At 69.2% G+C, this 57671-nt stretch carries 45 protein-coding genes and 2 pseudogenes (2 of these 47 running past the window's edge); 13 read left to right on the top strand and 34 right to left on the bottom strand.

Going from position 1 to position 57671, the window contains the following annotated elements:
• The 4 genes from ACZ4E1_RS07865 to ACZ4E1_RS07850 form a co-directional block, all read right to left on the bottom strand.
• A protein-coding gene (locus tag ACZ4E1_RS07865; protein ID WP_116157425.1) for a TetR/AcrR family transcriptional regulator crosses the window boundary here: on the bottom strand, positions 1-49 show its 5' end (the start). The gene continues 599 nt to the left of window position 1, outside the view; only the first 49 of its 648 coding nucleotides appear in the window; it begins with the start codon at positions 47-49; its stop codon lies beyond the left edge, outside the window.
• 99 nt (positions 50-148) lie between these two features.
• Positions 149-1237 (bottom strand): catalase family protein, encoded by a 1089-nt coding sequence (locus tag ACZ4E1_RS07860; RefSeq protein ID WP_467536914.1) that lies wholly within the window; start codon positions 1235-1237, stop codon positions 149-151.
• Between the two features lie 28 nt (positions 1238-1265).
• Positions 1266-2606, bottom strand: coding sequence for a Dyp-type peroxidase (locus ACZ4E1_RS07855; RefSeq protein ID WP_467536913.1), 1341 nt, complete (start codon positions 2604-2606; stop codon positions 1266-1268).
• Between the two features lie 13 nt (positions 2607-2619).
• A complete protein-coding gene (locus tag ACZ4E1_RS07850) occupies positions 2620-3228 on the bottom strand; it encodes a hypothetical protein (RefSeq protein ID WP_362057653.1) in 609 nt (202 codons plus the stop codon).
• Between the two features lie 419 nt (positions 3229-3647).
• Between ACZ4E1_RS07850 and ACZ4E1_RS07845 the strand changes: the two are divergent.
• A pseudogene (locus ACZ4E1_RS07845) lies at positions 3648-4697 on the top strand (PP2C family protein-serine/threonine phosphatase).
• A gap of 966 nt (positions 4698-5663) precedes the next feature.
• Here ACZ4E1_RS07845 and ACZ4E1_RS07840 read toward each other — a convergent pair.
• From ACZ4E1_RS07840 to ACZ4E1_RS07825, 4 genes and pseudogenes are all read right to left on the bottom strand, one after another.
• Positions 5664-8663: a DUF499 domain-containing protein gene (locus ACZ4E1_RS07840; RefSeq protein ID WP_467536909.1), complete on the bottom strand. Its 3000-nt coding sequence runs from the start codon at positions 8661-8663 to the stop codon at positions 5664-5666.
• A 53-nt stretch (positions 8664-8716) separates the two neighbouring features.
• Positions 8717-11467, bottom strand: a complete 2751-nt coding sequence (locus ACZ4E1_RS07835; protein ID WP_467536907.1) for a DUF1156 domain-containing protein — start codon at positions 11465-11467, stop codon at positions 8717-8719.
• A complete protein-coding gene (locus tag ACZ4E1_RS07830; protein WP_467536905.1) occupies positions 11464-14688 on the bottom strand; it encodes a helicase-related protein in 3225 nt (1074 codons plus the stop codon). Before ACZ4E1_RS07830 ends, ACZ4E1_RS07835 begins: the two co-directional genes overlap by 4 nt.
• Before the next feature lie 481 nt (positions 14689-15169).
• Positions 15170-15585, bottom strand: a pseudogene (locus tag ACZ4E1_RS07825) (gfo/Idh/MocA family oxidoreductase); the annotation flags it as partial.
• 527 nt (positions 15586-16112) lie between these two features.
• Here ACZ4E1_RS07825 and ACZ4E1_RS07820 point away from each other — a divergent pair.
• Together ACZ4E1_RS07820 and ACZ4E1_RS07815 are read left to right on the top strand one after the other, a co-directional pair.
• The gene (locus ACZ4E1_RS07820; protein WP_467536903.1) at positions 16113-17372 is read left to right on the top strand and encodes a competence protein CoiA family protein; all 1260 of its coding nucleotides are present in this window, start codon (positions 16113-16115) and stop codon (positions 17370-17372) included.
• Between the two features lie 293 nt (positions 17373-17665).
• Positions 17666-18712, top strand: a complete 1047-nt coding sequence (locus ACZ4E1_RS07815) for a competence protein CoiA family protein (protein ID WP_467536901.1) — start codon at positions 17666-17668, stop codon at positions 18710-18712.
• On the opposite strand, the gene ACZ4E1_RS07810 is transcribed toward ACZ4E1_RS07815, so the two are convergent.
• Positions 18678-19811 carry a hypothetical protein gene (locus ACZ4E1_RS07810; RefSeq protein WP_467536900.1) on the bottom strand — a complete coding sequence of 378 codons (1134 nt, stop codon included), beginning with the start codon at positions 19809-19811 and terminating at the stop codon, positions 18678-18680. The genes ACZ4E1_RS07815 and ACZ4E1_RS07810 overlap by 35 nt on opposite strands.
• Positions 19812-20104: 293 nt before the next feature.
• Here ACZ4E1_RS07810 and ACZ4E1_RS07805 point away from each other — a divergent pair, with 293 nt between their 5' ends.
• Entirely contained in the window at positions 20105-21589 is a 1485-nt protein-coding gene (locus tag ACZ4E1_RS07805; RefSeq protein ID WP_467536898.1) for a hypothetical protein, read from the top strand.
• Positions 21590-21721: 132 nt separating this feature from the next.
• Here ACZ4E1_RS07805 and ACZ4E1_RS07800 read toward each other — a convergent pair whose 3' ends face one another.
• Positions 21722-23050, bottom strand: a complete 1329-nt coding sequence (locus ACZ4E1_RS07800) for a class I SAM-dependent RNA methyltransferase (protein ID WP_467536895.1) — start codon at positions 23048-23050, stop codon at positions 21722-21724.
• 114 nt (positions 23051-23164) lie between these two features.
• A complete protein-coding gene (locus ACZ4E1_RS07795; protein ID WP_467536893.1) occupies positions 23165-25210 on the bottom strand; it encodes an APC family permease in 2046 nt (681 codons plus the stop codon).
• A gap of 324 nt (positions 25211-25534) precedes the next feature.
• On the opposite strand from ACZ4E1_RS07795, the gene ACZ4E1_RS07790 reads away from it, so the two are divergent.
• Positions 25535-26206, top strand: a complete 672-nt coding sequence (locus ACZ4E1_RS07790) for a potassium channel family protein (RefSeq protein WP_188336390.1) — start codon at positions 25535-25537, stop codon at positions 26204-26206.
• Positions 26206-26877, top strand: coding sequence for a potassium channel family protein (locus ACZ4E1_RS07785; protein WP_161301657.1), 672 nt, complete (start codon positions 26206-26208; stop codon positions 26875-26877). Before ACZ4E1_RS07790 ends, ACZ4E1_RS07785 begins: the two co-directional genes overlap by 1 nt.
• A gap of 81 nt (positions 26878-26958) precedes the next feature.
• On the opposite strand, the gene ACZ4E1_RS07780 is transcribed toward ACZ4E1_RS07785, so the two are convergent.
• From ACZ4E1_RS07780 to ACZ4E1_RS07740, 9 genes are all read right to left on the bottom strand, one after another.
• Positions 26959-27759 carry a DUF3159 domain-containing protein gene (locus ACZ4E1_RS07780; RefSeq protein WP_467536890.1) on the bottom strand — a complete coding sequence of 267 codons (801 nt, stop codon included), beginning with the start codon at positions 27757-27759 and terminating at the stop codon, positions 26959-26961.
• A gap of 3 nt (positions 27760-27762) precedes the next feature.
• Positions 27763-28173, bottom strand: a complete 411-nt coding sequence (locus ACZ4E1_RS07775; protein WP_188336392.1) for an OB-fold nucleic acid binding domain-containing protein — start codon at positions 28171-28173, stop codon at positions 27763-27765.
• A gap of 94 nt (positions 28174-28267) precedes the next feature.
• A complete protein-coding gene (locus tag ACZ4E1_RS07770; RefSeq protein ID WP_467536888.1) occupies positions 28268-28951 on the bottom strand; it encodes a response regulator in 684 nt (227 codons plus the stop codon).
• Positions 28948-31518 carry a DUF4118 domain-containing protein gene (locus tag ACZ4E1_RS07765; RefSeq protein WP_467536886.1) on the bottom strand — a complete coding sequence of 857 codons (2571 nt, stop codon included), beginning with the start codon at positions 31516-31518 and terminating at the stop codon, positions 28948-28950. The genes ACZ4E1_RS07770 and ACZ4E1_RS07765 overlap by 4 nt, the downstream gene beginning before the upstream one ends.
• A 144-nt stretch (positions 31519-31662) precedes the next feature.
• Positions 31663-32397: an ABC transporter ATP-binding protein gene (locus ACZ4E1_RS07760; RefSeq protein ID WP_188336395.1), complete on the bottom strand. Its 735-nt coding sequence runs from the start codon at positions 32395-32397 to the stop codon at positions 31663-31665.
• Positions 32398-32518: 121 nt separating this feature from the next.
• A complete protein-coding gene (locus tag ACZ4E1_RS07755) occupies positions 32519-33736 on the bottom strand; it encodes an alginate lyase family protein (RefSeq protein WP_467536883.1) in 1218 nt (405 codons plus the stop codon).
• A 215-nt stretch (positions 33737-33951) separates the two neighbouring features.
• The gene (locus tag ACZ4E1_RS07750) at positions 33952-34710 is read right to left on the bottom strand and encodes a DUF3710 domain-containing protein (RefSeq protein ID WP_467536882.1); all 759 of its coding nucleotides are present in this window, start codon (positions 34708-34710) and stop codon (positions 33952-33954) included.
• A 1-nt stretch (position 34711) separates the two neighbouring features.
• Positions 34712-35257, bottom strand: coding sequence for a dUTP diphosphatase (gene dut, locus ACZ4E1_RS07745; RefSeq protein ID WP_399129734.1), 546 nt, complete (start codon positions 35255-35257; stop codon positions 34712-34714).
• Positions 35254-35838 (bottom strand): PaaI family thioesterase, encoded by a 585-nt coding sequence (locus tag ACZ4E1_RS07740; protein ID WP_467536879.1) that lies wholly within the window; start codon positions 35836-35838, stop codon positions 35254-35256. The genes dut and ACZ4E1_RS07740 overlap by 4 nt, the downstream gene beginning before the upstream one ends.
• Positions 35839-35896: 58 nt before the next feature.
• Here ACZ4E1_RS07740 and ACZ4E1_RS07735 point away from each other — a divergent pair, with 58 nt between their 5' ends.
• Entirely contained in the window at positions 35897-36346 is a 450-nt protein-coding gene (locus ACZ4E1_RS07735; protein WP_467536877.1) for a DUF3093 domain-containing protein, read from the top strand.
• A gap of 51 nt (positions 36347-36397) precedes the next feature.
• On the opposite strand, the gene ACZ4E1_RS07730 is transcribed toward ACZ4E1_RS07735, so the two are convergent.
• The 4 genes from ACZ4E1_RS07730 to ACZ4E1_RS07715 form a co-directional block, all read right to left on the bottom strand.
• Positions 36398-37390: a hypothetical protein gene (locus ACZ4E1_RS07730; RefSeq protein WP_467536875.1), complete on the bottom strand. Its 993-nt coding sequence runs from the start codon at positions 37388-37390 to the stop codon at positions 36398-36400.
• A gap of 13 nt (positions 37391-37403) precedes the next feature.
• Positions 37404-37700, bottom strand: a complete 297-nt coding sequence (locus ACZ4E1_RS07725) for a DUF4193 domain-containing protein (RefSeq protein ID WP_018535993.1) — start codon at positions 37698-37700, stop codon at positions 37404-37406.
• Between the two features lie 427 nt (positions 37701-38127).
• Positions 38128-39369 carry a sensor histidine kinase gene (locus tag ACZ4E1_RS07720; protein WP_467536872.1) on the bottom strand — a complete coding sequence of 414 codons (1242 nt, stop codon included), beginning with the start codon at positions 39367-39369 and terminating at the stop codon, positions 38128-38130.
• A gap of 7 nt (positions 39370-39376) precedes the next feature.
• Entirely contained in the window at positions 39377-40030 is a 654-nt protein-coding gene (locus tag ACZ4E1_RS07715) for a response regulator transcription factor (RefSeq protein ID WP_188336403.1), read from the bottom strand.
• Between the two features lie 327 nt (positions 40031-40357).
• Here ACZ4E1_RS07715 and ACZ4E1_RS07710 point away from each other — a divergent pair, with 327 nt between their 5' ends.
• On the top strand, positions 40358-40522 hold the full coding sequence (locus ACZ4E1_RS07710) for a hypothetical protein (RefSeq protein ID WP_188336404.1): 165 nt from the start codon (positions 40358-40360) through the stop codon (positions 40520-40522).
• Between the two features lie 107 nt (positions 40523-40629).
• Here ACZ4E1_RS07710 and ACZ4E1_RS07705 read toward each other — a convergent pair whose 3' ends face one another.
• Together ACZ4E1_RS07705 and ACZ4E1_RS07700 are read right to left on the bottom strand one after the other, a co-directional pair.
• Entirely contained in the window at positions 40630-41445 is an 816-nt protein-coding gene (locus ACZ4E1_RS07705) for an inositol monophosphatase family protein (RefSeq protein ID WP_467536870.1), read from the bottom strand.
• Between the two features lie 10 nt (positions 41446-41455).
• Positions 41456-42595: a ferrochelatase gene (locus tag ACZ4E1_RS07700; RefSeq protein WP_467536868.1), complete on the bottom strand. Its 1140-nt coding sequence runs from the start codon at positions 42593-42595 to the stop codon at positions 41456-41458.
• Between the two features lie 161 nt (positions 42596-42756).
• Between ACZ4E1_RS07700 and ACZ4E1_RS07695 the strand changes: the two genes are divergently transcribed.
• Complete coding sequence (locus ACZ4E1_RS07695) at positions 42757-44010, top strand: MFS transporter (protein WP_467536866.1); 1254 nt, start codon at positions 42757-42759, stop codon at positions 44008-44010.
• Positions 43961-45289, top strand: a complete 1329-nt coding sequence (locus tag ACZ4E1_RS07690) for a D-arabinono-1,4-lactone oxidase (RefSeq protein WP_467536865.1) — start codon at positions 43961-43963, stop codon at positions 45287-45289. The genes ACZ4E1_RS07695 and ACZ4E1_RS07690 overlap by 50 nt, the downstream gene beginning before the upstream one ends.
• Positions 45290-45305: 16 nt before the next feature.
• On the opposite strand, the gene ACZ4E1_RS07685 is transcribed toward ACZ4E1_RS07690, so the two are convergent.
• Positions 45306-46526, bottom strand: coding sequence for a hypothetical protein (locus tag ACZ4E1_RS07685; RefSeq protein ID WP_467536863.1), 1221 nt, complete (start codon positions 46524-46526; stop codon positions 45306-45308).
• 519 nt (positions 46527-47045) lie between these two features.
• Here ACZ4E1_RS07685 and sepH point away from each other — a divergent pair.
• On the top strand, positions 47046-48125 hold the full coding sequence (gene sepH / locus ACZ4E1_RS07680) for a septation protein SepH (RefSeq protein WP_467536861.1): 1080 nt from the start codon (positions 47046-47048) through the stop codon (positions 48123-48125).
• A 74-nt stretch (positions 48126-48199) separates the two neighbouring features.
• On the opposite strand, the gene ACZ4E1_RS07675 is transcribed toward sepH, so the two are convergent.
• Positions 48200-49054: a sulfurtransferase gene (locus tag ACZ4E1_RS07675; RefSeq protein WP_467536859.1), complete on the bottom strand. Its 855-nt coding sequence runs from the start codon at positions 49052-49054 to the stop codon at positions 48200-48202.
• Between the two features lie 217 nt (positions 49055-49271).
• Between ACZ4E1_RS07675 and ACZ4E1_RS07670 the strand changes: the two genes are divergently transcribed.
• Positions 49272-50054, top strand: a complete 783-nt coding sequence (locus ACZ4E1_RS07670; protein ID WP_467536858.1) for a VOC family protein — start codon at positions 49272-49274, stop codon at positions 50052-50054.
• Between the two features lie 13 nt (positions 50055-50067).
• Here the strand turns inward: ACZ4E1_RS07670 and ACZ4E1_RS07665 are convergent, their stop codons facing one another.
• The 4 genes from ACZ4E1_RS07665 to ACZ4E1_RS07650 all read right to left on the bottom strand — a co-directional run bounded on the left by ACZ4E1_RS07665 (position 50068) and on the right by ACZ4E1_RS07650 (position 55468).
• Positions 50068-50718: a thymidine kinase gene (locus ACZ4E1_RS07665; RefSeq protein WP_188336413.1), complete on the bottom strand. Its 651-nt coding sequence runs from the start codon at positions 50716-50718 to the stop codon at positions 50068-50070.
• Positions 50719-50787: 69 nt separating this feature from the next.
• Entirely contained in the window at positions 50788-51975 is a 1188-nt protein-coding gene (locus tag ACZ4E1_RS07660) for an alkaline phosphatase family protein (protein WP_467536855.1), read from the bottom strand.
• Entirely contained in the window at positions 51972-52562 is a 591-nt protein-coding gene (locus ACZ4E1_RS07655) for a DUF5998 family protein (protein WP_467536853.1), read from the bottom strand. The genes ACZ4E1_RS07660 and ACZ4E1_RS07655 overlap by 4 nt, the downstream gene beginning before the upstream one ends.
• 83 nt (positions 52563-52645) lie before the next feature.
• The gene (locus ACZ4E1_RS07650) at positions 52646-55468 is read right to left on the bottom strand and encodes a bifunctional acetate--CoA ligase family protein/GNAT family N-acetyltransferase (RefSeq protein WP_467536850.1); all 2823 of its coding nucleotides are present in this window, start codon (positions 55466-55468) and stop codon (positions 52646-52648) included.
• Positions 55469-55646: 178 nt separating this feature from the next.
• On the opposite strand from ACZ4E1_RS07650, the gene ACZ4E1_RS07645 reads away from it, so the two are divergent.
• Positions 55647-55928: an HPr family phosphocarrier protein gene (locus ACZ4E1_RS07645; protein ID WP_399129715.1), complete on the top strand. Its 282-nt coding sequence runs from the start codon at positions 55647-55649 to the stop codon at positions 55926-55928.
• 227 nt (positions 55929-56155) lie between these two features.
• On the opposite strand, the gene ACZ4E1_RS07640 is transcribed toward ACZ4E1_RS07645, so the two are convergent.
• Together ACZ4E1_RS07640 and ACZ4E1_RS07635 are read right to left on the bottom strand one after the other, a co-directional pair.
• Positions 56156-56842, bottom strand: a complete 687-nt coding sequence (locus tag ACZ4E1_RS07640; protein ID WP_467536849.1) for a GntR family transcriptional regulator — start codon at positions 56840-56842, stop codon at positions 56156-56158.
• 263 nt (positions 56843-57105) lie between these two features.
• Positions 57106-57671 carry the 3' portion of a M23 family metallopeptidase gene (locus tag ACZ4E1_RS07635; protein ID WP_467536847.1) on the bottom strand. The gene runs 220 nt beyond the window's last position, so only the last 566 of its 786 coding nucleotides appear in the window; the start codon falls outside the window, past its right edge; its stop codon occupies positions 57106-57108.

Below are 57671 nucleotides of genomic sequence, written 5' to 3'. Positions count from 1 at the left end.
TGGACCGTGCGTTGCGTCGCTGCGGCACGCGGCCGACGGGCTGGGGCACGGAAGGAACCTCGAAGAGTCCGGACGGAAACGGGCACCACCATTCTGGCACGCGAGCCGCTGCACGATCCGCGGCCGTATCCAGAGCCGGCCTGCCTGATCAGGCGGGAAGCTCCTTGATGTCGAACGGCTCCTCGGGCTCGATGCCGTTGACACGGTGGCGGAAGTCGCTGGAGGCGGGATAGGCGGCGCGGCGCGACCGCATGATGGAACCCAGGGGACGGTGGGCCTCCAGGGCGTGCCAGGGGCTGAAGGACAGGACGTCGTCCGCGTAACGGCGGCGGGCGTCGCTGTAGGCGTCCTGCGCGGGCAGGTGCAGCACCGCCACGGTCTCGTGCGGGGACAGTTCCTCGGGCCACAGGACCGAGGCGTCCTCCACGGGCATCCGTTCGACGTCCGTGCACAGCTGGGCGCGGATGTCGTACTCGGCGCTGTCGTGCGCGAAGAAGTCGACGACGAGGTCGCGCAGCGCCGACTCGCCGGCCTTCTTGTGGACGCGGCTGCCGGTGAGGGCTCTCACGTTCGCCGAGCGGGGCGCGGCGGAGATCTTCGCGACATGGTCCCCGTAGCGCAGCGCGGCCATGGAGTGGAAGGTCTCGCCGAGGATGTGATCGTTGGCGGCGGCCAGGGTCTCGACGGTCGGCGGGAGCGGTCGTCCGGAGCGGGTGAGGGCCTTGGCGGCCACGCGGGCGGCCGCGCCGGTGAGCTGGAGCTGCTGGTCGCTCTGGCGGGGCTGCTTCTCCAGCAGGTCCTGGAGCTTGGCGTACTCGGCGATGTTGCCGAAGGGCAGCGTGGGGTGGTTGACCAGGAGGAAGTCCTGGGTGGTGAAGCCGTCGTCGATGGCGCGGGGTCCGGGTGCGTCGATCACCTTGATCGCGATACCGCGCTGCACGGGCACCTGGTCGGAGCGCAGGTCGCCGGGGGCGGAGGAGAAGCGGACGATCACCGGGTAGGTGGCCGGTTCGGCGAAGAGGCCCTGAGCGAGGTGGGCGGGCAGGTTGGGCTGGACGCGCAGTTCGCCGGCGAGGACGCCGTGACTCTTGGCGTGGGCGTCGCGCAGGCCGTGCCGGTGTTTGTCGGCGACCTGCTGGTTGGCTTTGCCCATGGCCGCGACGACCTGGCGGACGAGTTCGCCCTCGTCCGGAAAGGGCTGTTCGAGGTCGGGGCTGTAGCGGACGTACGAGGTCATGGGGAGTGCCTTCGCGCGGGGTGGGGGGTCAGTTGCTGCTGAGCCAGCGGATGGCGGACAAGCTGGGCATGAAGAAGTACTCGCCGCCGAGGAGGGTGTTGAAGGACTGGATGTTCTGCACCCGGCGGGGCGGGGTCCCGGGCACGGTGAAGTAGGCGCCCTTGTCCTGGAGCGAGATCATCGGGTCCTTCTCCTTACCCAGGCCCATGAAGTTGCCGGAGCCGACCCATTCGCTCTGGAGGAACTCGACGTTGTCGATGGCGCGGGCGCCGAGGGCGATGAAGTCCAGGCCGCGCGGTGTGCCGTCGTCCTTGAGGCGATCCAGGGGCAGAGGGGTGCCGTAGGAGGTGCCGCGCCGGATGATGCGGCGGATGTTGACGTCGGTGAGAACCGTGAGCTTGGTGTCGCGCGGGTTCATCCGGCGGATGTGCGAGCCGAGCGGGGTGCACAGTCCGCGTGGGTCGGCGGAGTAGTCGAAGTCGTTGATCCGGTTCGGGTCCTCACCGATCGCGGGGGTGTCGCGCTCCGGGGTCAGGGCGAGAGGTGCGCCGCTGCGCCAGCGGCCGACGAGCTTGGCGGCCAGCAGTTCGCGTTCGGCTTCGGTGGAGGCGTTGTCGTGCAGCCACTTGTTGAAGGCGGCGACGTGGGAGTGGTACTTGCGGAAGACGACGTACGTGCCGTTGCGACCGAGGACGTCCGGGGCCGGTACGGGCAGCGGCGTACCGGTCTCGCTCGGGTACCCGAGGACGAACTCACCGGCCTTGATGGGCCGTCCGTCGCCGGGCAGGGGTTCGGCGCCGCTGCCCTCGATCACCGGCTGGCTGAAGCCGTCCCGGTATCCGAAGACGTTGAACCCGTCGGCCGCGAAGTCCTGGTGCGACAGCAGCCGGACGCCAGGGACCTCGCCCAGTTCCTTTTCATAGGCGCCGACTTCGGTCCGCCAGTCGTCCTCGCTGGCGGCATACACCGTGACGGCGATGTGCACGCGCGGGGTGCCGAAGGGGAACTCCCAGCGGTCCGGGGTGTTCACGCCGGTGTCCCGCAGCCGCTCGGCGCGGGCGGCCATCCCGGCACGGAAGTTGGCGGGGAAGGAGGCCAGTGACTCCTGCGGTACGCCGAGCGCCACCAGCCCCTGGTAGCTGAGGGCGAGAGCCAGCCAGGACGGCTGCGGCTCGTCCCAGCGGGCCGCCGAGGTCACCCTCGGGGCCAGCCGACGCAGCAGCTCCCTGCCCCCTGCAGCGTCAGCGATCTCCAGGATCGCGTGGGTACCGAAGTAGGGCTCGGGTCGGGCCCGCAGCAAGGTCGCCTGGATGTCGTCGAGATCCAGCGTGGGCGGGCGGCGCAGACGCCGGAACAGCGGAGAAGGCATGTCGCGCCTGCCGTCAGTTGAGGTCGGACAGGAACCGCTGCACGGCGGCCTCCTGCCGCTTGAGCCGACCGGCCTCCGCAACAGTGAGGTCGGGGTGCGCGACGTACCACGCCTCCGCCGGGAGCTGGTGCTTGACGATGAACTCCTTCACGTCCGGCGAGGTGATACCGGGCCATCCCTCGACGTTGCTGAACAGGTAGTCCATGAAGTCGGGGATCTTGGTGGCGAAGTCGTCGATGTAGGGGTCCCACTCGCCGTCGAAGGCAGTCGCGAACAGCAGCTTCGTGTCGTTCTCCAGGAACACGAACCGCATGTTGTGCAGCGTGCCGACCTGACCTGCGCCCGCCAGGTTCCCGCCGACCAGCTTGAAGAACTTCCGCAGCTGCTTCGCGCCGTCCGGCTTCAGCGGCAGGATGGTCGTCAGCTCGGACACCTCGCCGCTCTTGGCGCCGATCCGGCCGGCAGTGGTGACGGCGTGCTCGGCCATCTCCTCCTTGTCGGCCAGAAGCTCGGCGATACGCAACTTCAGCGCGATCTTCGCGTCCGCCAGCGCCGAGTCGACCTTCTCCCGGACGGCCTCAGGCAGCTTCTGGAACCTGTCCTGCAGATCCTTTTCACCCATGGCACTTCTCCTCGGGATCGAGCGCCCACGCTGTCAGTCGGCGCAGAATTTCCCATTCGGCCAGGTAAGGGATGCCACGGCGGCATCCGAAGGTGCCCACCCACACCCACTGACCATCTCAGCAGAACTGATTAAAGCATCAGACAAGCAGTCCCGCCTGTCAACGCACGACACCCGATCGGAGGCATGCCGCCGGATCCCTACCGGCGACGTTTCCTTGACGCCTTCCACCGCAGCCACCGCTCTTGCGCAGGGAGGCCCGAGCAGCCGCGGCGCGACAGCCCGCTCCAGCCACCTTCCCCTCGTTCACGCACATCGACAACCCGAGCAAGGCGCCTGTCCGACCACCACCTCCGCACCGAATTCGACTCGCTCCCGCTCCACGGGCGGCGTCACGACGACATCCACATGCGGCATCCATGCCAGCAGCACCAAGCAGCCTTCAGACCGGCCCGGCCCCTTCAAGCGAGAAATCGTTCCACGCGCTGCCGGGAGCGGTTGCACTCCGCGATCTGGCGTACGCGGATGCCACGAGGCGTTCTTGTCGATGTCGGGCCAGCCCCTTGAGCAGCTGATCGGCCGGTACCTGTTCGACGTCTTCCCCCACAATCCGAACGACCCGCCGCGACCGGTATGCGCAACCTGTATGCCTCACTGCGCCAGTCGCGGACACCGGCGAGCCCGACACCATGGCCGTGCAGACTACGACGTGGGGTACCCCGACCGGCCCGGGGTGTGGGACGAGCCGTACTGGAGCCCGGTCGCTCCTGACGGCACCGTGGCTCTGCTGCTGCACCGGGTCGAAGCGGTCGCCGAACTCATCCGCGCCCGCGGCGGCCGACCGGGCGGACCGCGCGCCGAGCGAGCTCTACCCCGCGCCCGGAAGTTGCAAGAGGTCAACGAGCGCCTGCGTCAAGCCCACGCCCGGGAGGGAGAGGTCGCCCTCCACCTGCAGGAGGCGATGCTGCCCGCGCCCCGCCGCTCGGCCACCACCGGGCCGCGGTGTGCCACCGGCCAGCGGTGGGAGCCTGAACGTGTGCAGCGACTGGTACGCCCTCGTCGACCTGCCTGAGGGCTGCCGCACGGCCGTCGCGGCCGGCGTCATGGGCCAGCTCGGCAGCGCACCGTGTCCGCCGCCTCCCGAGTCTCCGACGACCCCGCCCCGGCCCTGGAGGTTCTCAGCCTGTACGCCCGCTCCGTCGACGGCGCCGTATCCACCACCGCCGCCTGCGTCCTCGTCGGCTGGAACGCCCGCACCCTCATCTACAGCAGCGCGGGCCACCCCACCCGTGCTCCGGCTCCCCGATGACACCGTCACCTACCTCGACCAGGCCAGCGACCCACCGCTCGGCGCCCGCCCCGAACACAGCGCCGCGGACCCGGACCAGCTCGCCGACACACTTCTGACCCGCCTCATCCCTGCGGCCGACCTCACCGACGACACCGCCCTCATCGTGATCCGCCTGTAGACGAAAAGCCCGAGGACCTCGCCGCCACCGGATCGGGAGCGGTTGACCCAGCGGACGCCCCCTCACGAGCACGCGAACCTCGTGTCACGGAACGTCACTATCGAGAGGCGGATAGGCAGCGGCAGTCAACAGCTCGGCAGCCAGCGCCCCGGCCACTGCAAGCTGCCCACCGCCACCCAATCGAGGGCTCCGCCCGGCGGTCACCAATCGCGCATGACGCCCCATCAGAAACCGTGCCGTCCGTGCGTCAAACGTGCGTCACGTGCGTCGAATATGCGTCAAAATATCGCACGTAACGCACGTAACGCACACTCGGAGAAACGGCAGGTCAGCGGCCCTTTTCAGCGGACTCAAGGATCGCCACGCACTCCACATGATGCGTCATCACGAAACATGCGGAACGGAATCACGTGAAAGAAGCCGCAGGTCAGTGACCTGCCCGAGAAAATACGGGCAAAACGGCCGTGTGCATTGTGTGCGCTGTGGGCGTTACAGGCGCAGCCTGACGCACGTTGCCAGGGCTCCGAGCATTGAAGACCCTTACCCCGCATGATGGAACACACCTCAAGGCCCAGATCGCTCGCGCCCAGTAATGCTCGACGGTCAACGCATCGTCAGCCTTCCTTGCGACCACGACCACAGAGGTCAGTCCCACAGCCGTGGGCGTGCTTCGATCGCAGCCAGTTCTTACGGATACCGGCGCAGTTCGCGTCGAGGTCGACGCCTCCCGGCACAGCCCGAGTGCTTCCCCTGGCGGCTCAGGAGGACGCCTCTGTGGCACCCGGAGGTTTCACTCCTCTAGCCTCCACGTCTTGCGCCCGCGACCCCGGGGTGAAGATCGACGGTGTCCATTCGCGATCTGCCGTTCCCAGCCGCCCGTTCACCCGACGCCGCACAGTGCACCAACGGATGACTGCCTATCCACACAACCGAAGAGCCGCGGTCACCAGCATGCCGACTGCCTCATCAAATCTCCTTAAACGTCCCGTTTATACCGAGTTCTTCTAGACGCTGCTGGATCTGCTCGGCCTCATCGGCCTGAATGACCAATTGGAGAGTGCCCTGCAGATAGCTAATCTGCCTTTCATCTAAGGCCATGTAGAACGCCCGGAAGAGTGCGGCGAAACCGTCAGCGCTGTCGCTGTTCGCCAGGAGGTTCTTGGTGAACGAGAAGGCGACCTGCCGGTCTTTGACCTGCTCCCTTTTCGGGGGTTGGTCCGGACTCGGCCCATCGGTCTCCCTCTGCCGGGGCACGCTCGGAGTGTCGCCTCCGGGGCTGCCTGGCTTGAGTGTCGAGCCGATATCGACGGTGTCGTTGACACCCAAGGAGCATTGGCCCTCGTGAACCGGCTGGTCACAGCCAGCGCAGGTCTTGGGTTGGGGCTTGGCGAGGCGCAAACCCGTGCTCGCGAGGTTGACCTGTCCGGGAGCTGTGACCTCCACGTCGGTGCCCGCTCCGTCAACGATGCTCAGCAGGCCCTGGCTGACAGCATCGTAGATCGCCTGCTGAAGGTCGCGGTCGCCGCCGTACAGCAGCGGCAATCGCGGCGCGCTGTAGAAGGCGGCTCGGATGTCAGAGAGGGTCTTGCCGTAATCGTGTTCGCGAAGGTTGTGCAGGAGGGCCTTGGCGCTGAACTGGCCAGTGTCGAAGACCTTGTCCCGAGCAGCGAGGCCCTTCCAGACAAGCATGCCGTCGAGGGCGGTGATGTTGTCCTTGTCGAACGTAAGTTGGTCGAGGTACCGCTCCCCGTCCGGGTCGGGCTGGGCCAGATAGGCGACATGCTGGTACGCACGCTTGAGTGCCCTCTCCAGCTGGGTCTTGGCCTCGGTGAGCTCCTTGGCACCGATCGTCTTGAGTTCGTCGTCGTTCTGAATCTCGGGCGCCTGCAGGGCCTTCTGCCTCGCCAGGTATTCCACCGCCAAGTTCCGCGCAAGAGCGCGCTGCTGGGTGTTCACCACGGCGTATACCGCACTGCTGGCCCACTGGACGGGGAGCTGCTGCGCACCTTGCCCGAGCCCCATGGCTACGGTAAGTGCCTCGAGGGTCGGCTTCTCCATGCCGTTGCGCAGGCTGTACTGCGCCGGGTCGAGGACGATGAGCCGGGTGGTGTAGGCGGTGTCCGAGCCAGCCGTAGCAAGGACGTCAGCGGGGCTGCGCTGGGGATCAGCTGGGACGAACTGCAGATCGCGGAATGGGCCGCTGCTAGCCAGCCGCTTCGCGATGTCGGCAATGACCTGGTCGCGTTCGGCCTCGGTGATGGTGCGCCGGATGTTCTTCACCAACATGCGGTGGGTGAGCCGGGTGGAGAGGAAGTATCGGGCCGGCTTGTTGTTGCCCTGACCGGGAGTGATGTCGAGCGCGCTCATCCCTTGGTTCGGATTGACCAACTCATCGACGACGCCGTCGGCGTCGGTGACGGTGTACGTGGCCTCCGGCACGCTGGTAGCCGCCTTGACCTCAGGAGCACTGGCGCCTCGGCCCCGCCCCGGGCGCAGGGTGCCGACAACACTCGCCAGGAAGATGAAGGTGGCCGCTCGTTCAGCCGCTCGTGGATTGTTCCTGCCCCAAGTGCTGGCCTGCCGTTCAAGGTCCTGGCGGCGCGCTGCGCCTGACGAGCCGTCGTGGTTGATGACCTCGATCTCAGCCAGGCTCCGATAGTTCGCGATGGTACGGTCGTCCTCCACTAGGCCGCTGCCCAGGAGCGCCTCTCGGACGGTGCTGTCCGACAGCGGCAGGTCTCCGGGCCCTATGAGCGCCGGCACCCACTCGCCTGCCTTGCCGCGCCGCTGCAGGGCATAGACCGTGGCGGCGAAGATGCGGATCGTGGACCGGACCCGTTGGAATCCGGTGACCTTGCTCCACTCCTCCTTCGCCAGGCTCATCAGCATGGGGTGGAACGGGTAGCAAGCTGTCATCTCCGTACGCCAGTTGCGGCGCCACGCAGGTCCGATCGGGTCCCAGACCTGCTTGCTCCAGGTCTTGTCCGTCAGTACTCCATCGTAGAGCGCAGCAGTCGCAGCGAGCACCTCACCGGCGGGTTCAGCATCGAACAGCCTTCGGCGGAGGATGTCGGCGAAGTCGCCCACGCCGGTCACGGTGGTCGGCAGGCCGTTGCGGTCGAGCTGGCTATTCAGGTCGTCGCGGCGAGCCTGAGCGGCCGGCGAGAGCGCGGTTTTGTCGGTGTCGGAGGCGATCATCACGACCAGCATCGCGACATGGGGGACGTCATTGACGACATCGAGCAGAGCCCGTAGGAACGCCATGTCCTGGGCTGCCAGGTCGGTCCGGTTTGCGCCATCCAGTCCGTTGCCGATGTAGTCGAGCACCTCGTCGATGATGATCAGTACGGGTCGGTTCACCGCGCTGATGGCCTCAGCGATCTTGTGCTTGTCGCTCCAGAACTGCCGGTAGCGTTCGAAGAGGGTGTAGTCCTTAGAGAAAAGACGCCACAGGAAACGCTCGTAGAGGTTGACCGCGGGCCCGTCGAACTCCTGCACCCCGGCCCCTGGGGTCATGTTGTCGCAGGGCAGCACGACAACGTGCGGGCGCCCGAGGCCGCCAACAAGCGGGCGGCCGATCCTGGCCCTCGCGCGCTCGGTTACCTTCTCGCCGAGCTCGGTTCCCAGCAGCGCCCTTGGATTGGCGGCCAGATGATAGGCGCCGATGCACGCGTGAGACTTACCGCCGCCCATGCCCTGATCGAGTCGGGTGACCGCTCGGGCTTTCAAGTAGTCGTCGCCACCACCGATGCGGACTGCGATCTCGGTGAGCAGGTCAATGAGCCGTTCGGTCGGGTGGGTGATGTCGCCGTAGTAGTCGGCGTCGGCATAGGGCGGTCGGTCGGCTCCCGTGGCGTGAACGGCTCGGAACAGCGACATCTGCACGTCATCGATCTGCCCGGAGGCGCTCCGGATCTCCTGGCGGAGCTTGAGTGCCTTCCACCACGGCGTCACGCTGGTCGTCATGGCTTCTCTCCTGGGATGGTGGACACGAGGATCACGGGGGCGGGGGTTAGCCATCACGTGAGCCGCAACTGGACATCGTCGATCAGTTCGAGCTGAGACTTTTCGTAGTTGTTCGCAGCGGCGGCCTCTGCAGCACTGACCACGCCGGCCCGGTTGCGCAGCACGCGGGTGAAGCGGACGGAATCTGGGTCGTTATCGGGAAGCCGGTCCGCGAGGAACTGGACTGCGGCCCACAGGAAGGTGTCGTCGGCTGCGTGCTCTGCGTCCGCCAGCACCTGGCCCATGGCCTGCAGGCCCTCCTCCGAGGCTTCTGCGAGTGCGAGGGCGATGTCGATGACGGTCGAATCGTCGCCGATCTTGACCTTGTAGTCGCGGGCAGCGATGAACTGCACACCCTTGTCAGCATCAGGGACCAGGTCGCGTATTGCTGCCAGGTCGAGCGAGGAAGCCAGAGCCTGCCAGCGCAGTTCGGACTTCGCTCGGATCTGGCGGTTGTAGAGCGTGATCCACCACAAAGCGAACCGTGTTCGAGCGTCAAAAGTCTCCAGCGGCTGGTGGTTGATCTCGACCGCCATGGCCTCTTGGACTGCAGCTCGCGCCAGCGGAAGAAACGTATAGATATCGACGGGGTCGCCCTTGGCGTCGAGGACCTCGCTGTAACGACCGACGACTTCCATGGCCGGTCCGGCAGCGGCCATCAGCATGTCCGCCGGGGCCAAGCCCCACCGCTCCCAGTCCGGGTAACGACGCTTGATCTCTGCCTTGATCTCGGCCTCGACCGCGCCCTTGCGCCCAGGGGATCGTCCAGGCGCCATGGGGCGGCACGACATAGTCAGAGTGGTCTCGATGTTCGCCTTGCCCTGATGGTTGCCAGCCTCGGTATTCGCTGGCCACGACCCCGTCATCACCAGGCCCGCCTTCTCGACGGCTGTGAGGAGGCGCTGCCAGACCTCGGGGTCTCCGGATCCAAACACGATGGTCACCAGTCCGTTGTCACGAACCACGCGACGCATCTCGCTGAACGCCTCGGTGATCTTCGTGTCGTAGTGCTCGCGAGTCCGGTGCTCGTTGGGCGCCTCTCCCCGGACCCGCTTGACGATGATCTCTTCTGACTTCTCCTGACAGCCGTGTTCATCGGACGTGACGACGAGCTCGGGCCAGGTGCTGTGCAGGGCACGCTTCAGCCATGCGTAGATCAGATCGGAGGAGTCGGCATACGCGATCATCTCGTCGTACGGCGGGTCAGTCACCACGGCAGCGATGGATGCGTCCCGGAGGTTCATTGTGGTGGCCGTACCGCGAGCCACGCTCACCGGCACCCCCTGAATGTCGGCCATCAGGTTCGTAAGCGTCGACATGCTGCTCCTGCACAGAGACGACCATGACCCCGGGCCAGTGCCGATGCCCACCTCGAAGAAGTCCTGGGAAAACACGATCGACCCCTGGTTCACGTAGATGTCGCGAACCTTATTGAGGTTTGAATAGAGCGCGGAGCCCCGTGTGGATGTCCGCAGCTTCCGTGCGACGACTGCGCTGGCGTATCCGCTCAACGCCCGTGCGTAGTCAAGGCTCACCCCTGCCTTGTGTACGAGTTCTTCGGAAACCTCAGAAATCGTCCGGGCAAGCGTGGCGAAGGCCAGGCTCTGGCGATCGCACATGAAGTCGCCGTATGTGCGCGCCCCGTAGATGGACGGCCCAATGATGTTGTTGTTGCCCGGTGCGATCCGTTCGTCTGGTATGGCACTCAGGAAGGGGCTCGGGTCAGACAACTCACACAGTGCCGCTGACGTGGCGGCGACAGCAGCGAGCTCCGTCTGGGTAGGCTCCCGGTACTCCTTGCTGAAGTCGTCCGAGTGGTCGGCCACCACCAGGAGCATGTCTGTGGCGCGTTTCTCGTCGGTGAGGCGTCGATGCACATCGAGTGGGTGCACATGACTACAGAAGGGGCAGATCGCCGACTTTCCCGGCAGCGTGCGCCCCTCAGCCGTACGAGCGCGCGTCAGCGTTGGAGTGCGCCTTGGAGGGCCCTCGTGCACCACCGCTGCGCAGGTGCCGGCAGCCGGGTCGGCTTCGATGTAGAACGACTGGCCGGGATCGATGACAGGCGGAGCGCCCTTGCGACCGCGCTTCTGACTCGGCCTTCGCAGCTCATACGAGCCAACCAGCGGGAACCGGTTGCCGCACTCTTGGCACGGTATGGCGATGGCCCACAGATACCCCCACGGTTGTTTGCCGTTGACCTTGGGGTAGTAGTCCGCCATGGCTGAGGTCCACCGGCGTCCCACCTCATCGAGAGTTGCGCGAACGTCAACAAGCAGCCGGGGCCGGTCATCGTAAAGGGCGTCGCTCTCCTCGGCGAACGGCAGGCTCGGCTCCTGAGACCAGTCCCGGAGGGGGAAGTCGGTGAGGAGCGTACTGGCCAGTACCGCGACCGGGCTGTAGTCGACACCGTGGGCTTCAAGCCCGAGTCGCCCCGCCTCGAGCGGAATCATTCCGCGCCCGCTGAACGGGTCCAGGACTGATGCGCCCTCCGGGTTCGCCTTGAGGATCTCGTCATGGAGCATCTGCCAGACGGCGTAGCGCCCGGACATGGCCCTGTGTACCAGCTCCTGAAGGCGCCGTTGCTCAGTCTGATCCTCCGGCCAGGGCAGCAGCGAGCAGACCACCGCAGCCTTGGCCTGTGCGACTGGACGCTTCGCGAACCACGGGAACAGCCCGATCTCGGTCGCACCGCTTCCCCATCCTGCTGAACTGTTCGCCGAAACCTCGGCGCAAGGGAACCAGCGTTCAATCATTCGGGTCATGCGTTGCTCCCGGGGGCGTTCTTGAGGCTGCTGCCCGGGACGCGGAACACCGCGTTCCCGGTCATGACGTTCGCGAAGAGGGTGGCGGGATCCTGGTAGGCGCCGAAGAATCGGCCCTTGCCGTCGGCGCACTGGTCGATGACGTAGAGCCAGTACTCCTTGCGGTGCTGGGTCGCGATGAGGACTTCGTTGCCTGTCATTCGGATGCCGTCGCTGGCCGCGCTGCCGAGTACACCCTTGACCTCGACATGGCGTACCTGGCTGTGGCGGCGGGCCTCCAGGTCATAGCCGCGGCCTTCGGTGTGGACGTCGACCACCGTCCAGCCGTCGTTCTCGAGGACCTGCTGCACACGCCGCATGGAGACCAGTTCGGCGTCGATCTCGGCCTGGATACTCATGTCGGCGGTGGCCAGGACGCGGATTCGACCCACCTGCTTGGGTTCGGTCAGGTGTACGTCAGCGAGCCGCTCGAGCTGTTCGAGTCGCTCAGCGGTCTGGGTCTGAAGCCGGTGCCGCAGCTCAAGACGGGCAGCGCGGTCATCGATGCGATCGGTCAAGCTCAGCGGCAGGTTGGTCAGGTCGCGGCGGGCTTGGGCGAACCAGTCGGCGCGCACCTTGCGGTGCTCCGCGACGGTTGTAGCGGCCACTTCGTGTGCGGCTGTGAGCGCGTGGCCCTCCCGGGCCGGATGCGGTGAGCCGCCGTACTGGTCGGTGGGCACAAGGTTGGCCAGGGACTCCCATCGCACAGGACGGGCATTGCCGCTGTCGTCCACCTTGATCAAGGTGGCCCATACGCTGGCGCGCTTGCCATTGCTTTCGGTCATCGTCGCCTCATACGCGTACAGGTCGTACGCAGTGAGGCTGGTGGGGTCGGATGCGGCGCCCGATTGGTACAGGTCCTCGGCCAGGGTGTGATCGGCTGCGTTGATCAGGTCGCTGAAGCCGGGCTCACCGGGGCCGAGAGTGACGGTGTCACCGATGTCGATGCTCTCCGAGGCTTCGCGCACCACGTCCCCGCTGGTAGCGACGTGAACCTCGTTCCGTCCGCCCAGAGTGGCCGGAAAAGTAGCCTTGCCGTTTAGGGAGAGCCGCCGAAACCCGGGCCCGGCCGCGGTCGGAGCGGACTTCAGCACGCCAGCCGCCGCGAGCCGGTCGAGGTATGCCTCGACGATGGCCGGGTTGATGCGTGCGAACAGGTCACGCTGAAGCAGGGTCAGTGCGGCCACCGCGTCCACCTGGCTGGCCAGGCGTCGTTCGTTGTCCCGTACCTTTCGGGCTGCCCGGCTGAGTTCCTGCGCTTGGACCGCCTGGGCAGCGTCGATGGCCTGTTGCTTCTTCAGCTCGTCGTTGCCGTAGAGGTCTGACAGCCACTTGTCGTAGTCGACGCCGGTGATTTCGGCGACCACCGAGAGACTGTCGAACATCTGGCCGTGCAGCTCATTCGCGGCCGTAACGAAGTTGTCCAGGAGGCGGAGCAGGGTCTTGCCTTCCCGGGTGTCGGTAGCGACCAAGTTGTAGAGGTAGACATCGCGTTGCTGACCAACGCGGTGGATGCGTCCCATCCGCTGTTCGAGGCGGACCAAAGACCACGGGATGTCGTAGTTCACGAGCACGTGCGCGGCCTGCAGGTCGATACCCTCATTGCCAGCGTCAGTGGTGACAATGATCTGGAATTCGCCGCGCATGAATGCCTTGCGCGCCTCGTCGCGTTCGGTCTTTCCCTGACGGCCGGAGTAAAGCTGGGCTGTGTATCCCTGAGCCTGGAGCCGCCGGGCGATCCACTCGGCCGAGTCTGCGTACTCGGTGAAGACAACGGCCTGTTCACCGTTCCCAGGGTGGATTCCGTGAGTAGCCAGGCAGTCGTCGGTGAGTCGCTTCCACTTCGACGGCTGCCAGCGAGAGTCACTGATCGTCGCTTCGATCTGCTGCACAAGGCTGTTGATCGAGGCCCGCTCAGCCCTGGTCGAGGCCGAAACCGTGTGAATCACCTTCGCCTCATCGACCTCGGCCTCGTCACCATGATCCTCACGGTCGGCAATGAGCGCCGCCTCCGCCTCGCTCATCGCCCCCATGTGTTCGTGCCGCCGGCGCAGCGTCTCGGCCAGCGCGTAGAGACTGGAGGCTGCTCGCTTGCCGTAGACCATGCGAGCAAGCGGCTGCGCCACCGGCGGGAAGAACCGGTCGACCATGTCCAGGGCGGCTCTGTAGAAGCCGTACTCGGTCTGCGACAGCGGGACACTGTGGTTGTGCGCGGTGCGCCCCTTGAACAATCGGGTCGTGCCGTCGTAGTCGACCAAGTCCTCCTTCATCCGCCTCAGGAAGTGGATGGGGCCCGGACGCAGCGCACTGAGCTCGATGTTGGGGTCGTTGCCCGGATCCGGGTAGATCTCTGGATCGACCAGATGCAGCAAGTGCCGGAAGAGCCACTCTTTGCCCCGGTGCGGCGTTGCCGTCATCAGCAGCGCACGCAGGGTGTTCTTGGCCAGTAGCCGCCCGACCTGGTGGAAGCCAGCGGCAGTCGGAGTCAGTCGGTGCGCTTCATCGAAGACGACCAGATCCCAGCCAGCCTTGTCAGGCCGGATGGCATCCTGAACCGCGGGATTCACCGCTGCCAACTCCAGCGACACCACCCACAGGTCGTTGGAGTTCAGAGCATCCTCACGCACCGTGGCCGAGGTCAGCTGCCGCAGCCCGCCCCCCAGTAACCGCTGGAAGTCGTCCACCCACTTGGTGGCGAGGTTCGCCGGGCACACAATGATCGCCCGCTTGATCAAGCCGAGCCTCTGCATCTCACGCAGGTACAAGCCAGCCATGATCGTTTTGCCAGTACCTGGCTCGTCACAGAGGAGGAAGCGCAGCAGGGGTTGCGGAAGCATTGCCCCGTAGACGGCAGTGGTCTGGTGCGCGTACGGCTTCAGAGGTGTGGCTGCCATCGCGCTGGACTCGGCGTTGGTCGCCGCGGCGTTCATCCACTGGGTCCACATCGCGGCCAGCACCCGGGCGGAGTCAGCCTGCCCGTCGCTGACGAGAGGCCGCACGGTTTTGGTATCTCCGGCTGCCAGATTCACTTCATGGCGACGGTCTTCGTCGTCGACCAGGATGAGATCCCATGACCCTAACTGCTCTCCGGGCAGGGCGAACCTGACTGTGGCGAACTCCGGTACGCCAGCAGCCCGGACCCTTACTCTCTGGCCGCGCTCAAACGTCCCTTGGGGCTGCATGCTTACGCGCCTGCCCCAAGAGACGGTGGAATCCAGCTGATGAGACTGGCCATGAGCCAACCTGCTGGACGTGGACAAGCCATGCCCTGGTCCCTCCCCCTCGGCCAGCCGTGGTTCCCCAACCGTTGGCCGACTAACAGATGATCAAATTACAGTAACCAACTGGTAGTTCCAATACTCGGAGCACGAGGATGAGGGCTAGAGCGACAATTTTCGGACACCCAATTCCATGGCCGAAAGGGCCCGTTGGGAACGCTATGGCCTTCGTCCAGGTCAACATCCCCCAGCGAAGGCGAGAGCGGGCTGGCGAGAGCCGGATCTGGCCAATAGCCTCGTGATTGCCCCCACACCTCGTAGAGCCACCAGGGATGCGCCTGCTGTGTCGTTCCTTGGGAGCGCCGAACTCGTTCAGGGGCACTTCCGTCAGCGCGGAGACCTTGACCGGCGGGACAGTTGATCAGCTGGTCGACTGGGCCGACACGCCGCCTCGCACGAACCGCAGGAACTCGTCGATCACCAGCGGATCGGCGCCCCCGCGTCCGGCCTCGTCCTCAGCGTCCGACACCGGGTGCTCGGCGTCCGCTTCGGCCCGGTAGGTGGAGGGCCGAGAGTTCCACACCTTCACGACTCCCCCGGGCCCTCCCTGAAGTCCTCGAGCCGGCCCCGTCACCGATGACGGTGTAGTTGCGCCAGTAGTCGGGGGTGAAGTGTCACTGCCGGTACGACGCCAACACCCCTTTGTCCAGGCGCATGTTGAGCAGCGACAGGCCCTTGGCGTCGATAACCGGGTTCAGTCCGCACTGGGTGTAGCGGGGGCCAGTGCCAGGAAGAGGCGTAACAGTCGTCGTGCTTGGGCTCGCCGGACGCGCGGCGGTGCGGGCCGTCGCCATAGACCAGGCTCGCCCGCGCCATAGCAGAGGACGGACATAGGTGACGCGCAGCTGCTTCACCGAGTCTGCCACCTTGCGGCCGCGAACGCACTTGCCTACGTACTTGACCTCGTAGCGCCCATATCTGTCCTGAGCTGCGATCAAGGCCAAGTGCCGTCCCTTGAAGAGCTCTTCCTGGCGTATGAGTGTCCACTCGTACTCAAGACGACGAGACCGGTAAATCTCCTCGAGAGCTCTGACGTCTTCGTACTCGAAGCTCTCGCACCTGATGATCGCAACCATGGCTGCATTCTGGCCCAACCCGCCTACGGGCGGGCCGACTTCACCAGTGCAGACCGCCTCTGCCGCCCCACCGGCAAGCCGACAGGGCAGCACAGGCCGGTCCTCGCCGACCACGCAGGTGATCGCGAAATGGCGCACACCGAACCAGCGCCAGTGCGTCGCGATGGTGTCCTACCTATCCGAGCAGGACGATGGCCGTAGACGTTACGTGATCTGGTGCATTGTCAGCAGCCGTTCCTAACCTGTTGAGTTATGGCGAACGGCGTGTGGCACACCGGCTATCACATCAAGATCGAGTTAACGCATCCGGACCTCGGACACCCGGACCGCCCCGAGCTGCTCGACGAGATCACCCGGCCGATCGAACAGCGCGACCGCGAGTTGCTGCGGTGTCTGCAGCATCACGGCACCGGCATCTGCCGGGCCGAGGAGGAAGACCGTTCTCCATGGATGACAATCCGGCGGCGCACTGTCGACGGGGTCACGACCCTGGTGGCCGCGCATCTGCCAGTACGCACCAAACCGACAGCCGATGAGAGCGACAAGCACAAGGCGCTCAAGGAGCGGATCGCGCGTGCCGCGCACCGTCACGGCCTTTCCGCGCAGATCGAAGCCCGCAGCACGGACGGCAAGATACGCAACGATGTCCTGGTGTCAGGCAGCGGAGGCCATATCGGATGGGAGGCCCAATACTCGCCGATCACCGCATCGACCGTGCGACGGCGTTCAACTGCCGCTGCAGACCGAGGGATCATGCCCTTATGGGTGACCAACGATGACCGGGCGGCGCTGATCGACCGTGCACCCTGGGTGCGCGTGGATGACCTGCCCTGGCGGGACATCGCCTCCGACCGCGCAATGCTCGTACGCGGCGGGGTGCGACATTTACAGGACTGGGCCTGCACGCCGGCCGCCCAGAGACCCTGCCCGCTCAACGGCAGTTCGTGCGGTGGACTGCACGTCGCCTGGAGCTTGCCGGCGCTCTGCCTGCCGCCCAAGCCACACACTGGGGTCGATGCCCTCGTCGCAGCGAGCGCCGAGGGCGACTTCGTGCCCATGAAGATCCCTGCCCAACACGCCCCCCGGGCCTCAACCCGGCTGTGGGCCCCGGCAGCCGACCGGGACCGCTGGCGCAACATCATCGGCGAGGACGAGGCACTGCCGGACGCGGAACCGCCGATGCAGGCGACTCTGACGTTCACCGAGGAAGATCTCGACTCCACCTGCCGCTACGGTGAGGACACCCGGGTCTTCGACGACCGGCGACCGCGCCGGGATCACTCTGACGCATCCGGCTTGCACACCTTCCCCGAGGTACCTCAGCGGATCTTCCGTATCCCCCGCCAACCTCAGCGCCTCGACGTCAGCCCTGAGCAGCGCGCCGAAGCATCCCGGCGCTGCGGCTGTCGCATCTGGCAGATCGGTCCCTGTGCCGGCTGCGGCACACCGATTCATCGATACGGCCCAGGGTCCGCGCATGCCTGCGCCGACTGTCGACGGCGTGCGCGCTAGATGACGGCGTAGGACGTGGCCACCTCGAACCGCGGTGGGAATCCTCCCGGGACCACCGCGGTGGGCCAGTCCGCGGCCGAGGGGCGTCCTTTCCACCGAGACCGGTGGCATCGACGCCTTACGCACGGGAGTCATTGAGGGCAGCAGGAGGGCTGATGGCGTTCAGGGCACTGCACGCTCAGCGGGGAACCGTCTTCGCCCACCTGGCAGATCTAGGTTGCGGGCACGACTGGGCCGCCATCTGGAGAGCCCGCCCACCAGCCCCTCTGTCCTGCGTCGAGTGCGGGCACACGATGTACGCGAAAACCTCGCACCACGGCCTGCACTTCTTTGCCCACGCCCCAGGGGCACCCCACTGCGCGCTCGCTGAAGAGACCGTCCACCATCACTTACTCAAACTCGAGCTCGCTACCGCTGCCCGCACCGCCGGCGCCCAGGCGGAACTCGAAGTCCGCGGCCCCGCAGGGACCTGGCGGGCCGACGTGCTGGCCACCCACCCCACCGGGGACTGGCAGATCGCTCTGGAAGCCCAGCTCTCCCCCAACACCCGTCAAGACATCATCACCCGGACGCAGTTGATGAACAGCGACAGCGTGTCCGTCATCTGGTTCACCGACCGAAAACATCCACCCTGGCTCGGCCACGTCCCCAGCGCTTGCGTGTCCCTCGACGACGAGCACGGACTCCTCGTCACCGACGCTCTGGCCAAGTTCACGAAAGGCTCCTGGCGGAGCGGCCCGCAGACTCCCGCATCCACATTCCTCAAGTGGATCTTCACCGGACAGGTCGTCGCCCATCACCGACGAGCACCCGTGACCGCTCGCGAATGGCACACTGTGTGGACCGCGCCCCGTTACATCCAGGACGAGGCCGCGCATCTGGCCGAAGCGCAGCGCCAGTTGAGCCAACGGCGCGAGGCCGAGCAGCAGCGCCGCGCTGAACGACTTCGCGTCGCGCAAGAACACGATCGGCAACGCTTCGGTACGGACCGGACCAATGACCACCAAGCAGCGATTGATGCGTTGATGCGGCGGCAGGCAGCGCTGGAGAAGCCGGTGTACGACTTCGTACGCCGCGCGACGGGCGCCGAACCCTACATCGATGAAGACCCGGCAGCCGAGTTCGCCATGGGCCTGCCGGTGTACATCGGCCAGCGTCCGTACGGCGTGGTATGCCCTGTCGCCAGCAGAATCCCCGCCGCAAGGACACAACTTGCCCCCTTAGTGATCTTTGTGGCATCACGCCGGGAGAAGGACCGCATCGCCGCGCAGACACAGCCCGACCAGCGCATCGTGGTCTTGTCGGCTACTGGTCCAGGAGCTGCTCAATCGCTTGGATGATGTGCTCTACGGTTCCCGGGTTGGCCGCAAGGGCTGACAGAGAGACGCCTGGCCAGCCGTTGAAGCCCGACTCCCGCTGCACGGCCAGCTTCTTCCCCAACTCGCCTACGGGCGGTAGCGCATCCGCGAATCCGGCCGCAGCTTCACGTCCCAGCCGCTTGGTGATGGAGCCGAAGCTGAAGGCGAGTTCTCCGGCTGCGGCTCCGTCGTACAGCGACAAGGTCCCGACCGGCACCCATTGCCCTGAAGCCTGGTAGTGCAGATTCATACTCGGATACCTGGCGGTGCCTCCTACGAGTCGCCCCCGCTCCTGTGCATGGTCCAACAAGGCATTGGCGACACGACGCACCTCGGGCGTGCAGCGCCTGTCGAGGGCGGCTTGCAGTTCCTCACGCGTGCGAGGTGCACTGCGTTGCTGGCCCGAGGGCGACTTCGCGGCTGTAGCGACTTCGCCGTAGACACGGGGCACCAGGACCGTCAGCTCGCCGTCGCCGCGATACTGGGTCAGTTCCACTGCGTACACGTCGGTGTGCCGCATCTGACGGTTGAGGAACTCCACGATCGCGCGGAGCTCCAACGGGATTCTGTCGGCGACGAACAGCAGACGCATCTGGCCGGCTGCCAGCCTCTCCTCCACAAGCGCCCAGAAGTCGTCCGGCGAGCGTTCATCCAGCAGTTCCCCGTATGCCTCAGCCAGATCACGGCCGTCAGCCTTGCACGTCTCTTCGAAAGAGTGTTGCAGCAGGGCCGCCGGCCAGTAGCGGGCTCCGTTAGCGGCGTAGTCGAGCATCTGCCCCACCACCTCGCGGCGGATCCGGGTGTCGGTAGCTCGCTTGACCTCCACTAGCATCGGCACCCCCTCGGCATCGACGAACAAGTGGTCCAGCCAGTACGCGGAACCGCTGTCCGCACTCGTGGCCACTCCCATCTCTCTCGCCACCAGCACAAGACGCAACGGACGTCCGTCCGCCAACGTGCCGAAGTCCAGCACTCGAGGATGCCGCGCCAGCAACTCCTGGAACTCTGCTTCTGTCTCGAACCCGGAGACTTCCAGCGACTGCAGCCCTTGCCCCAGCAAGAACACCGGCTGATCCGTCACGCCCTGCCCCTTTCAATGAGCTGTGGCCTCGACACGTAGCCACATGCACTCTGATTCATACCGGGAGTCACTGACACATCGACAACTACGAACAGCTGGCCCGTTGACCCACGACAGCCACGGTCCAGTGAAATTCGTGCAGCGAGCTTCCGAGAAGCACCACGCTCACCGGAGACGGACCGTGCAGCACGCCCCGTCCGAACGGATGTTCCCTCAGGGCGTTCGGGATTTACTGTGCAAGCGGCGGGCACTGTCCCTCCCCAGGAACACACCCGGGGCCACGGGAGGACCGCATGCACGGGGACCTCAACGAGCGGCAGCTGGCCGTCCTCGAATGGGTGGGCCTGGAGTGTCCCGGCGGATTCTGGGCGGACAGCACCTACAAGGTCAGCGCCCAGGCTCTGCAAAGCAGAGGACTGATCAAAGTCACCAAACGCCGCGGTCAGTGGAGCGCCCAACTCACCGACCAGGGGCGGGCGTATCTCGCCGCCATCGATACCAGCCCCGAGGAGCTCAGCCGCGAAGCACCCGATGCGCCCGGGAGAACACCGCCGTCACCACAGATCCGAACTGCACCGAGAGCCCGTACCAGCCACACCGACCAACTCCTCGAAGAACTGACAGCCAACAACAACCACCTCGTCAAGCCAATCGAATCCGGGCCGCACGCAGTGAACTGGGCATCGCGGATCAGCGCCGCCCGCCAGTCCGGCAAGATCCCGCACTCACAGGAACTCCGGGGAAAACAGACCTATAGCGGCTACGAAATCAAGCTCGTCGACATCCCTACCTGGCGGCTCACCGAACTCACCCCCATCACCGTGCCCGCCAGGCTCACCAAACCCCATGCAGTGGTCGCAGCCCTCCAAAAGCGCCCCCAGGGCATGGGGTTGACCAAATCCGTGCACAACCGAGCTCTACGCCTCATCCAAGCCCTTGTTACCGCCGCCGAATCGAAGGGCCACACGACCACACTCGGTCCCACTCCAGTCGCTCCCCCGCCCCGCCACCGCCGGCAGGCAGCACCCCACTTCACCATCACCGCCCAAGCCGAACCCGTCGACGTCCTCGTCCTACAGGAACACGACCACAGCAAACACATCCCCACCGACAAGGAACGCACCGACGCCGAAAAGTACACGTGGATGCGCATCCCCCGCTTCGACTACACCCCGGCCGACCGGCTGCGTTTCATCCTCCGGGGCGGCACCCCGCACCGCGGCAGCGAATGGGCCGACCTCAACGGCCGCCCACTGGAAGACCAACTCGCCGAAATCGCGCAGGAAGTCGACCTCCGCGGCGAAGCCGCGGAACAACGCTGGCACGCAGACGAACAAGCCCAGGAATCGGCACGGCAGAACCGCGAAAACGCCCTGCACAAAGCACACGCCGCATACGCCCACACCTATCGCGTCGAACACCTCGAAAAACAGGCAGACGCGTGGCACGAAGCCAAGCGCCTGACCGAATTCGTCACAGCAGTACGCGACCACGCCACATCCCTGCCACCCGGGCAGGAAAGGACCGAGATCGAAGATTGGCTCGCGTTCGCAGACGCCCACCTTCAGCAGCTCACCAAGGCGACCTCGACGCCAAAGCTGCCCACGCCGCCGCACCCCAGCCGCGCAGATCTTGAGCCCTACCTCACCGCCATTAGGCCACCTGCGAACCGCGCTTCCCCCTCAGCCCCAAAGCCAGCACAGCCAGAGATCCTCAGACCGCACCCGGCAGTTCGTCAAATGAGTGAACAAATTCCTGACGATCCATCAGGTAAATGAAAGATCATCTGATGGACCGTCGGAACGTGCGTCAAACGTGCGTCAGAAGAGCCCCACGTGCGTCAGATATGCGTCAAGATATCGCCTGTAACGCACACAACGCACATAACGCACACTGGCCAAAACGGCAGGTCAGACACCCTTCTCAGCAGGCTCAAGGATCGCGACGCACTCCACATGATGCGTCATCGGGAACAGGTCGAACGCCCGCAGCGTCCGGACCTTGTACCCGCCCTCCTTGAAGTACGCGATGTCCCGCGCCAGCGCGGCCGGGTCGCAGGCCACGTAGGCGATGCGGCGGGCGCCGAGGGTCGTGAGGTGGGCGACCGTCTTCTTGCCGGCGCCGGCGCGCGGCGGGTCCAGGACGATGAGGTCGACGTCGGTGATGCCGGTGCGGGGCAGGACGGCTTCGACCTTGCCCTGTTCGACGCGGACGCGGTCGAAGGCGGCGAGGTTGTGGCGGGCGTCCTCGACGGCGCGCTTGCCGGACTCGATGCCGAGCACCGCGCCCTTCTCGCCGACCCGGTCCGCGAGCGCGCCCGCGAAGAGGCCGACACCGCAGTAGAGGTCGAGGGCGGTGTCGCCCTTGCGCGGGAGGAGGCCCTGCATGACGGCCTTCATCAGCGTTTCGGCGGCCTTCGGGTGGACCTGCCAGAAGCCGCCGCTGCCGACCCGGTAGGTGCGGTCGTCGGCGCGCTCTCGGACGAAGGGGCGGCCGTGGACGCGGTGGACGCCGCCGTCCTTCTCCTCGACGCGCATGACGGAGACCGGCTTGTCGAGCTCGACGATGGGCAGGCGGGCGCCGGGCTTCGGGGTGAGGATGACCTGGCGGTCCTGGGAGCCGCTGGCCGCGATCGCCTCGACCGACTCCATGCCGGTCCAGTCCCGCTGCTCGATTCCCAGCTCGGAGACGCCCTCGGCGGCGATCATGCAGTGCTCGACCGGCTCGACCTCGTGGGAGCGGTGGCGGCGCAGGCCCGCGCGGCCCTCCGGCGTCACGGCGTACTGCACGCGCGTGCGCCACTGCGGCACCTCGCCCGCGGGGAGCTTGTCGCCCTCGGCCGGCATGACCGTGCCGTCCCAGCCGGCCTCCTCGGGGGTCAGGCCCGCGAGGCGCTGGAGCTGCTCGGCGATGACCTCGCCCTTGAGGCGGCGCTGGGCACCGGGCTTGGCATGCTGCCAGTCGCAGCCGCCGCAGCGGCCGGGCCCGGCGTACGGGCAGGGGGCCTCGACGCGGTCCTTGGAGGCTTCCAGGATCTGCACGGCGTCGGCGCGCAGGAAGCGCGCGCCCTCCTCGCCCTCGGTCACGCGCGCGAGGACGCGCTCGCCGGGCAGGGTGTGCCGCACGAAGAGGACCTGGCCCTCGGCGGTGCGTGCGATGCAGTGGCCGCCGTGCGCGACGGGACCGACCTCGACCTCGTACTCCGTCCCCACCAGTGAGGTCTTCGGTTCTGCCTGCATGGCGGGGCTCCAGTACGTCAAGGGGGTGGCCGCACGGAAGCGGCCGGACAACAGCCCACCAGTCTACGTGGCTGTCGTCCGGCCGCTCACCACACGGCTGCGCCGGCTGTGCGGCTACTTGCCGCTGGACTCCTTGGCCCGCTTCTCCACCGGTCCGCGGCGCACGGATCCCGGAGCGTTCCACTCCTGGCGCCGGCGGGCGCGCAGCTTGGCGGCCTCGGAGGACTCCAGCTGGTAGGGCACGGAGGTGACCATGATGCCGGGGGTGAACAGGAGGCGGCCCTTGAGGCGCAGCGCGCTCTGGTTGTGGAGCAGGTGCTCGTACCAGTGGCCCACGACGTACTCGGGGATGATCACGCTGACGGCGTCGCGCGGCGACTCCTTGCGCAGGCTCTTCACGTACTCGATGACGGGCCGGGTGATCTCGCGGTAGGGCGAGTCGAGGATCTTGAGGGGCACGTCGATGCCGCGCCGTTCCCACTCCTCGCGCAAAGCCTTGGTCTCGGCCGGATCAACATTGACGCTCAATGCTTCAAGTGTGTCCGTACGCATCAACTTGGCGTACGCGATCGCGCGCAGCGTCGGGCGGTGGATCTTGGAGACGAGCACGATGGAGCGGACGCGGGAGGGGCGGACACTGTCGTCGGTCGGGGTCTCCGGTGCGGCGATCTCCTCGGCGACCCGGTCGTAGTGCTTGCGGATCGCGGTCATCGTCGCGAAGAAGATGCACATGCCGAGCAGGGCGACCCAGGCGCCGTGGGTGAACTTGGTGACCAGGACGACGACGAGGACGAGGCCCGTCATGAAGCCGCCGAAGGCGTTGATCGCGCGGGAGCGGATCATGTGGCGGCGCTTGTCGGCGTCCTTCTCGGTGCGCAGGTGGCGGTTCCAGTGGCGGACCATGCCGGTCTGGCTGAGCGTGAAGGACACGAACACGCCGACGATGTACAGCTGGATCAGGCGGGTCGAGTCGGCGCCGTAGATGACGACGAGCATGGCGGCCGCGCCGGCGAGCAGGACGATGCCGTTGGAGAACGCGAGGCGGTCGCCGCGCGTGTGCAGCTGGCGCGGCAGGTAGCGGTCCTGGGCGAGGATCGAGCCGAGCACCGGGAAGCCGTTGTACGCCGTGTTGGCGGCGAGGAACAGCACGAGGGCGGTGGCCGCGGCGAGCACGATGAACAGGAAGCTGCCGTCGCCGAAGACGGCCTCGGCGACCTGGGTGATGACCGGGTCCTGCACGTAGCCCGAGCCGACCGGCACCCCGTTCCTGAGCAGGTCGTGCGCCGGGTTCTCGGCCATGCGGACCTTGGTGACCAGGGCGAGGCCGATGATGCCGACGAGCATGGTGATGGCCAGGGCGCCCATCAGCGACAGCGTCGTCGCCGCGTTCTTGGACTTGGGCTTGCGGAAGGCCGGGACGCCGTTGGAGACGGCCTCGACGCCGGTGAGCGCGGCGCAGCCGGAGGAGAAGGCGCGCAGCAGCAGGAAGACGAGGGCGAATCCCGCGAGGCCCTGCTGTTCGGCCTTGATGTGGAAGTCGGCGGTGGGGGCGCGCATGGTGTCCCCGAGCACGATGCCCCGGAAGGCGCCCCACGCGATCATGATGAAGACGCCGGCGACGAAGACGTAGGTGGGGATCGCGAAGAGTGATCCGGATTCCTTGACGCCGCGGAGATTCATCAGCGTGAGGAGCAGGATCACCGCGACGGCGCACAGGACCTTGTGCTCGACCACGAACGGGATCGCCGAGCCCAGGTTCTCGATGCCGGAGGTGATGGAGACGGCGACGGTGAGGACGTAGTCCACGAGCAGCGCGCTGGCGACCGTGAGGCCGGCCTTGGGCCCGAGGTTGGTGGTGGCGACCTCGTAGTCACCACCGCCGCTGGGGTACGCGTGCACGTTCTGCCGGTAGGACGCCACCACGGTGAACATCACGACCACGACGGCCAGGGCGATCCACGGGCTGAAGTGGTACGCCGAGATGCCCGCGACGGAGAGGACGAGGAGGACCTCTCCGGGCGCGTAGGCAACGGAGGACAGGGCGTCGGAAGCGAAGACGGGGAGGGCGATGCGCTTCGGCAGGAGCGTTTCTCCAAGCCGGTCACTGCGCAGTGCGCGCCCGATCAGGATCCGTTTGGGCACGTCGGTCAGTTTGGACACGCAGAGGATCGTAAGGGTTCGAACGTGGGGCCGCCCACCCACCACCCCCAACTCCGCCGGATGCCCGGAATGCGGACGGCCCGAGGGGGTTCGGTGCGCGTCCCGCGCGCCGTGCGCGGCGGCCGTGGGACCGTGATGATCCAGGAGCCGACGCGGAGGTCATGTTCGAGCGGACAGCCGATACGGTGGTGCCGAGCGCGAGCCGCGAAATGCCCGCATCGTGCCCGAGAGCCGGCCACACCGGCCGGACCGAGCCGCGAGAGAGAGACATGAGCAGGACGTTTACCCAGGTCATCAGGCCTATGAGGAGTGCGTGGTAGGGCCGTGCATATCGTGATCATGGGCTGTGGCCGCGTAGGGTCCCAACTCGCCCAGACTCTGGAACAGCAGGGGCACACGGTCGCCGTGGTGGACCAGGACCCGACGGCCTTCCGCCGTCTGGGCTCCGGTTTCGGCGGCCGTCGCGTCACCGGCGTCGGATTCGACCAGGACACCCTGCGCGAGGCCGGCATCGAGGAGGCGGGCGCCTTCGCCGCCGTCTCCAGCGGTGACAACTCCAACATCATCGCGGCCCGGGTGGCGCGCGAGATGTTCGGAGTGGAGAACGTGGCGGCGCGCATCTACGACCCCCGCCGCGCCGAGGTCTACCAGCGCCTCGGCATCCCGACCGTCGCGACGGTCCGCTGGACCGCCGACCAGATGCTGCGCCGGCTGCTGCCGTCGGGCGCGGAGCCGCTGTGGCGCGACCCCACCGGGGGCGTCCAGCTCGCCGAGGTGCACGCCTCGGACGCCTGGGTGGGGCACAAGATCAGCCGCCTCCAGGACGAGACCGGCGTGCGCGTGGCGTTCCTGACCCGGCTCGGCGAGGCGATCCTGCCGACGTCGCAGACGGTGCTGCAGGAGGGCGATCTCGTGCACGTGATGATGCGCACGGACGACGTCGACAAGGTCGAGGCGGCGTTCGCCGAGGGTCCTGAAGAGGAGGGCGGTCACTGATGAGGGTCGCCATTGCCGGAGCCGGCGCGGTGGGCCGCTCGATCGCGGGCGAGCTGCTCGAGAACGGGCACGAGGTCCTGCTGATCGACAAGGCGCCGACCGCCATCTCGGTCGAGCGCGTCCCGCAGGCGGAGTGGCTGCTCGCCGACGCCTGCGAGATCACCTCCCTGGACGAGGCGGCGCTGCAGCGCTGCAACGTGGTCATCGCGGCCACCGGTGACGACAAGGTCAACCTGGTCGTCTCCCTGCTCGCGAAGACCGAGTACGGCGTCCCGCGCGTCGTCGCCCGGGTGAACAACCCGAAGAACGAGTGGCTGTTCAACGAGTCGTGGGGCGTCGACGTCGCGGTGTCCACCCCGCGTCTGATGTCGGCCCTGGTCGAGGAGGCGGTCAGCGTCGGCGACCTGGTGCGCCTGCTCCGCTTCAGCCACGGTGACGCGAACCTGGTGGAGCTGACGCTGCCGCCGGAGTCGGCGCTCGCCGGCACGCGCGTGGGTGACGTCCAGTGGCCGCAGGACACCTCGCTGGTCACGATCATCCGTGGCACGCGGGTCCTGGCGCCGAGCCAGGAGGACTCCCTGGAGGCGGGTGACGAGCTGCTGTTCGTCGCGGCGCAGGCCCGGGAGGAGCAGCTGGAGGATCTGCTGTCGGTGCGGCGCGAGGACGCGTAGCGCCGCCGGACGGACGTGAGAAAGGGGTGAGCCCCGGCGAGCAGTGCTCGCCGGGGCTCACCCCTTCGACGTCCGGGGGCCTCAGGCCTCGCGGCGGTGGCGGGCGCCACCCTTGCGCTCGGCGGTCTGCGGCTCGCCGAGTCCGGCGGCCTCCGCCTCGGCCTTGCGCGCGGCCTCCGCCTCCTCGGCCGCCTCCATCTCCGCGAACACGTCGATGGGCGCGGGCGCCTTCGCGAGGAAGACCCAGGTCAGCCATACGGCCAGCAGGAACGGCGGGATCTTCAGGGCGACGAGCACCCAGCCGAACTGCGTGGTGTCCGCCCACCAGTAGAGCGGGAAGAGGATCGCGCACTTGGCGAGCAGGATCAGCCCCCAGGCCCAACTGGCCTTCGCGTAGGCCTTCTTGCGACCGGGGTTACGCGTGCGCCACGACAGGTTCTCCTTGAACACCGGTCCGAGGATGAGCCCGATGAGCGGCACCCCGCACAGGGTCGTGACCATGTAGGCGAGCGAGAGGCCCAGCGTGTAGAGCATGCCGGGGAGGTAGAAGTCCTTCGCGTTGCCCGTCATCATCGCGAACGCGACACCGAAGGCGACGCCGAACACCCCGCTGAAGGCGTGCTTGACGGTGTCCTTCATGACCAGTCGCACGACGACAAGCGCCAGAGACACCGCGACGGCCGCGATGGCCGACATGCGCAGGTCCTTGTTGATCGTGAAGATGGTCACGAAGAGGAGGCCGGGGGCGACGGTCTCCACCATGCCCCGCACACCGCCGAAGGCCTCGAAGAGCGCGGCCTCGGTCACCGCCTTGGAGTCGGCGGTCTCGGTATCGGCATCGACTCCGAGTTCACGATCGGTCGGCTTGTCGAGCGACGTCACCGGCTACTCCCGTCCGAGCGGTCTGAGTTCGTACTTCGGGTTGAAGAGCACCCTACGGCCATGGCTCATCGAGACCCGCCCGGAGGCGATGAGCTTGCGGCCCGGCTCGATCCCGACGATCGAGCGGCGGCCGAGCCACACCACGTCCAGAGCGGCCGAGCCGTCGAACAACTCCGCCTCGAGAGCCGGGACTCCGGCGCGTGGCCGCAGGGTCACCGTGCGCAACGTACCAGTTACGGTGACCATCTGTCGGTCCTGGCAATGATCGATCCGGGTGCAGCCCGTGGTCTGCGAGTCCTCGCGCAGCTCCTCCGACTCCAGGTCCTCCTGGGAGGTGGACAGTCGGTCGAGCATGCGACGGAACCGGCCGGCCGGCTTCTCGGACGCCCTGTCGGAACGGGGAACAGCACTCATGAAAAGAAGCCTACCCGGGCCCTCGGACAGGCGGGAAAGGGCCGCCTGCCCGTGAGACCCACCTCTCCCCCGCCGAGGAGACCTCCGGCGAGACCTACCTCTCGAATCGGTATCCCATGCCCGGCTCGGTGATGAAGTGGCGCGGGTGCGAGGGGTCCGTCTCCAGCTTGCGGCGCAACTGCGCCATGTAGACGCGCAGGTAGTTGGTCTCCGTCCCGTAGGAGGGGCCCCACACCTCCTGGAGGAGCTGCTTCTGGCTCACCAGGCGTCCCGTGTTGCGCACGAGCACCTCCAGGAGGTGCCATTCGGTGGGGGTGAGCCGGACGTCGCGTCCGTCGCGGTGGACCTTCTTGGCCGCCATGTCCACCGTGAAGTCCTCGGTCTCGACGATGCCCTCGTCCTCGCCGCCGCCGGTGGGTTCGGCCCGCCGTACGGCCGCGCGCAGCCGGGCGAGGAGTTCGTCCATGCCGAAGGGCTTGGTGACGTAGTCGTCCGCGCCGGCGTCGAGGGCCTCGACCTTCTCGTCGGAGGAGTGCCGTGCGGACAGGACGAGGATGGGCACCCGGGTCCAGCCACGCAGCCCCTTGATCACCTCGACGCCGTCCATGTCGGGCAGGCCCAGGTCCAGGACGACCACGTCGGGGTGACGGGCGGCCGCGAGCTGGAGCGCCTGCGCTCCGTCGCCCGCCGCGTCCACCTCGTACTTGCGCGCCTTCAGGTTGATGACGAGGGCGCGGACGATCTGCGGCTCGTCGTCGACCACGAGCACCCGGGTCATGCGTGCCTGCCTCTCTTTGTCACTGCTCCCGGTGCGGCGGTCGCCGCCCGGGGGGTGCGGGGCGCCGCCCGCAGGGTGAGGACCATGGTGAGGCCGCCGCCCGGAGTGTCCTCCGCGGTCAGTGTGCCGCCCATGGCCTCGGCGAAGCCGCGCGCCACCGCGAGCCCGAGGCCCACACCGGCGCCGCGCGGCGCGTCACCGTAGCGCTGGAAGGGGGCGAAGATGCGGTCCTTGGCCTCGTCCGGGACGCCGGGGCCGCGGTCGACGACACGCAGCTCCACGCGGTCGCCGAGGGCGCTGGCGGAGACGAGGACGGGTTCGTCGTGCGGGCTGTACTTGACGGCGTTCTCGACGACGTTGGCGACGGCGCGCTCCAGGAGGCCCTTGTCGACGGTCACCATGGGCAGCGTCTCGGGGACGTCCAGCTGCACGCTGGCTTCCGGGTCCGGTACGCCGACCAGGGCCATCGGGACCACCTCGTCGAGGTCGATCTCCCTGATCAACGGGTTGATCGTGCCGGTCTGGAGCCTCGACATGTCGAGGAGGTTGCCGACGAGATGATCGAGGCGGTCCGCGCCCTCCTCGATGCCCGCGAGCAGTTCGGCCCGGTCCTCGGGCGACCAGTCGACGTCCTCGGAGCGCAAGGAGGAGACGGACGCCTTGATGCCGGACAGCGGGGTGCGCAGGTCGTGGCTGACGGCGGCGAGGAGGGCGGTGCGGATGCGGTTGCCCTCGGCGAGGGTGCGGGCGCGGTCGGCCTCGGACTGCAGGCGCTGGCGGTCGAGGACGACGGCGGCCTGTGCGGCGAACGCGGCGAGCACGCGCCGGTCCTCGGCGGGCAGCACGCGGCCGGACAGGGCGAGGACCATGTCGTAGCCGCCGCCGACGGGTACGTCGACGTCGGCGTCCTCGGGGCGGTCCGGCGGGTGCGGTCCGACGCTGCCCGCGACGCTCCAGGGCTCGGTGTCCCCGGCGCGCTCCATGAGGGCCACGGACTCCATGGCGAAGGTCTCGCGGACCCGCTCCAGGAGCGCCTCGAGGCTGGTCTCGCCGCGCAGGACGCTGCCCGCGAGGAAGGACAGGATCTCGGACTCGGCGCGCAGCCGGGAGGCCTGGTGGGTGCGGCGGGCGGCCAGGTCGACCACGGAGGCGACGGACACCGCGACGCCCACGAAGATCGCGATGGCGACGATGTTCTTGGGGTCGGCGACCGTGAACAGGTGTTTGGGCGGGGTGAAGAAGTAGTTCAGGAGCAGGGAGCCGAAGGCGGCCGAGGCGAGCGCCGGCAGCAGTCCGCCGACCAGGGCCGCCGCCACGGTCATCGCCAGGAACAGCAGCATGTCGTTGGCGAGGCCGAGGTCGGATTCGACGTGGGTGAGGGCGAGGGCGAGCAGCGCGGGGCCGCCGAGGCCGATCAGCCAGCCCCACACGATCCGGGAGCGGCCGAGGCGGGCGCCTCGGGCGACGGGCAGTCCGCGGCCCTTGGCGACCTCCTCGTGCGTGACGATGTGGACGTCGAGGTCGGGGCCGGACTCGCGCGCGACGGTGGCGCCGACGCCGGGACCGAACATGTACTGCCAGGTCTTGCGGCGCGAGGAGCCGAGGACGATCTGCGTGGCGTTCACCCCCCGGGCGAACTCCAGGAGCGCGGCGGGGATGTCGTCGCCGACGACGTGGTGGAAGGTGCCGCCGAGGTCCTCGACGAGGGTGCGCTGGACGGCGAGCTCCTTGGGGGACGCCGCGGTCAGGCCGTCGCTGCGCGCGATGTAGACGGCGAGCACCTCGCCGCCGGCGCCCTTCTCCGCGAGCCGCGCCGCGCGCCGGATGAGGGTACGGCCCTCGGGGCCGCCGGTGAGGCCGACGACGATGCGCTCGCGGGCCTGCCAGGTGGAGCGGATGTTGTGCTCGCCGCGGTACTCCTGGAGGTACTCGTCGGCGCGGTCGGCGACCCACAGGAGGGCCAGTTCGCGCAGGGCGGTGAGGTTGCCGGGGCGGAAGTAGTTGGAGAGGGCGGCGTCGACCTTGTCGGGCCGGTAGATGTTCCCGTGCGCCATGCGGCGGCGCAGCGCCTGGGGCGACATGTCGACGAGTTCGATCTGGTCGGCGCGGCGGACGAACTCGTCGGGGACGGTCTCCTGCTGCCGTACGCCGGTGATGGATTCGACGACGTCGCCGAGTGATTCCAGGTGCTGGATGTTGACGGTCGAGATGACGTCGATGCCGGCCGCGAGCAGTTCCTCGACGTCCTGCCAGCGCTTGGCGTGGCGCGAGCCCGGCACGTTCGTGTGCGCGAGCTCGTCGACGAGGGCGACGGCGGGGGCGCGACGCAGCACGGCGTCGACGTCCATCTCGGGGAAGACGGCGTCGCGGTAGGTGATCTCCTGGCGCGGGATCCGTTCGAGGCCGTGCAGCATCACCTCGGTGCGGGGCCGGTCGTGGTGCTCGACGAAGGCGACGACGCAGTCGGTGCCGCGCTCGACGCGGCGGTGGGCCTCGGACAGCATCGCGTAGGTCTTGCCGACGCCCGGTGCGGAACCGAGGTAGATCCGGAGCTTGCCGCGTCCCATGGCCTCATCGTCTTCCTGTCACCGCCGCTCGCGGTGTCGCAGAGTCGACCCTACGGCCAGGAATTCTCGCAAAAGGGACGGAGGCCTGGTGAACGGGCCTCTTTGACAGAACTCTGATGCGGTGCGTGTGGCGCGTCGGGTGCGTCAGGCGCGTCCGTGCTCGACGATCTCGCCGTCGCTGAGCTCCAGGACGCGGTCGGCGAGGTCGAGAAGCGTGGCGTCGTGCGTGGCGACGAGCGCGGTGACGTTCTCGCTGCGGACGACGGCGCGCAGCAGTTCCATGACGGCGAGCCCGGTCTGCGCGTCGAGCTGCCCGGTGGGTTCGTCGGCGATGAGCAGGGCGGGGGTGTTGGCGAGGGCGCGGGCGATGGCGACGCGCTGGCGCTGGCCGCCGGAGAGCTCGCCGGGCCGCTGCTTGGCGTGCCCGTCGAGGCCGACGAGGGAGAGCAGGAGGTCGACGCGCTCCTCGCGCTCGCGCGGGTCGGCGCCGCGCATCCGCAGGGGGATGCCGACGTTCTCGGCGGCGGTGAGGATCGGGATGAGTCCGAAGGACTGGAAGATGAAGCCGATGCGGTCGCGGCGCAGCTCCAGGAGGCCGTTCTCGCCGAGGCCGGAGAGTTCGAGCCCGTCGACGACGATGCGTCCGCTGTCCGGTTCGTCGAGGCCGCCGACGAGGTTGAGCAGGGTCGTCTTGCCGGATCCGGAGCGTCCCTTGAGGGCGACGAGTTCGCCGCGCGGGATCTCGAAGGAGACGCCGCGCAGGGCGTGCACGGCGGCGGCGCCGGATCCGTAGGAGCGGTGCAGGTTCTCCACGACGACCATCGGGCCCTGCGGGTCCTTCTCCAGGACGGTGGTTCTCGCCTCGGCGCTCTCGCTCATCGGTACCGCTCCCCCGTACGTACGTTCCCGGCCGGGCGCCAGTATGGCCGCTGGGCGCCCGGCCGGGCAATGGTCGAGACCAGCTCGGGCCGGTCCTGGCCGGTCACACGGTTCCTTCGGCTCAGGCGGGGTTCTCCGCGTGGGTGAGGGTCTCCCAGGCGACGAACAGGTTGTTGGAGCCGGCGGGCCGCTGCTGTTCGGTGAGTTTCTGGGTGTTGGTCATGGCGGTGCCGAGGCGGGTGTGCAGGGCGTTGTAGCCGACCTCGGTGACGGGCCCGAGGCCGCGCTTCACGGTGCCGCCGCACAGCCAGCTCGGCGGCGCCTCACCGAGCTCGTAGCGGGACTGGAAGCCGAGCGCCTGGCGCAGCCGCTCGCCGACGTCCGTGCCGTACAGGTCCTGGCCCTGGATGCGGCTGGTCTCGGCGATGTGGGAGATGGACGCGATGCCGTATCCGGTGTGGGTGAAGTCGCGGCAGGTCTCCTGCGTCAACCCGGTCACGAAGGTGGACTGGCCTTGCCAATACTTGACGATCTTCTCCTTGGTGTCGAGATGTTGACTCGGCACCGTCCTGGGCAGTGCACCGTCCGAGGCGAGGTACACATATGCGGGCGTGCGGGTACGGAAGGTGGCCATCGCCTTGTCGTACGAGGCCTTGTCCTCCAGGAAGACGGAGATGCCGACGGCGGCCTCCGTCATCGTCAGCTCCCAGTTGCCGTTGGAGTTCGACCCGTTGATCACCTCGGGCAGGTAGACGTCGCGCAGCATGGTTCTGAAGCGGCCCTCGTTCGCCCAGCCGCCGTCGTACGTGTACTTGATGATCTCGGCGGCCTTGGGCCAGGAGGAGCCGGCCCAGCCGGTCTGCAGCGGGGCGTTGCTGTTCGTGTGGTCCTCGATGGTGGCGGACCAGGCGTCCATGAGCGCGATCGACTTCTTCGCGTAGCGCTCGTCGCGGGTGAAGTACCAGGCGAGCGCGTCGGTGTACGCGGCGATGGCGTCCTCGCGCTCGTCCGTGCACCCGTAGTTGGGGTCGGAGTAGGAGCCGCACTCGACGATCGCCCGGGGCTTGGGCGTGCGGTTCAGGTCGGCGTACTTGCTCGCCTTCATCTGGTCGAAGGCGCTCTTCCAGGGCTGGGCCCCGGCGTCGATCTTGGCCTTGGCGAAGTCCAGCTGCCCTTGGGAGACGGTGACGCCGGGGTGGGCGAACGTGGCGGGGGCGGCCTCGGCGCGGTCGGCGCCGGGCCAGGCGAGGGCTCCGGCGACCAGCGCGGTGACGGAGGCGACGGAGGTGAGGAGGGAGGCAAGCAGGGTGGTGCGCGGTCTTCCGTGACGAGCCTGCATGGTGGGGGCCATCCGTTCTCGTATGTGAACGTGAGGCGCCATGGTGAACAACGGCGCTGGCCGGTGACCTTAGGTACGGACCAGCACCCCGTCAAGTACCGGGGAAGGAAGACCAGTTGAGGGCCCACGGGCACGAAATAGGCCGTGAGCCGCACACTCCCATCGGGATATGCGGCCCACGGCCTCGTGCCTGTGCGGGTACCCGCGCGGTCGCGTCAGCGGACCTCGGTGATCTCCGGGCCGCGGGCCAGCTGACCCATGCCGCCGGAGAAGCGGGAGCCCTCCTGGGCGTCCTGCGCAGCGCCCTCGGCGACCATCTGCGCGTCGTCGGGCAGCTTGAGGACGATCGGGTCGCGCGGAGCCATCGGGCCCTCGCCACGTACGACGACGGTGTCCTTGAAGATCTGCTCCAGCAGACCGGCCGCCTGCGGCTGCACCGCGCCCTGGCCGGAGATGACACCGCGCAGGAACCAGCGCGGGCCGTCCACGCCGACGAAGCGCACGACCTGGAAGCCACCCGTGCCGTCGGGCAGCTGCACGGGCACCTGGGCCCGCAGCTCCCAGCCGAGCGGACCCTCGACCTCGTCGATCACACCACCCTGCTGAGTGATGCCACCGGCGATCTCCTCGCGCACCTCGCCCCAGATGCCCTCCTTCTTGGGGGCGGCGAAGGCCTGCAGCTGGACCGCGCTGTCCTGGAGGACCACGGTCGCGGCGACGATCGCGTCCCCCGCGACCTCCACCCGCAGCTCCATGCCCTCCACGCCGGGGACGAAGAGCCCGCCGAGATCGACGCGGCCCTCGCCGGGCTCGCGGACCTCGGAGGAGTCCCAGGGGCCGTCGGGACGCGGCTCGGGCTCGAGCCGCACACGCTCCTGCTCCCCGTCGGTGTCGACGCCGTCGACCTGCTCGGCCTCGCCCGCCGCATCCACTGCGCCTTCAGCGGAGCCGTTCTTCTTGCGACGTCCGAACACGTCACTGTCCTTCCCGGTCGGATACGACCGAAGCGTATCGATTCCCACCCTTTTGACCGCCTGTGCCCTCATGGGCGCCGGTGGAGCCGCCCACGGAGGCGTGTCCGCCGGTGGACCCGAATCCCCCCTCGGCCCGCACCGAGTCGGGAAGCTGCGCCACCTCGCGGAAGCACACCCTCTCGACCTGCTGGACGACCAGTTGGGCAATCCGGTCGAAGCGCTCGAACCGCACGCTCTCGCGCGGGTCGAGATTCACCACGATCACCTTGATCTCTCCACGGTACCCGGCATCCACCGTCCCTGGGGCATTCACCAGGGCGACACCGCAGCGTGCGGCAAGACCGGATCGTGGGTGCACGAAGGCCGCGTACCCCTCGGGCAGGGCGATGGAAACACCGGTCGGCAGGACGGCCCGCTCGCCCGGAGCGAGCTCGCACGCCTCGGTGGTGCGCAGGTCCGCGCCCGCGTCTCCGGGATGCGCGTACGCGGGCAGCGGTACGTCGGGGTCGACGCGCGTGATGAGCACGTCGAGGGGCTGGTGCGTCACGGGTTCACCTCGAAGGCGCGGGCACGCCGGATCTGGTCCGGGTCGCTCATGGCCGCCTGGATCTCTTCCTCACGGCCGTTCTCGATGAAGTGGTCGACCTTGACCTCGATGAAGAGGGCGTCGGCCCGGACCGCGACAGGCCCGTCGGGGCCGCCGATCCGGCCGGTCGCGGTCGAGTAGATCTTGCGGCCGGCGATCGCGGTGATCTCGGCAGACAGGTGCAGCACGGTGTCCACGGGCACCGGACGCACGTAGTCCGTCTCCAGCCGGCCGGTCACGGCGATGGTCTGGATCAGCCAGTTCAGCGAACCGAGCGTCTCGTCGAGCGCGGTCGCAAGCAGCCCGCCGTGCGCGAGCCCCGGCGCTCCCTGGTGCGCGGGGCGCACGGTGAACTCGGCGGTGACGTTCACGCCGTCACCGGCCCGCGTCGCCAGATGCAGCCCGTGCGGCTGCTCGCCGCCGCAGCCGAAACAGTGCCCGTAGTGCGCGCCGATGAGCGAGCCGGGGGCGGGGGCGTCGGGGTGCCGCACCGGCGCTATGGCGTCGGCGGGGGGCGTCAGAGCTGCTGAAGTACCACTCACAGGCGCAGACCTTACCCGCGCGTCCAGTGCGTTCACGCATCGTGCCAAGCTTGAGCGCATGGAGCTCTCGACGACGCCTTACGAAGAACGCCTCACCGCCCCGCGCGCGTGGTGGCTCGTCACGTTCCTGGTGGGCGTCGCGTGCGGCCTGATCCTGCTGCCGTTCGGCACGCTGCCGCTGCTCGGCGGCTTCGTCGGCGGCCTGCTCTTCGCGGCCGTGATCACCAGCTCGTACGGCTCGGTGCGGGTCCGCGTCGTGGGTGACGCGCTGATCGCGGGTGACGCGAAGATCCCGCTGGCGGCGCTGGGTGACGTGGAGGTCCTCGACCCGGAGGAGGCGCGCGCCTGGCGCACGTACAAGTCCGATCCGCGCGCCTTCATGCTGCTGCGCAGCTACGTGCCGACGGCGGTGCGGGCGGAGGTCACCGACCCGACGGACCCGACGCCGTACGTCTATGTGTCGACCCGGGAGCCCGAGGCGCTGGCGAAGGCGCTGCGCCGGGGCTGACGCGCGCGCTGCGCGGCGGGGCGACCGGACGGGCCGGGCGGGCGCCCGGACTCAGTCCTCGATCTCCAGGGCGTCCTTCGGGACGTCCAGGGCCGGCAGCTCGGGCAGGGCGTCCCAGGGCACCTGGAGGTGCCTCAGGTCCTTGCGCACGCGCTCGGCGAGCTTTCTGGTGTCCCGGCGGTTCATGACCGCGCCGACGGCCGCGCCGATCATGAACGGCGTCAGGCTCGGCAGATTCCGCACCATGCGCTTCATGATCTGCTGGCGGAGCTCGCGCTTCATCTGGCTGCCGAGCGCCGCGTTGATCGTCATCGGTTTGGACACGTCGATGCCGCGCTCCTCCGTCCAGGAGGTCAGATAGACGCTGGTGCGCTCTTTGAGACCGCCGGGCGGGCGCAGTCCGTAGACCTCGTGGAGCTCGGCGATGAGCTTCAGCTCGATCGCGGCGACTCCGGTGATCTCGGCGGCGAGCTCGGTCGGCATCGCGGGCGGCATGGGCAGCATCGCGGCGGCGCCCACTCCCGCGCCCACGGTGGACGAGGCGTTGGCCGCGCCCGTGACCAGCTTGTCCGCGAGCTGCTCGGGGCCGAGGCCCGGGAACTGCCGGCGGAGTGTGGCCAGGTCCCGGACGGGGACCCGTGGCGCGTTGTAGATGATCCGGTCGGCGAGGTAGCCGATACCGGCTTTGGCAGCGGCACCGCTTCGGACGATCCCCGTACGCGCGGCACTGCCGCTCTTGGAGATGCCGGTCCGTGCGGCGCTGCCGCTTCTGCGTATGCCGTCCTTCACGGCCGCCGTACGGCTTCTGGCGGGCGGCTCCTCGGGCCGGGTCACGGCGCTGTGACCCGCGGAGCGCAGGTCCACCGTGCCGGTGGCCGTCGGGGCGCCCGCCGTCTGCCGGTCGTCCGCTGATTCGAGCGAGGCGTCTTCGGATGGTGAAGAGCCTCGCTCGTCGTCGCGCACGGCCTCGGACGGGCCTTGTGCCGTCCCCGGGAGGTCCTTCTTCCGGGTACGGCGCTTCCAGGGCGGGGTCGAGCCGGTCATGCCCGACCCTGCCTCAGTCGCAGTCGCGGCAGATGGGCTGACCGTTCTTCTCCCGCGCGAGCTGGCTGCGGTGGTGCACCAGGAAGCAGCTCATGCAGGTGAACTCGTCCTGCTGCTTGGGCAGGACGCGGACGGCCAGCTCCTCGTTCGAGAGGTCGGCGCCCGGAAGCTCCAGGCCCTCGGCCGCCTCGAACTCGTCCACGTCGACGTTCGACGCGGACTTGTCGTTCCGCCGGGACTTCAGTTCTTCGATGCTGTCCTCGTTGAGGTCGTCATCGGTCTTACGTGGGGTGTCGTAATCCGTTGCCATGTCGCTCTCCCCCTCTGGGTGTATGCGGTGTCTCAGCGCACGTAACGCATGAGAGGCCGGACTTGTGCCCGACCTGAGGCGGAGATTTTGCCTCACATCAAGGTCTGTTACTCAATCGACACCCAACCGGACTCCTCTTGAGTGATCGGCTTGGGTGGCGAACGGGACCGTACACGGTCCGGTCAACGCACCGCACAGGCGCCATCCCGTGTACTTCCCGTGATCAGGGCGCCCGAAAACCCGGATTTTCCCGGCTTTCCGGAGGCCTGTGCGCTCACGGAGCGTGGATGGCCGGAAATTCGCCCATGTGATCGATCACACACGGACTCCCCGGGTGCAGGTCCCGAAAATTCCGCTAAAAGCGAACTCCTCCAGCGCGTCGGCGGAAGCATGTCAGATCCACAGGCGCGCCGCACATCGAACGCTCCTAGATCGGCAGGGTGACGCGCATCACGAGCCCACCCCCCTCGCGGGGCGTGGCGGTGATCCGGCCGCCGTGCGCCCGGGCCACGGACCGGGCGATGGACAGACCGAGGCCCACTCCCTTGTCGCTGCCGGTGCGCTCGGTGCGCAGCCGGCGGAACGGCTCGAAGAGGTTGTCGATCTCGTACGCGGGGACCACGGGGCCCGTGTTGGCCACGACGAGGACCGCCTGGCCGTGCTGGGCCTCGGTGTCGACCTGCACCCAGCCGCCCTCGCGGACGTTGTACCGGATCGCGTTCTGCACCAGGTTCAGCGCGATGCGCTCCAGGAGCACGCCGTTGCCCTGGACCACCGCCTCCTTGCGCTCCCCGCGGATCTCCACGCCCTTCTCGTCGGCCTCGGACCGGGCCTGGTCGATCGCCTGCGAGGCTACCTCCGCCAGGTCCACGGGCTTCCGCTCCACGATCTGGTTGTCACTCCGGGCGAGCAGGAGCAGGCCCTCCACGAGCTGCTCACTGCGCTCGTTGGTCGCGAGGAGCGTCTTGCCGAGCTGTTGGAGCTCCACGGGGGCCCCGGGATCGGAGAGGTGGACCTCCAGGAGCGTGCGGTTGATCGCGAGCGGCGTACGCAGCTCGTGCGACGCGTTCCCCACGAAGCGCTGCTGGGCCGTGAAGGCCCGCTCCAGGCGGTCGAGCATCTCGTCGAAGGTGTCGGACAGCTCCTTCAGCTCGTCGTCCGGGCCGTCCAGCTCGATGCGGCGCGACAGGTCCGTTCCGGCCACGCGGCGTGCGGTGCGCGTGATGCGGCCCAGCGGGGACAGCACCCGGCCCGCCATCGCGTACCCGAAGGCGAACGCGATGACCGCGAGGCCGAGCAGTGCCATCAGGGAGCGGCTCAGCAGGACGTCCAGCGCGTGGTTGCGCTGCTGGGCGACGCAGTCGTTCAGCACGCTGTTCAGTTCGCTGGCCGGAATGGCCTTGCCGTTGGGGATGTCGCAGACGCCGCTGGAGACCCGGCCTTCGACGATCTTGAAGGGGAGCTCGCTGCCCACGTTCAGGGCCTGGGCGGCGAGCAGGTAGATGATCGAGAGGAGCAGGATGCCCGCGATCAGAAACATGCCGCCGTAGAGCAGCGTGAGCCTTATACGGATCGTGGGCCGGAGCCAGGGGAAGGGCGGTTCGTCCTTCGTCCCCGGCTTCCAGGTCGGTTTCGGAGGCGCCGAGGGGGGCGCGGGTGTGGCGGCCATGGAGAACTCAGATCCGGTAGCCCGAGCCGGGCACGGTGACGATGACGGCGGGCTCACCGAGCTTGCGGCGCAGGGTCATGACGGTGACGCGCACGACGTTCGTGAACGGGTCCGTGTTCTCGTCCCAGGCCTTCTCCAGGAGCTGCTCCGCCGAGACGACGGCGCCCTCGCTGCGCAGCAGGACCTCCAGGACGGCGAACTCCTTGGGCGCGAGCTGGACCTCCTTGCCGTCACGGAAGACCTCCCGGCGGTTCGGGTCGAGCTTGATGCCGGCCCGCTCCAGGACGGGCGGCAGCGGGACGCTCGTCCGGCGGCCGAGCGCCCGCACGCGGGCCGTCAGCTCGCTGAACGCGAAGGGCTTGGGGAGATAGTCGTCGGCGCCCAGCTCCAAGCCCTCGACGCGGTCGCTGACGTCGCCGGAGGCGGTGAGCATCAGGATGCGGGTGGGCATGCCCAGCTCGACGATCTTGCGGGCGACGTCGTCGCCGTGCACGAGCGGGAGGTCGCGGTCGAGGACGACCACGTCGTAGTCGTTGACGCCGATGCGCTCCAGGGCGGCCGCACCGTCGTACACGACGTCGACGGCCATGGCCTCCCGGCGCAGTCCGGTGGCCACCGCATCGGCGAGCAGCTGCTCGTCCTCGACGACGAGTACGCGCACGTCGCTTGTCCTTCCTCTGGTCACCTGCGGGCAGCGCTCGGGCGCGCACGGGCAGGTTCGGTCACGGGGTGTGAGTCACCATCCTGCCCCTTTCGGCCATAAACCGGCTGTAAGGCGGTCTGAGGGCCCGGGAATGCCGGTTTTTCTCGTGAGGTTGAGGTTTCCGCGGGAGGAAGCACGGGGAGGACGGGTTTACACCCGCGATCACGCTTTGTATGTGGCATGCCACGAGCCGTTTCCCGTAAGGCCGTTCGAGACGTGATCGCCCCTTCCACCGGGCACACCCCCGTGCCACCGACCCACGACCCAGGACGAGGGGGCGCAACCATGGACGCATTCACCGCAGGGCTTCTGCAGCGCATAAGGGCGGCCGAGACCGACCTGACGCGGGCGCGCGAGACCGGCGACGACTTCCTCGCCGAGGTCGAGCAGGGCGAGCTGGACGACCTGCGTCGTCTCGCCGCCGAGCACGGCGTGGAGATCCACGCCTGAGCGTCAGCGCTTCGCAGTGAACGCAGTGAGCACGCGTGAGGGCCCCGGCGCCTGGTTCGATCCAGGCGGGCGCCGGGGCCCTCACGTGTGTCCTGTGAGCCGCTCGCTCAGTCGTGCCAGGCGCCGAGCTCTTCCAGCCAGGCCTGGAGCGGCTCGAAGAGGCCGGGGGGCGCGGCGATCGTGAGCTCGGGCGACACGGGAACGCCCGGGCGGCCGCCCGTGAGCGCGCCCGCCTCGCGCGCGATGAGCTCGCCGGCGGCGTAGTCCCAGGGGTTCAGCCCGCGCTCGTAGTACGCGTCGAGCCGACCCGTGGCGACGTCGCAGAGGTCGATCGCCGCGGAGCCGCCGCGCCGGATGTCGCGCACACGGGGGATCAACTGCCGTACGACGTCGGCCTGGTGGACGCGGCGCGACTCCAGGTAGCCGAAGCCGGTGCCGACCAGGGCCTGCTCGAAGGAGGGCGCCACGCGCGCGTGGGCGGGCCGGTCGTTGACGTACGCGCCCTCGCCGAGGACCGCGCGGTAGGTCTCGCCGCGCAGGGGTGCGGCGACGACGCCGACGACGGTCTCGCCGTCCTTGCGGGCGGCGATGGAGACGGACCAGTCGGGGCGCCCGTACAGGTAGTTGACCGTGCCGTCGATGGGGTCGATCACCCATTCGACACCGCTGGTGCCCTGGGTGGCGGCGCCCTCCTCGCCGAGCACGCCGTCGTCGGGGCGGCGCTCGGCGAGGTAGTCCGTGATCAGCTTCTCGGACGCGATGTCCATCTCGGTGACGACGTCGACGGCGCTGGTCTTGGTGGCGGCGACGCCGAGGTCGGCGGGTCGGCCCTCGCGCAGGAAGACCCCCGCGCGGGCGGCCGCCTCCAGGGCTACGTCGAGCAGTTCTGCGGTGAGGCCCTCGGGGGCACTGTCGTCGGTCACGTGGCCGTCCTTACGCGTACGGGCTGTCGGCGCCCGCGGCGGCGGGCTTGGGGGTGCGGGCCGGGCAGCAGCCCACGGGGCACAGGTCGTGGCTCGGGCCCAGCGCGCCGAGGGCGCAGGGGGTGACCTTCCGGTCGTTCTCCGAGGCGGCCCGCTCCAGGACCAGGTCCCGCACGGCGGCGGCGAAGCGGGGGTCGGCGCCCACGGTGGCGGAGCGGCGCACCGGCAGGCCGAGCTCGGCGGCCTTGGCGGTGGCTTCGGTGTCGAGGTCGTAGAGGACCTCCATGTGGTCCGAGACGAACCCGATGGGGGCCATGACGACGGCCGGGACCCCGGCCCCGTGCCGCTCCTCCAGGTGGTCGCAGATGTCGGGCTCGAGCCAGGGGATGCTCGGGGAGCCGGAGCGCGACTGGTAGACGAGCTGCCAGGGGTGGTCGACGCCGGTCTCCTCGCGCACGGCGTCGGCGATCAGCCGCGCGACGTCGAGGTGCTGCTTCACGTACGCGCCGCCGTCGCCGTGGTCCTCGACGGTGCCCGAGGTGTCGGCCGCGGCGGTGGGGATGGAGTGCGTGGTGAACGCGATGTGGGCGCCGTCTCGCACGTCGTCGGGCAGGTCGGCGAGCGACTTCAGGACGCCGTCCACCATGGGGCGGACGAAGCCCGGGTGGTTGAAGTAGTGCCGCAGCTTGTCGACGCGCGGCAGCTCCCGGCCCTCGGCCTCCAGGGTGGCGAGCGCGTCCGCCAGGTTCTCCCGGTACTGGCGGCAGCCCGAGTACGAGGCGTACGCACTGGTGGCCAGGACGAGGATACGGCGGTGCCCGGCGGTGACCATGTCGCGCAGGACATCGGTCAGGTAGGGCGACCAGTTCCTGTTCCCCCAGTACACCGGGAGGTCCAGGCCGTGGTCCGCGAAGTCCTTGCGCAGGGCGTCGAGCAGGGCCCTGTTCTGCTCGTTGATGGGGCTGACGCCGCCGAACCGGAAGTAGTGCTGTCCGACCTCCTTGAGCCGCTCCTTGGGGATGCCCCGGCCCTTCGTCACGTTCTCCAGGAACGGGACGACGTCGTCAGGGCCTTCGGGGCCGCCGAAGGAGAGCAGCAGCAAGGCGTCGTAGGGGCGGGCGTCCGGGGTGGCAGCGTGCGCGTCTGGCATGTCTTCGATCCTGCCACCCGCCACCGACAGGCGGGGAACCGCCATGCCACCGCCCCGTGACACGCGTAAGCTGTATCAGCTGCACTTACGCCTTACCCCTTACGTCCGGCCCCGCCGAGCCGCGCTCCGGTGTGCCTGGACGACGCCTGACCGGAGTCGAGTTGCCCAGCCCGTACCGCGCCATTTTCGCCCTGCCCGGCACCAAGAGCTTCTCGGTGGCCGGGTTCCTGGGCCGGATGCCCCTGTCGATGATGGGCATCGGGATCGTCACGATGATCTCGCAGCTGACCGGGCGTTACGGGCTCGCGGGCGCCCTGTCGGCGACCGTCGCGCTGTCGGCGGCGGCCATCGGTCCGCAGATCTCACGGCTCGTCGACCGGCACGGGCAGCGCCGTGTGCTGCGCCCGGTCACGCTGGTGTCCCTGGTGGCGGCTGCCGCGCTCCTGCTGTGTGCCAAGTACGCGGCGCCGGACTGGACGCTCTTCGTGAGCTGCGCGTTCATCGGCTGTGTACCGAGCGTCGGGTCGATGATCCGCGCCCGGTGGGCGGCGCTGTACTCGGAGGCGCCGCGGCAGCTGCACACCGCGTACTCGTTCGAGTCGGTCATCGACGAGGTGTGCTTCATCTTCGGGCCGATCATCTCGATCGGTCTGTCCACCGCCTGGTTCCCGGAGGCGGGCCCCCTCCTGGCGGCCGGCTTCCTCGCCGTGGGGGTCTTCTGGCTGACGGCCCAGCAGGCCACCGAGCCCACTCCGCACCCGCGCGAGCAGCACACCAGCGGTTCGGCGCTCCGCGCGGGCGGGCTTCAGGTGCTGGTGGCCACCTTCGTGGCGACGGGCGCGATCTTCGGGGCGGTCGACGTGGTGACGGTGGCCTTCGCCGAGGAGCGCGGGCACAAGGCGATGGCCAGTGTCGTGCTCGCCCTGTACGCGGCCGGGTCGTGTCTCGCGGGCGCCCTCTTCGGGCTGCTGCACTTCAAGGGGGCTCCCGCCCGCAGGTGGCTGGTGGGAGTCGTCGCGATGGCCGTGAGTATGATCCCCCTCCAACTGGTCGGGGGCCTGCCGTTCCTGGCCGTGGCGCTCTTCGTTGCGGGCCTGTCCGTCGCACCGACGATGATCACGACGATGGCCCTCGTCGAACAGCACGTACCACGCGCGAAACTGACCGAGGGCATGACCTGGGTGAGCACCGGACTCGCGGTCGGTGTCGCGCTCGGTTCCTCCGTGGCCGGCTGGGTGATCGACGCCGCCGGTGCGAAGGCCGGGTACGGGGTGCCGGGAGCCTCCGGTGTCGTCGCGGTCGTGGTCGCGCTCCTCGGCTATCGCCGGCTGCAGCAGCCGGTTCCGCAGCGGGGAGGGACTTCCGATGAGCACGGCGCAGACGGGCAGCACGAAGAGCGGCGAAGCGTGGCGTAACTGGGCGGGGAACGTGGTCTCCCGCCCCGTGCGCGAGGTGACGCCCGCCTCGGTCGAGGAACTGACCGCGGCCGTGCGCAGGGCCGCCGACGACGGCCTGAAGGTGAAGGCCGTCGGTACCGGCCACTCGTTCACGGCGGCAGCCGCGACGGACGGGGTGTTGATCCGCCCTCAACTGTTGACGGGCATCCGCAGCATCGACCGGGAGAACGGCACCGTCACGGTCGAGGCCGGCACTCCGCTCAAGAGACTCAATATGGCCCTGGCCCGCGAGGGCCTGTCGCTCACGAACATGGGCGACATCATGGAGCAGACCGTCTCCGGGGCGACCAGCACCGGCACGCACGGCACCGGCCGTGACTCGGCCTCGATCTCGGCTCAGATCAAGGGCCTCGAGCTGGTCACGGCGAGCGGCGAACTGCTGACGTGCTCCGAGAAGGAGAACCCGGAGGTCTTCGCGGCCGCCCGGATCGGCATCGGCGCGCTCGGCATCGTGACGGCCATCACCTTCGCCGTGGAGCCGGTCTTCCTGCTCACCGCGCGCGAGGAGCCGATGGCCTTCGACCGCGTCCTCGCCGACTTCGACGAGCTCCACGCGGAGAACGAGCACTTCGAGTTCTACTGGTTCCCGCACACCGGCAGCTGCAACACCAAGCGCAACAACCGCAGCGCGGGCCCCGAGGCCCCGGTCTCGAAGGTCAGCGGCTTCATCGAGGACGAGCTGCTGTCCAACGGCATGTTCCAGGTGGTCAATTCGATCGGCCGCGCCGTGCCCGCCACGATCCCGACGATCGCCAAGATCTCCAGCAAGGCCCTGTCGGCCCGGACGTACACGGACATCCCCTACAAGGTCTTCACATCCCCGCGCCGCGTTCGCTTCGTGGAGATGGAGTACGCGGTTCCGCGCGCGGCCCTGGTGGACACGCTGCGCGAGCTGAAGTCCATGGTGGACCGCTCGAACCTGCGCATCAGCTTCCCCGTCGAGGTGCGCACGGCCCCGGCCGACGACATCACGCTGTCCACGGCGTCCGGCCGGGACAGTGCGTACATCGCGGTCCACATGTACAAGGGCACCCCGTACCAGCGGTACTTCACGGCCGCCGAGCAGATCTTCACGGCCCATGAGGGGCGCCCGCACTGGGGCAAGGTGCACACGCGCGACGCCGAGTACTTCGCGTCGGCCTACCCGCGCTTCGGTGAGTTCACGGCGCTGCGCGACCGGCTCGACCCGGACCGCCTGTTCGGCAACGCCTACCTGCGCCGGGTCCTGGGCGACTGACGACGACGGCCGCCCCTCACTGGGCGGCCGGCTGTCCCCCGGCGCCCTCTGCGGCTCCGGTCGCCGACCCCTCGTCGCCCGTACCGGAACCCGCGCTCTGCGACGGGGTGGGGGTGGGCGTCGGGCTCGTGGAGGCACCCCCGTCGCCGGAGCCCGCCCCCGGGTCCGTACCGGAGTCGTCGCCCGAGCCGGTGCCCGTGCCGGTTCCGGTTTCCGGGCCCGTGCCGCTGCCCTTGCCGGTGCTGCCGCTCGGCGTCGGGGTGGCCGTGCCGTCCTGGGCCGCCCCGCCGTCCTGCTGCCGCGTGCGGTCTCCTGTGCCGGAGCTGCTGTCGTCGGAGGGCCGCGTCGAGGTGCCGGGCGCGGGCGCGTCGTCGCCGGACGACGTGCCGTGGCCGCTGAAGGCGTCGCGGAACGTGGTGCTCCCGCTGTCCCCGTTGAAACTGTGGCCGGAGACGAGCTCGTACGTGGTGATGCCGCCCATGGTGACGCCGAACACGAGTGCGGCGGCGATCAACGGCCGCTTCCAGCTCTTGACACGGGACCGGTGCACGGTCCCCTCGGTGAACTCGTCGCCGCCCCCGGCGAGATCCACCTCGACGGACGCGGTCCGGAGCAGACGGGTCGCCTCGTCGACGGGGCCCTGGCGCAGCAGCCGGGTCCGCTCCGGGTCGGCCGTGCCGAGCAGGCGGGTCCGCTCCGGGTCGCTCTCGGGGTCGTCGGGCAGCGGGTCCACCACGGCTCCGGTGTCGAGGAGCTGCGTGCCGTCCTCGTCGGCCGGCCAGGCGTCGTCGTCCGTGCCGGACGGGCGGCCCCAGGTCGTGGTGGTGGGCAGCGCACCGGTGGCGGGCTGCGGGACGCCGGTCGCGACGGCCTTCGTGGGGGCCATGACCTGCGTCGCGTCCATGGAGGCGTCGGAGCGGAAGGTCCGGGGCACCGGTCGCCCTTCCGCCGTGACGGGGATCTGACGGCCCTTCGGCTTCGTCTGGACCGCCGCGTCACGTATCTGCTCGCCGGTCCGCTTGAAGAAGTGCTGGAAGACGGTGCCTCCGCAGGTCGCGAGGGCACTCACGACACCGGCGCCGAGGATCGTCCCGTAGACACCGAAGCTGGAGGCGAGTTTCGCGGCCACGACGGCGGCGACCGCACTGCCCGCCACCTGAGGCACGCTCAGATCCAGCCGCTTCTTCTCCTTGACCTCGTCCTGACCGTCTTTGGAGTTCTCCGGCTTCTCGCCCATCTGTGGACCTTGCCTGCCTTTCTCGACATATCACCCAATACACAGGAAGCCCTCGAGGCTACGCGAACTTCTTGTGCCGCACGACAAGGGGACGTATGGACGAAGAGCACAGTTCCGGTTCTGCAGATTTCGTGAAGCACGCCACGCGGATCCCTCACGAATCGCCCTTCCGGTACCGGGGCCCCGTACCCAACTCCCCTCCCCTGTGAGAAGTTCGGCGGCGTGCCGATCCACGTGAGTGGCCCGAATGGAGTACTGTTGCGAGCCTTGGGCCCGGTCTCCCGCCAGGGTGCCCGAGGCCTTCCAGGGCCGTCAGGAGGGGGCTCGTTGCACAGGGTGACGACTTCGGTCACTTAGCGTTGCGAACAGGTAACCGTGCCATAACGGCGATCCTGGGCCCGTGCCCGACACGCCGGGCAACTCAGCAAGGTTGTGGCAGGCTGCACCCGGGCAGGCCACACTCGACTAGCGGAAGCAGCGACGCACGTGACGTCGGCAGGCACCACCCGGGAGGTCCCCATGCCCGAACTGCGTGTCGTGGCCGTCTCTAACGACGGCACACGGCTGGTGCTGAAGGCTGCGGACAGCACGGAGTACACGCTTCCGATCGACGAGCGCCTCCGGGCCGCGGTACGCGGCGACCGTCCGCGCCTCGGCCAGATCGAGATCGAGGTGGAGAGCCATCTCCGCCCCCGCGACATTCAGGCGCGTATACGTGCCGGTGCCTCCGCCGAGGAGGTCGCCCAGCTCGCGGGCATCCCCGTCGACCGTGTTCGCCGTTTCGAGGGCCCCGTGCTCGCGGAGCGTGCCTTCATGGCCGAGCGGGCCAGGAAGACTCCCGTGCGCCGTCCCGGCGAGAACACCGGCCCCCAGCTCGGCGAGGCGGTGCAGGAGCGACTCCTGCTGCGCGGCGCCGACAAGGAGACCGTCCAGTGGGACTCGTGGCGCCGCGACGACGGGACCTGGGAGGTCCTGCTCGTCTACCGCGTCGCGGGTGAGCCGCACTCGGCGAGCTGGACCTACGACCCGCCGCGCCGGCTCGTCCAGGCCGTGGACGACGAGGCGCGCTCGCTGATCGGCGAGTCCGACGACATCGGTGCGCCCGAACCCACGTTCCCGTTCGTGCCGCGGATCGCCCGGCTGCCCCGGGACCGTCCGCTGGACCGGGCCCTGGACCGGCAGTTGGAGCGCCCGACACCGCCGGAGCCCTCCCCCGAGGAGAACCTGCCGGCGATCGCGTCGTCCTCCTCCTCGGAGCGCGACTCGCTGACCAGCCTGCTGGAAGCCGTGCCCAGTTACCGCGGCGACCTCGTGCTGCCGGAGCGTCCGTCGGCGGCTCCCGAGCCGCCGCTGGAGGAGCCGGAGCCGCCCGCGGCCGCCGAGGCCGTGGAGGAGCCGCCGGCGCCCGCCGCGTCGGCCGGTGCGGGATCCGCGTACGCGGACATCCTGATGCCGCGCAGTGTGGCGGGACACCGGGACCGGCTCACCGGGACCACGGACCGCCAGGCCGAGGCCGACGGGGTGCGTCCGGGTCGCCGTGCCGCGGTGCCGAGTTGGGACGAGATCGTCTTCGGGACGCGTCGCAAGAAGCAGGACTGACCAGGCGGACGACGCCGTCGGGGCCCGCGCCGATCGCTCGGCGCGGGCCCCGACGGCGTCTCACCGCACGGTCGTCACTGGGGATCGGGACCCGTCGCCACTGGACGGGACGTGTCCGAGGACCACTCCGACCAGGAACCCACGTAGAGCTGCGCGTCGATGCCCGCCACGGCCAGCGCGAGCACCTGGTGGGCGCCGGAGACGCCGGAACCGCAGTACACGCCGACCTGGTCCGGATCACCGGTCGCGCCAAGGGACTTGAAACGCTCGGCGAGCTCGGCCGCCGGGCGGAACCGGCCGTCCTGCGCGACGTTCTCCGTGGTCGGCGCCGACACCGCGCCCGGGATGTGGCCACCGACCCGGTCGAGGGGCTCCACGTCGCCGCGGTAGCGCTCGGCCGCCCGCGCGTCCAGGAGGAGCCCCGAGCGGGCCAGCGCGGCGGCGTCGTCCGCGTCGAGGAGGCCCTTGGCACCCGGTGCAGGGGCGAAGGTGCCGGGCCGCGGGGCCGGTTCGGACGTCTCCAGGGGCCCGTCCCAGGCCGCGAGGCCGCCGTCCAGGACCCGCACGGAGGGGTGCCCGGTCCAGCGCAGCATCCACCAGGCGCGGGCCGCCGCCCAGCCCTGGCCGCCGTCGTACACGACCACGTCCCGGTCCGCCGAGACACCGGCGGCCCGCATCGTGGCGCCGAACGCCTCCGTGTCGGGCAGCGGGTGGCGACCGCTCTCCCCCGCGCGACCTGCCAGTTCCGCGTCGAGATCGATGTAGACGGCCCCCGGGATGTGACCCGCGCGGTACGCGGCGCGGCCGTCGAAGGCGGGCTCGCCGGCGGCCTTGGCGGTGCTCAGCTGCCAACGGACGTCGAGCAGGACGGGCGGGTTCCCCGCCGCCAAGTCGCTCGCGAGTTCGGATGCGGTGATGATGGCATTCATGGAGGCCATCCTTGCTCATGGGCTGGCCCGAGCGGCAACGTTCGGCTAGCGTGCTCGATCGACTACCGAGCGTTCACCGGCCGGTCACGGCCGGTATGTGGCGCCGTGACGACTGCGCGACCCGAATGCGGGCACCCTGGGCGTGGACCCGGCGGTTCCGGCGTGGTCCGGGAGCTCCGTGCGGCACGGAGTGCCGCCATCAGAGGAGAGAGTGACGATGACCGAGGCAGCGGCCCGGCACGTGCCTGGCACCCCCTGCTGGGTGAGCCTGATGGTGCACGACATGGCGGCGACCCAGGAGTTCTACGGGGCGCTGTTCGGCTGGGAGTTCAGGCCGGGCCCCGAGCAGCTCGGCCCGTACGTGCGGGCGCTGCTCGACGGCAAGGAGGTGGCCGGGATCGGTCAGCTGCCGCCCGACCGGCAGCTCCCCGTCGCCTGGACGCCCTATCTGGCCTCGGACGACGCGGACGCGACCGCCGAGTCGGTGCGGCACTGCGGCGGCACCGTCGGCGTGGGGCCCCTGGACGCCGGGGAGGCGGGCCGGATGGCGATCGGCTCCGATCCGGAAGGCGCGGTGTTCGGCATCTGGCAGGCCGCGGCGCATCTGGGCACGGGGCTGACCGGGGTGCCGGGCACGGTGGCGTGGAACGAGCTGGTGACGCGGGAGACGGCGGGCGTCGCGAAGTTCTACCAGGCGGTGTTCGGGTACACCGAAGAGGCCGTGATCTCGGCCGACTTCGACTACCTGACGCTGTGTCTGGAGGATCGCCCCGTGGCGTCCGTTCAGGGCGTCGGCCACGCGCTCCCCCGGGATCGCGGGCCGCACTGGATGACGTACTTCGAGGTCGCGGACGTGGACGAGGCCGTCGAGCGGGTGGCCGATCTGGGCGGGCACGTGGTCCGGGCGCCCCGGGACGGCGCGCACGGGCGGGTGGCCACGGTGGCGGACCCGGAGGGCGCGCGGTTCGCGCTCGTGGCGTCGCGGGAGAGCAACCGGTAGCGCGCCCCGCCGTTCAGTCGGCGGCGACCGGCAGCACGTCCGGGGAGAGAGCTCCCGCGCGGGTGGAGGCGGCGGTCATCCGGCGCCGGTGGTGGCGTCGGCAGAGCACCTCGTAGCCGATCTCGTCCTCGGCGTGATTGACGTCGCCGACGACGACCTGGGCGCCCTCCACCACCATCTCGCCGTTGATGGTGCGCGCGTTGTGCGTGGCGCGGGCACCGCACCAGCAGAGCGCCTCGACCTGCAACACCTCGACGCGGTCGGCGAGTTCGACCAGGCGCTGCGAGCCGGGGAACAGCTTGGAGCGGAAGTCCGTGGTGATCCCGAAGGCGTAGACGTCCAGGTCCAGGTCGTCGACGACGCGGGCGAGCTGGTCGATCTGGCCGGGCGCGAGGAACTGGGCCTCGTCGGCGATCACATAGTCGACCCTGCCGCCCTGGGAGAGGTGCTCGACGACGTACGCGTACACGTCGAGGTCGTCGGCGACCTCCACGGCGTCGGTGACCAGGCCGAGGCGTGAGGAGAGCTTGCCCTCACCGGCCCGGTCGTCGCGGGTGAAGATCATGCCCTGGAGGCCGCGCGCGGAGCGGTTGTGCTCGATCTGCAGAGCCAGGGTGCTCTTTCCGCAGTCCATCGTTCCGGAGAAGAACACCAGCTCGGGCATGGGGAAGTGAGCACCTTTCAGGGGGAGTTCAGGGAGAGCTCGGGGAGCGGTCGGGCGGGCGGGGCGCGTTCAGGAACGTACTTCGATGAGGGGCACGAGCTGCTCGGCCTCGGTCATGGAGCCGTGGTTGCCGACCATCTTCGACTCGTTCGGCTCGTTCTCGGACGCGATGATGACGACGTCGTCGCGGGCGGCCGCGATCACGTCGCCGAGGCGCTCGTACACCCGTTGATCAATCTGTGGACCGAACCAGCCTGCGGCGATCGCCTCGTCGCGGCTCGCGATCCAGAACTGCTCGCCGAGGACCTCGCGCCAGACGGCGAGGACGTCGCCCTGGGCGCCCGGGACCGCGTAGACGTGGCGTGCGCGGCCCTCGCCGCCCAGCAGGGCGACTCCGGCGCGCAGCTCCCAGTCCTCGTCGAAGTCGATGCGGGACTGCTCGTCGAAGGGGATGTCGATCATTCCGTGGTCGGCGGTGACGTACAGGGCGCTGCGGGGCGGCAGTTGCTCGGCGAGGCGCTGGGCGAGCCGGTCGACGTACATGAGCTGGCCGCGCCAGGCGTCGGAGTCGACGCCGAAGCGGTGACCCTTGCCGTCGACCTCGCTGTAGTACGTGTAGACGAGCGAGCGGTCGCCCGCCGCCAGCTGCTCGGCGGCCAGGTCCATGCGGTCCTCGCCGGAGAGGCGGCCGTGGAAGGTGCCGCCGCTGAGCGCGATCTTGGTGAGCGGCGTCGACTCGAAGGCGGGCGCCGAGACCTGCGCGGTGTGCACTCCGGCGTCGTGGGCGCGCTGGAAGACGGTCGGGTACGGCTGCCAGGTCTGCGGCTTCGTCCACGGGTTCCAGCGAAGCTGGTTCATGAGCTCGCCGGTGTCCGGGTTGCGCACCGTGTAGCCGGGCAGGCCGTGGGCGCCGGGGGGCAGGCCGGTGCCGACCGAGGCGAGGGAGGTCGCGGTGGTGGCCGGGTAGCCCGCGGTGATCGGGCGGCCGGTGCCGCCGCGCGAGGACGCCATCAGCGAACTGAGGAACGGTGCCTCGTCGGGGTGCTCCTGGAGCTGGCGCCAGCCGAGGCCGTCGATGAGGAAGACGCAGGCGCGGTCGGCCGGGGCTAGCTCGGGGATCGCCGCGGTGCAGCCGGGAACGCCGAGGTGGGAGCCGAGGGTCGGCAGCAGATCAGCGAGTGAGCCGGTGCCGTACGCCGGGACGGGAGCGGTGTGGACGGGCAGGGGCTCTACGTCGTCCCAGGCGGCCTGGGTCATCGGCGTCCCGCGTCCGCTGTCGCCTCGGAGAGGGACTGGGCGAAGGTCAGGGCCTGGCGCACCGTCTCCGGGCCGTCGCCGGCCTCGCTGACGCGCAGGCTGAGGTCGTCCGCGGTGGAGCTGCCCGTGTAGCCGTGGTCCGCCTCGCAGTTCGGGTCGCCGCAGGCGGCGGGCTCCAGGTCGATGCGGGCGACGGCGCCCCAGCCGATGGTCAGGACGACCTCGCGGGGCAGGGTGCCCGGGACGTACTTCTCCGGGTTCGCCACGACGCGGCTGAGGACGACCGAGGAGATCCGGCCGATCTTGACGGACTCGGTGGAGGTGGTCGCGTAGGGCGTCGGGGAGGTGCTGTCGGCGGCCTGCTCGTCGGTGTGGCTGACGATGAAGCGGGTGTCGGTCAGGACCAGGACGGTGACATGACGGCGCACCTCGTTCGCGTCGAACGTGGTCTCCTGGTGCACGAGGTACGACGAGATCGCCTCGCCGCCCACCGCGGCCTCGACCGCCTCGGCCACGAGGGCCGGGTAGTAGCCGCTGCGCTCGATCGCCGCGCGCAGCCCTTGGGTCGTCGTACTGGTCTTGGCCATGCCCTCCATCCTAAGGCCCGCCAAGAGGCCTCCGGTGCGCCTGTGGACAACGCTCGCGGGGCTCCGGCCCGCCCGTGGCCGGGTCAGAAGGCGGCGGGCAGGGTGCGGGGGCCGAGGTCGTCGCGGGCGGGTGGCGGCGCGAGGCGGACGGAAGCGCCGAGGACGGTGACGCCGTCCTGGGCGACCACGACCGGTTCGAGGGCGACCGCCACGACCTCGGGATGGTCGTCGACGAGTCGCGAGACGCGCTGGAGCACCTCTTCCAGGGCGGGCGTGTCCACGGGGGCGGCGCCGCGCCAGCCGAACAGGATCGGGGACGTCTTGATCGAGCGGACGATGGCCTGGGCGTCCTTGTCGGTGACGGGGATCAGGCGGTGCGCCGTGTCGCCGAGCAGCTCGGAAGGCGCCCCGGCGAGGCCGAACGAGAGGACGGCGCCGGCCGCGGGGTCGATGACGGCGCGGACGACGGTGTCGACGCCGCGCGGTGCCATCGCCTGGATCACGGGACGCAGCTCGGCCGGTTTGCCGAGGCGGTCGGTGAGCTCTTCGTAGGCGCGGCGCAGTTCGCGCTCGTCGGCGAGGTCGAGGCGGACGCCGCCGAGGTCGGCGCGGTGGCGCAGGTGCGGGGCGGTGGTCTTGAGCGCGACCGGGTAGCCGAGCGCGGCGGCGGCCTGTGCCGCCTGGTCGGCGTCGGGGGCCGGAATCGTCTGACGCACGGTGATCCCGTAGTGGGCGAGGAGGACGCGGGTGTCCTCCGGGGTGAGCTCGGCCCCGCGCGGGTCGTCGTCGGCGGCGAGCGCGGCGGCGATCAGGGCGGCGGCCCCGGCCTCGTCGATGTCCTCGTACTCGGGGACCTTGCCGGGCTCGGCGGCATCGCGCCGCCATTGGGCGTACTTGACCACTTCGGAGAGTGCGTGGACGGCGCGCTCGGCGGCCGGGTAGGCGGGGATCAGGCGGGGGGCGGCGTCGGCCGGGGCCTGCGCGGCGCTGGGTGCCGGGCGGGGTGCCTGGTTGTCGGGTGCGTTCGGTCCGGTGCTGACGGCGCGGGAGAGGGCTTCGGCGAGGCCGCCGAGCTCGACGTGCACGACGAGGACCGGCTTGGCGGGCACGGTGGCCGCGGCGGCGCTCAGGGCGGCCGCGAGCTCGGCGTCGCCGGTGATGTCCTCCCCCACGGCGGGCATCGCGGTGACGACGACGGAGTCGGTCTTGTCGTCGGCGAGCGCGGCTTCGAGCGCGGCGCGGAAGTCGGCGGCCGTGGCGGCGGTGGTCAGGTCGCGGGGCGTCTTGGGGCGCAGGCCTTCGGAGAGGCACACGTCGTAGGTGAGCAGGCCGAGCGATTCCGAGTTGCCGAGGATGGCGACGCGCGGGCCGGCGGGCAGGGGCTGGCGGGCCAGGAGGAGGCCGGTGTCGACGAGCTCGGTGATGGTGTCGACACGGATGACGCCGGCCTGGCGCAGGAGGGCGGAGACCGTGCCGTAGGGCAGCCGGGTGGCGCGGACGGTGTGCCCGGTGGGGGCGACGCCGCTGTGCCGGGCGCCCTGGACGACGACGAGGGGCTTGGCGGTGGCGGTGCGGCGGGCGAGGCGGGTGAACTTGCGGGGGTTGCCGATCGATTCGAGGTACATGAGGGCGACGTCGGTGTCGGGGTCGTCGTACCAGTACTGCAGGACGTCGTTGCCGGAGACGTCCGCGCGGTTGCCCGCGGAGACGAAGGTGGAGACCCCGGTGACTCCCGTGACGCCGCCGCCCCGGCGGTGCAGGCGGGAGAGGAGGGCGATGCCGATGGCGCCGGACTGGGCGAACAGTCCGATGCGGCCGGGGCGGGGCATCTCGGGGGCGAGCGAGGCGTTGAGCCGCACGTCGGGCGAGGTGTTGACGATCCCGAAGGCGTTCGGCCCGACGAGGCGCATTCCGTAGGTGCGGGCCTGGCGGACGAGGGCGCGCTGGCGCTCGCGTCCTTCGGGGCCGCTCTCGGCGTATCCGGCGGACAGGACGACGATCCCCTGGACGCCGCGCTCGCCGCATTCGGCGACGACTTCGGGCACCTGGGGGGCGGGGACGGCGACGACGGCCAGGTCGACGGGGACGGCCGGGTCGATGTCGCGGACGGAGCGGTGGGCGGGAACGCCCTCGGCCTCGGTGAGGCCTTCCGGGTAGGCCTTGTTGACCGCGTAGAGGAGGCCGGTGAAACCGGCGTCCTTCAGGTTGTGCAGGACGCTGCGGCCGACGCCTCCCGCGGTGCGTCCGACGCCGATCACGGCGACGGAGCCGGGGGCGAGCAGGCGGTGGACGGAGCGGGCCTCGGCGCGCTGCTCACGGGCGCGCTGCACGGCCAGGGAGGCCTCGGTGGGCTCCAGGTCGAACTCGAGGCGCACGACGCCGTCCTCGAAGCTGCGCTTCTGGGTGTATCCGGCGTCCGTGAAGACCTTGATCATCTTGGTGTTGGCGGGAAGCACCTCGGCGGCGAACCGGCGGATGCCGCGCTCGCGCGCGACGGCCGCGATGTGCTCCAGAAGGGCGGAGGCCACGCCGCGCCCCTGATGGGCGTCCTGCACCAGGAAGGCGACCTCGGCCTCGTCCGCGGGCGCGGAGGCGGGCCGGCCGTGCGCGTCGATCCGGTCGTAGCGCACGGTCGCGATGAATTCGCCGCCCACGGTGGCGGCGAGACCCACCCGGTCCACGTAGTCGTGATGGGTGAAGCGGTGCACGTCCTTCGCGGACAGCCGGGGGTAGGGGGCGAAGAAGCGGTAGTACTTCGACTCGTCCGACACCTGCTCGTAGAAGCTGGTCAGCCGGTCCGCGTCGTCGGTGGTGATGGGCCTGATCCGCGCGGTGCCCCCGTCGCGCAGCACCACGTCGGCCTCCCAGTGGGCGGGGTAGGCGTGCCGGTCCGACGGGGTCTCCATGCGGCAAGAGTAGGGCGGACCACCGACAAGTGGCGCCTGTCGTACAGGTCGCGTGCCCGGCGGCCCGGGGGCACGCTGAGGGGGTCCGCAGGGCCGTGCGCCCGGGGGATCCGGGTCCGCAGCCCGGTGTGCTTAGAATGGTCTAGACAACCTTGAGTCACCTGAAGGGCAGCATCACATGGCTGAGCGCCGCGTCAACGTCGGCTGGGCCGAGGGTCTCCACGCCCGCCCCGCTTCCATCTTCGTCCGCGCGGCCACGGCCTCCGGCGTCCCCGTGACCATCGCCAAGGCCGACGGCAACCCCGTCAACGCCGCCTCCATGCTCGCCGTGCTGGGCCTGGGCGCCCAGGGTGGCGAGGAGATCGTCCTCGCCTCCGACGCCGAGGGCGCGGACGTCGCGCTCGACCGTCTGGCCAAGCTGGTCGCCGAGGGCCTCGACGAGCTTCCCGAGACCGTCTGAAATCGCTGAGCGCCGGCTGCACGGCGCTCGACAGCAGAGCCACGCGTTCCCTCCGGGAGCGCGCGGCTCTGCTTTTTCCGTCAGCATTTCCGCTGCCGAGCCCAGAACACGACGGCAATTCATCGCAGAAAGATTCACCGGATTGATTCCCCACCGGAATTCAGGCAGGGGAAATTCCGGACGGACCGTTCCGTGAATGCCGTACGTCTTTGTATACGGCGGCCGTGTTAATGGTGGAGCCCGGTCGTGTTTACGGCATGTTGCGAAGTCCTCACGCGTTCACTCGCGCGGGGGACGCGCAGCCGGTGGACCGTCGCCTCGCGAGCGATGTGCGCGGCCGTCAGGGCGCGGGCGCGCTCGACGTCACGACGGGCCACCGCGTCGACCACCGCGCCGTGCTCGGCCCAGGAGTCGACCGGCCGCTCGGGGGTCTCGACCGCGTACATCCACGCGATCTTGTGCCGGACCTGGGTGAGCAGGGTGATGAGGCCGGGGCTGGCGGAGGCCTGGGCGAGCGTCTCGTGGAACCAGGCCCCCAGCGAGCGCAGATCCTCGCCGCTCCCCTCCTTCGAGCGCTCCTGACCCAGCCTGACCAGGCCGCGCAGCACCTTGAGGTGAGCGTCCGTGCGACGCTGCGCCGCGCGGGCGGCGCCCAGGGGTTCGAGCAGCATGCGGATCTCCAGGAGGTCGGCCGCCTCACTCTCGGTGGGCTCGGCCACGCACGCGCCCGCGTGCCTGCGCGTGACGACGAAGCCCTCCGCCTCCAAGGTGCGCAGCGCCTCGCGGACCGGGACGCGCGAGACTCCGTAGCGGCGCGCGAGCAGTTCCTCGGTGAGTCTGCTGCCGCGCTCGTACACGCCCGCGACGATGTCGTCGCGGATCGCCGTGCATACCGAGTGCGCGGGAATGCGCATGCCCCGACCTCCGCCTTGCTCTCCGCCCGGCCCCCGCGAAACGCGGACGGCGGACGCCCCTGAAAGCGCGATCGGCACCGATTTCCGCGCGCTCGTCCAGTGACTCTATTCCACCTCACCCGAATTTCCGACGGGAGCCCCGAATTCAGGGATATTTTTTGGACAGCGATGACGCGGGGACCTGGTGAAGGTGCGACGGAACGCCGGAACGCGAAAGCCCCGGCACGCGGCCGGGGCTTTCTTGCGGTGCTGCGGATGTCGGGTCAGACGTTGACGCCGTGCGAGCGGAGGTACGCGACGGGGTCGATGTCCGAGCCGTACTCGGGCGTCGTACGGGCCTCGAAGTGGAGGTGCGGGCCGGTCACGTTGCCGGTGGCGCCGGAGAGGCCTATCTGCTGTCCGGGCGTCACGCTCTGCCCGACGGAGACGCCGATGGACGACAGGTGGCCGTACTGGGTGTACGTGCCGTCGTTCATCTTGATCACGATGTTGTTGCCGTAGGCGCCGCCCCAGCCGGCCTCCACGACGGTGCCGGAGCCGACCGCGTGGACGCTCGTGCCGCTGGCGGCGTGGAAGTCGATGCCGGTGTGGCTGCCGGAGGACCACAGGCCGCTGGAGGCCTTGTAGGCGGTCGAGACGTACGAGCCGGAGATGGGCGCCACGTAGGTGTTGAGGCGCTTGCGCTCGGCCGCGCGGGCGGCGCGCTTCTTGGCCTCGCGCTCCTTCGCGGCCTTCTCGGCGGCCTCGCGCCTGGCTTCCTCGGCCCGCTGCTTGGCCTCGGCCTTCTTCTGCGCGGCGGCCTCGTCGGCGGCCTTCTTCTGCGCGGTCG

The sequence above is a fragment of the Streptomyces sp. NPDC025806 genome (genome assembly GCF_055558275.1).
Note: the sequence above shows the minus strand (reverse complement) of the source record. Positions and strands in the feature narration are given on the sequence as shown.

Coding starts and splice junctions, on each gene's coding strand:
- ACZ4E1_RS07850 (WP_362057653.1), bottom strand. CDS start 3,228: ATGGGTGAAAAGGATCTGCAGGACAGGTTCCAGAAGCTGCCTGAGGCC.
- ACZ4E1_RS07675 (WP_467536859.1), bottom strand. CDS start 49,054: ATGAATGCCATCATCACCGCATCCGAACTCGCGAGCGACTTGGCGGCG.
- ACZ4E1_RS07690 (WP_467536865.1), top strand. CDS start 43,961: ATGAGCACGGCGCAGACGGGCAGCACGAAGAGCGGCGAAGCGTGGCGT.
- ACZ4E1_RS07770 (WP_467536888.1), bottom strand. CDS start 28,951: ATGACCCGGGTGCTCGTGGTCGACGACGAGCCGCAGATCGTCCGCGCC.
- ACZ4E1_RS07735 (WP_467536877.1), top strand. CDS start 35,897: ATGGAGCTCTCGACGACGCCTTACGAAGAACGCCTCACCGCCCCGCGC.
- ACZ4E1_RS07835 (WP_467536907.1), bottom strand. CDS start 11,467: ATGACCCGAATGATTGAACGCTGGTTCCCTTGCGCCGAGGTTTCGGCG.
- ACZ4E1_RS07665 (WP_188336413.1), bottom strand. CDS start 50,718: ATGCCCGAGCTGGTGTTCTTCTCCGGAACGATGGACTGCGGAAAGAGC.
- ACZ4E1_RS07650 (WP_467536850.1), bottom strand. CDS start 55,468: ATGGAGACCCCGTCGGACCGGCACGCCTACCCCGCCCACTGGGAGGCC.
- ACZ4E1_RS07655 (WP_467536853.1), bottom strand. CDS start 52,562: ATGGCCAAGACCAGTACGACGACCCAAGGGCTGCGCGCGGCGATCGAG.
- ACZ4E1_RS07765 (WP_467536886.1), bottom strand. CDS start 31,518: ATGGGACGCGGCAAGCTCCGGATCTACCTCGGTTCCGCACCGGGCGTC.
- ACZ4E1_RS07815 (WP_467536901.1), top strand. CDS start 17,666: ATGTACGCGAAAACCTCGCACCACGGCCTGCACTTCTTTGCCCACGCC.
- ACZ4E1_RS07860 (WP_467536914.1), bottom strand. CDS start 1,237: ATGACCTCGTACGTCCGCTACAGCCCCGACCTCGAACAGCCCTTTCCG.
- ACZ4E1_RS07775 (WP_188336392.1), bottom strand. CDS start 28,173: ATGAGTGCTGTTCCCCGTTCCGACAGGGCGTCCGAGAAGCCGGCCGGC.
- ACZ4E1_RS07855 (WP_467536913.1), bottom strand. CDS start 2,606: ATGCCTTCTCCGCTGTTCCGGCGTCTGCGCCGCCCGCCCACGCTGGAT.
- ACZ4E1_RS07785 (WP_161301657.1), top strand. CDS start 26,206: ATGAGGGTCGCCATTGCCGGAGCCGGCGCGGTGGGCCGCTCGATCGCG.
- ACZ4E1_RS07725 (WP_018535993.1), bottom strand. CDS start 37,700: ATGGCAACGGATTACGACACCCCACGTAAGACCGATGACGACCTCAAC.
- ACZ4E1_RS07645 (WP_399129715.1), top strand. CDS start 55,647: ATGGCTGAGCGCCGCGTCAACGTCGGCTGGGCCGAGGGTCTCCACGCC.
- ACZ4E1_RS07755 (WP_467536883.1), bottom strand. CDS start 33,736: ATGCAGGCTCGTCACGGAAGACCGCGCACCACCCTGCTTGCCTCCCTC.
- ACZ4E1_RS07700 (WP_467536868.1), bottom strand. CDS start 42,595: ATGCCAGACGCGCACGCTGCCACCCCGGACGCCCGCCCCTACGACGCC.
- ACZ4E1_RS07720 (WP_467536872.1), bottom strand. CDS start 39,369: ATGGCCGCCACACCCGCGCCCCCCTCGGCGCCTCCGAAACCGACCTGG.
- ACZ4E1_RS07805 (WP_467536898.1), top strand. CDS start 20,105: ATGCACGGGGACCTCAACGAGCGGCAGCTGGCCGTCCTCGAATGGGTG.
- ACZ4E1_RS07800 (WP_467536895.1), bottom strand. CDS start 23,050: ATGCAGGCAGAACCGAAGACCTCACTGGTGGGGACGGAGTACGAGGTC.
- ACZ4E1_RS07640 (WP_467536849.1), bottom strand. CDS start 56,842: ATGCGCATTCCCGCGCACTCGGTATGCACGGCGATCCGCGACGACATC.
- ACZ4E1_RS07760 (WP_188336395.1), bottom strand. CDS start 32,397: ATGAGCGAGAGCGCCGAGGCGAGAACCACCGTCCTGGAGAAGGACCCG.
- sepH (WP_467536861.1), top strand. CDS start 47,046: ATGCCCGAACTGCGTGTCGTGGCCGTCTCTAACGACGGCACACGGCTG.
- ACZ4E1_RS07685 (WP_467536863.1), bottom strand. CDS start 46,526: ATGGGCGAGAAGCCGGAGAACTCCAAAGACGGTCAGGACGAGGTCAAG.
- ACZ4E1_RS07830 (WP_467536905.1), bottom strand. CDS start 14,688: ATGCAGCCCCAAGGGACGTTTGAGCGCGGCCAGAGAGTAAGGGTCCGG.
- ACZ4E1_RS07840 (WP_467536909.1), bottom strand. CDS start 8,663: ATGACGACCAGCGTGACGCCGTGGTGGAAGGCACTCAAGCTCCGCCAG.
- ACZ4E1_RS07730 (WP_467536875.1), bottom strand. CDS start 37,390: ATGACCGGCTCGACCCCGCCCTGGAAGCGCCGTACCCGGAAGAAGGAC.
- ACZ4E1_RS07670 (WP_467536858.1), top strand. CDS start 49,272: ATGACCGAGGCAGCGGCCCGGCACGTGCCTGGCACCCCCTGCTGGGTG.
- ACZ4E1_RS07820 (WP_467536903.1), top strand. CDS start 16,113: ATGGCGAACGGCGTGTGGCACACCGGCTATCACATCAAGATCGAGTTA.
- ACZ4E1_RS07710 (WP_188336404.1), top strand. CDS start 40,358: ATGGACGCATTCACCGCAGGGCTTCTGCAGCGCATAAGGGCGGCCGAG.
- ACZ4E1_RS07660 (WP_467536855.1), bottom strand. CDS start 51,975: ATGACCCAGGCCGCCTGGGACGACGTAGAGCCCCTGCCCGTCCACACC.